This is a genomic window from Laspinema sp. D2d (assembly GCF_025370755.1).
In the GTDB taxonomy this organism is placed as follows: Bacteria; Cyanobacteriota; Cyanobacteriia; order Cyanobacteriales; family Laspinemataceae; genus Laspinema.
Window position 1 is genome coordinate 1 of record NZ_JAMXFC010000015.1, and the last position, 57671, is coordinate 57671.

40 protein-coding genes (1 of these 40 running past the window's edge) are annotated in these 57671 nt (G+C 46.6%); 25 read left to right on the forward strand and 15 right to left on the reverse strand.

All coding sequences use genetic code 11. The features are described from left to right. Positions 1-125: 125 nt before the first annotated feature. Positions 126-1619: a hypothetical protein gene (locus tag NG796_RS12095; protein WP_261207006.1), complete on the reverse strand. Its 1494-nt coding sequence runs from the start codon at positions 1617-1619 to the stop codon at positions 126-128. Positions 1620-1764: 145 nt separating this feature from the next. Between NG796_RS12095 and NG796_RS12100 the strand changes: the two genes are divergently transcribed. Both NG796_RS12100 and NG796_RS12105 read left to right on the forward strand, forming a co-directional pair. Next, the gene (locus NG796_RS12100; protein WP_261207008.1) at positions 1765-2595 is read left to right on the forward strand and encodes a DUF4351 domain-containing protein; all 831 of its coding nucleotides are present in this window, start codon (positions 1765-1767) and stop codon (positions 2593-2595) included. 72 nt (positions 2596-2667) lie between these two features. Beyond that, a complete protein-coding gene (locus tag NG796_RS12105; RefSeq protein ID WP_261207010.1) occupies positions 2668-2913 on the forward strand; it encodes a DUF4351 domain-containing protein in 246 nt (81 codons plus the stop codon). A 68-nt stretch (positions 2914-2981) separates the two neighbouring features. Here NG796_RS12105 and NG796_RS12110 read toward each other — a convergent pair whose 3' ends face one another. Genes NG796_RS12110 through NG796_RS12120 form a run of 3 tightly spaced genes read right to left on the reverse strand, consistent with a single transcriptional unit; the run spans position 2982 to position 7399 of the window. Beyond that, positions 2982-3305 (reverse strand): hypothetical protein, encoded by a 324-nt coding sequence (locus NG796_RS12110; RefSeq protein ID WP_261207012.1) that lies wholly within the window; start codon positions 3303-3305, stop codon positions 2982-2984. Between the two features lie 11 nt (positions 3306-3316). Then, on the reverse strand, positions 3317-6979 hold the full coding sequence (locus tag NG796_RS12115; RefSeq protein ID WP_261207014.1) for a CHAT domain-containing protein: 3663 nt from the start codon (positions 6977-6979) through the stop codon (positions 3317-3319). Positions 6980-7021: 42 nt separating this feature from the next. Further along, positions 7022-7399 (reverse strand): hypothetical protein, encoded by a 378-nt coding sequence (locus tag NG796_RS12120; protein WP_261207016.1) that lies wholly within the window; start codon positions 7397-7399, stop codon positions 7022-7024. Positions 7400-7615: 216 nt separating this feature from the next. On the opposite strand from NG796_RS12120, the gene NG796_RS12125 reads away from it, so the two are divergent. Further along, positions 7616-7828 (forward strand): hypothetical protein, encoded by a 213-nt coding sequence (locus NG796_RS12125; RefSeq protein WP_261207018.1) that lies wholly within the window; start codon positions 7616-7618, stop codon positions 7826-7828. An 87-nt stretch (positions 7829-7915) separates the two neighbouring features. Here NG796_RS12125 and NG796_RS12130 read toward each other — a convergent pair whose 3' ends face one another. The 6 genes from NG796_RS12130 to NG796_RS12155 form a co-directional block, all read right to left on the reverse strand. Then, positions 7916-8158 (reverse strand): type II toxin-antitoxin system RelE family toxin, encoded by a 243-nt coding sequence (locus NG796_RS12130; RefSeq protein ID WP_261207020.1) that lies wholly within the window; start codon positions 8156-8158, stop codon positions 7916-7918. Positions 8159-8181: 23 nt separating this feature from the next. Continuing rightward, positions 8182-8412, reverse strand: a complete 231-nt coding sequence (locus NG796_RS12135; protein ID WP_261207022.1) for a hypothetical protein — start codon at positions 8410-8412, stop codon at positions 8182-8184. Positions 8413-8633: 221 nt separating this feature from the next. Then, entirely contained in the window at positions 8634-9185 is a 552-nt protein-coding gene (locus tag NG796_RS12140; protein WP_261207024.1) for a hypothetical protein, read from the reverse strand. Positions 9186-9526: 341 nt separating this feature from the next. Beyond that, positions 9527-9754 (reverse strand): DUF2949 domain-containing protein, encoded by a 228-nt coding sequence (locus NG796_RS12145; RefSeq protein WP_015151158.1) that lies wholly within the window; start codon positions 9752-9754, stop codon positions 9527-9529. A 344-nt stretch (positions 9755-10098) separates the two neighbouring features. Then, the gene (guaA, locus tag NG796_RS12150; RefSeq protein ID WP_411268805.1) at positions 10099-11733 is read right to left on the reverse strand and encodes a glutamine-hydrolyzing GMP synthase; all 1635 of its coding nucleotides are present in this window, start codon (positions 11731-11733) and stop codon (positions 10099-10101) included. Positions 11734-12375: 642 nt separating this feature from the next. Further along, complete coding sequence (locus NG796_RS12155) at positions 12376-14151, reverse strand: DUF3352 domain-containing protein (protein WP_261207026.1); 1776 nt, start codon at positions 14149-14151, stop codon at positions 12376-12378. 825 nt (positions 14152-14976) lie between these two features. Between NG796_RS12155 and NG796_RS12160 the strand changes: the two genes are divergently transcribed. The 14 genes from NG796_RS12160 to NG796_RS12225 all read left to right on the forward strand — a co-directional run bounded on the left by NG796_RS12160 (position 14977) and on the right by NG796_RS12225 (position 36620). Further along, entirely contained in the window at positions 14977-17502 is a 2526-nt protein-coding gene (locus NG796_RS12160; protein ID WP_261207027.1) for a TonB-dependent receptor domain-containing protein, read from the forward strand. 249 nt (positions 17503-17751) lie between these two features. After that, positions 17752-19200 carry an aspartate aminotransferase family protein gene (locus NG796_RS12165; RefSeq protein WP_317619300.1) on the forward strand — a complete coding sequence of 483 codons (1449 nt, stop codon included), beginning with the start codon at positions 17752-17754 and terminating at the stop codon, positions 19198-19200. Beyond that, a complete protein-coding gene (locus tag NG796_RS12170; protein ID WP_261207029.1) occupies positions 19200-20720 on the forward strand; it encodes a pyridoxal phosphate-dependent decarboxylase family protein in 1521 nt (506 codons plus the stop codon). Before NG796_RS12165 ends, NG796_RS12170 begins: the two co-directional genes overlap by 1 nt. Positions 20721-20744: 24 nt before the next feature. Then, a complete protein-coding gene (locus NG796_RS12175) occupies positions 20745-22574 on the forward strand; it encodes an IucA/IucC family protein (RefSeq protein WP_261207030.1) in 1830 nt (609 codons plus the stop codon). A 102-nt stretch (positions 22575-22676) separates the two neighbouring features. Continuing rightward, entirely contained in the window at positions 22677-23267 is a 591-nt protein-coding gene (locus NG796_RS12180; RefSeq protein WP_261207031.1) for a GNAT family N-acetyltransferase, read from the forward strand. Next, positions 23264-24565 (forward strand): lysine N(6)-hydroxylase/L-ornithine N(5)-oxygenase family protein, encoded by a 1302-nt coding sequence (locus tag NG796_RS12185; protein WP_261207032.1) that lies wholly within the window; start codon positions 23264-23266, stop codon positions 24563-24565. Before NG796_RS12180 ends, NG796_RS12185 begins: the two co-directional genes overlap by 4 nt. After that, positions 24565-25764 carry an MFS transporter gene (locus NG796_RS12190; protein ID WP_261207033.1) on the forward strand — a complete coding sequence of 400 codons (1200 nt, stop codon included), beginning with the start codon at positions 24565-24567 and terminating at the stop codon, positions 25762-25764. The genes NG796_RS12185 and NG796_RS12190 overlap by 1 nt, the downstream gene beginning before the upstream one ends. Positions 25765-25786: 22 nt before the next feature. Further along, entirely contained in the window at positions 25787-27610 is a 1824-nt protein-coding gene (locus NG796_RS12195; RefSeq protein WP_261207034.1) for an IucA/IucC family protein, read from the forward strand. A 155-nt stretch (positions 27611-27765) separates the two neighbouring features. Then, positions 27766-28578 (forward strand): ABC transporter ATP-binding protein, encoded by an 813-nt coding sequence (locus NG796_RS12200; RefSeq protein ID WP_261207035.1) that lies wholly within the window; start codon positions 27766-27768, stop codon positions 28576-28578. 380 nt (positions 28579-28958) lie between these two features. Further along, positions 28959-29837, forward strand: a complete 879-nt coding sequence (locus tag NG796_RS12205; protein WP_261207036.1) for an ABC transporter substrate-binding protein — start codon at positions 28959-28961, stop codon at positions 29835-29837. A gap of 201 nt (positions 29838-30038) precedes the next feature. Then, positions 30039-32111, forward strand: a complete 2073-nt coding sequence (locus tag NG796_RS12210; protein WP_261207037.1) for an iron ABC transporter permease — start codon at positions 30039-30041, stop codon at positions 32109-32111. 64 nt (positions 32112-32175) lie between these two features. After that, positions 32176-33126 carry a sucrase ferredoxin gene (locus NG796_RS12215; RefSeq protein WP_261207038.1) on the forward strand — a complete coding sequence of 317 codons (951 nt, stop codon included), beginning with the start codon at positions 32176-32178 and terminating at the stop codon, positions 33124-33126. A gap of 480 nt (positions 33127-33606) precedes the next feature. Next, a complete protein-coding gene (locus NG796_RS12220; RefSeq protein WP_261207039.1) occupies positions 33607-35349 on the forward strand; it encodes a TonB family protein in 1743 nt (580 codons plus the stop codon). Positions 35350-35438: 89 nt separating this feature from the next. Next, complete coding sequence (locus tag NG796_RS12225; RefSeq protein ID WP_261207040.1) at positions 35439-36620, forward strand: hypothetical protein; 1182 nt, start codon at positions 35439-35441, stop codon at positions 36618-36620. Between the two features lie 54 nt (positions 36621-36674). Here the strand turns inward: NG796_RS12225 and NG796_RS12230 are convergent, their stop codons facing one another. After that, positions 36675-37286, reverse strand: a complete 612-nt coding sequence (locus tag NG796_RS12230; protein WP_261207042.1) for a hypothetical protein — start codon at positions 37284-37286, stop codon at positions 36675-36677. Positions 37287-37422: 136 nt separating this feature from the next. After that, positions 37423-37881: a YbhB/YbcL family Raf kinase inhibitor-like protein gene (locus tag NG796_RS12235; RefSeq protein WP_261207044.1), complete on the reverse strand. Its 459-nt coding sequence runs from the start codon at positions 37879-37881 to the stop codon at positions 37423-37425. Positions 37882-38386: 505 nt separating this feature from the next. Between NG796_RS12235 and NG796_RS12240 the strand changes: the two genes are divergently transcribed. After that, complete coding sequence (locus NG796_RS12240) at positions 38387-40048, forward strand: alpha-amylase family glycosyl hydrolase (protein WP_261207046.1); 1662 nt, start codon at positions 38387-38389, stop codon at positions 40046-40048. 202 nt (positions 40049-40250) lie between these two features. On the opposite strand, the gene cls is transcribed toward NG796_RS12240, so the two are convergent. Beyond that, on the reverse strand, positions 40251-41684 hold the full coding sequence (gene cls / locus NG796_RS12245; protein ID WP_261207048.1) for a cardiolipin synthase: 1434 nt from the start codon (positions 41682-41684) through the stop codon (positions 40251-40253). 42 nt (positions 41685-41726) lie between these two features. Then, a complete protein-coding gene (locus NG796_RS12250; RefSeq protein WP_261207049.1) occupies positions 41727-42545 on the reverse strand; it encodes an endonuclease/exonuclease/phosphatase family protein in 819 nt (272 codons plus the stop codon). 530 nt (positions 42546-43075) lie between these two features. Here NG796_RS12250 and NG796_RS12255 point away from each other — a divergent pair. The 4 genes from NG796_RS12255 to cas6 all read left to right on the forward strand — a co-directional run bounded on the left by NG796_RS12255 (position 43076) and on the right by cas6 (position 50678). Then, complete coding sequence (locus NG796_RS12255) at positions 43076-44986, forward strand: AAA-like domain-containing protein (RefSeq protein ID WP_261207051.1); 1911 nt, start codon at positions 43076-43078, stop codon at positions 44984-44986. 63 nt (positions 44987-45049) lie between these two features. Beyond that, complete coding sequence (locus NG796_RS12260; RefSeq protein ID WP_261207053.1) at positions 45050-45646, forward strand: hypothetical protein; 597 nt, start codon at positions 45050-45052, stop codon at positions 45644-45646. A gap of 87 nt (positions 45647-45733) precedes the next feature. After that, complete coding sequence (locus NG796_RS12265) at positions 45734-49270, forward strand: AAA-like domain-containing protein (protein ID WP_261207055.1); 3537 nt, start codon at positions 45734-45736, stop codon at positions 49268-49270. 199 nt (positions 49271-49469) lie between these two features. After that, positions 49470-50678 carry a CRISPR-associated endoribonuclease Cas6 gene (gene cas6, locus NG796_RS12270; protein WP_261207057.1) on the forward strand — a complete coding sequence of 403 codons (1209 nt, stop codon included), beginning with the start codon at positions 49470-49472 and terminating at the stop codon, positions 50676-50678. A gap of 124 nt (positions 50679-50802) precedes the next feature. Here the strand turns inward: cas6 and NG796_RS12275 are convergent, their stop codons facing one another. Continuing rightward, a complete protein-coding gene (locus NG796_RS12275; RefSeq protein WP_261207058.1) occupies positions 50803-51393 on the reverse strand; it encodes a hypothetical protein in 591 nt (196 codons plus the stop codon). Between the two features lie 554 nt (positions 51394-51947). Between NG796_RS12275 and NG796_RS12280 the strand changes: the two genes are divergently transcribed. The 3 genes from NG796_RS12280 to NG796_RS12290 form a co-directional block, all read left to right on the forward strand. Further along, positions 51948-54074: an NACHT domain-containing protein gene (locus NG796_RS12280; protein ID WP_261207060.1), complete on the forward strand. Its 2127-nt coding sequence runs from the start codon at positions 51948-51950 to the stop codon at positions 54072-54074. Continuing rightward, a complete protein-coding gene (locus NG796_RS12285; RefSeq protein WP_261207062.1) occupies positions 54071-55108 on the forward strand; it encodes a CHAT domain-containing protein in 1038 nt (345 codons plus the stop codon). Before NG796_RS12280 ends, NG796_RS12285 begins: the two co-directional genes overlap by 4 nt. A 197-nt stretch (positions 55109-55305) precedes the next feature. After that, positions 55306-57671: the 5' portion of an NACHT and WD repeat domain-containing protein gene (locus NG796_RS12290; protein WP_261207064.1), read on the forward strand. Its footprint extends 1537 nt past the window's final position; only the first 2366 of its 3903 coding nucleotides appear in the window; it begins with the start codon at positions 55306-55308; its stop codon lies off the right edge, out of view.

Genomic DNA, 57671 nt, shown 5'->3' on the forward strand with positions numbered 1-57671 from the left:
AATGCTTGCGCCCTCCGGAGGGCGCAAGCATTGCGCCCCTACTACTCCGTTGATCCTACGAACGAACGTTTTGGAGATTTTATTTTTTGGAGTTCCCTTGCAAGAAGTCTTAATATCCACACCCTTCACCGTTTCGGTTTTTCTGATGGCCTTTCCTTCACATCCCGGAAGGGAAATCGCCCCTGTTTAATCCCTTCTTTGGCCCAATACCAGGCCCCCACCGAACAGGCCGCACTGAAGAACAACGCAATCAGAAAAGCCAACAACGGCAAAGGAAAAGAGGGTTCAACTTTTTCCCCTTTCCACTCCCAAGGTTGAAACATTAACCCTGAAGTCGAAGCCACGATCGCCCCAGCAGCAATCCCCACCCCCACCGCTTGAATCTGGTCTTGCAAGTCTTGATTTTCTTGCTGCTGATTGTGATTCATCTTGGCTTGTTCCACCTCAACAATGCCGCGCATGGTAGCAATACAGTGGCCGAATAGGGCTTGTCCTGGTTTTAAATAATTCAGGTTTGTGTGGATTTGTCCTAATAATTTGGACCGGCATTCATAGCTAAAGGCTTGTAAAAAACTTAACTCCTGTTCTCCGTCAATATTTGTTAATTCTTCCAATGTTGTGGTATAATTCTTTAAATTCGTAATTATCGTGGTGCGCTGGTCTTCAATATCCCGGATATGACTGGCATAGCTAAAGGCTTGGGGGTTGATTTTGAGGAGAGCCTCCTGCAAAACCGTTAACTTTTCAGCCGTATCATCCGGCAATGTTTTTAATGCCTTCATCAGGGTTTCTAGCTCGGTATAAAGTTGACGACAGTCTCGATAGCTAGTCCGGGCTTGGTGATAGCTTAAACGGATTTTGCTGCGACAACAAAGCAAATTCATCAGGGGGTGATAGTATTTTGTAGATGCTTCGAGTTTGGCGGTATCAGGATGGCAGTCTAACCAGATGAGAATGTGACAGGATTGGGCCGGATTTTCCGCATCATTGTCATATTCAAAAATGGGACTGCTTAACAGTTTACCCTCGGCACGATAGGAGGGTAGAATAGGGAGGGTAGCGTTTGTGAGTAAGGCTTGTAAACAGCGATCGGCTAACTGGCGCAGGGTGTCAGGGGAGGGGGATTCTTCCGCGATGACAGGTTTGGCGAACAGGACCAACGTTTGGCCAATGGAAGCACAAATGCGATCGGGCAGCAGCATTCCCTCGGGGTTGAGGTGAGTGAGTTCGGCAACAGGAACAATTCCCGGATAGCGAAACGTGAGGTCAGCCACATAAGTATCATGAAGTTGGACCGCGTAGAGTTCCCCATTGCGCCGAGGAGTATCCGATTTACCCTCTACCTCGGGAAAGTGGAAGCGCAAACAGCGATCGATTTCCTCCGAGAGGAGTTCTCGAAACGCGATCGCTGCCTGCTGTTCCGGAATATTTAACCATTGACGACAGGTCTTGAGGGCTAGGATATCCAGCGACTCTCCCAATTCCTCAAACCGCTGCCAGAGCACATCAGCATCTTCCACCCGTTGCCCTTCCGCCAATGCCATATCATGACAGAGGTGGAAGGCATATAAGCTAAATTTGGGATAGTGGAGTAATTCTCCCGATAATTGTTCGATCATAGGGTTTCCTGGGGCAGCCAATAGATACAAATAATAGCATTTTCTCAGGTTTTTTGATAAAATTTGAAATCAGGAGGGAGAGTCCCCCCCGAGAGTTTTCTAGTCCTCAGAAAGAGCCTACCCAGACCTTACATTTATACCAACCATGTGTTATGACAACCTGCTAAAATACTGGGCAGAAAAATATGCCCAACAAATGGCATCCTGGGCCTTCAGACAACCCATTACCACCCCGGTTGAAATCTTAAAAACTGAACTCTCCGTCGAACCGATTCGGGCGGATTCAGTTATTTTTCTAAAAAGCGGCCCCGAAATTCAGCATTTAGAATTTCAGACGAGAGTTCCGCAAAATAGGCCGATGCCGATCCGGATGTGCAGCTATTCCATTCGGTTACAGTGGGAATATGAACTGCCCGTCAGACAAGTCTTGATTTGGCTAGTTCCCACCAGTAACCAGGCGGTATTCGAGACCGAATTTCGGACCGAATTCACCCACCACCGATATCAGGTCATTCGGTTATGGGAAGAATCCCCCGAACCTTTACTGGAGAATAATGCCTTACTGCCATTGGCGGTGTTATGCGCCACACAGAACCCCACGGAACTCTTGGGTCAAGTGGCTCAAGAAGTGGGTAAAATACAGGATACAGACCTACGACAGGAAATTGCAGCCTGCACTCAAATTTTAGCGGGGTTGCGGTTTGATAACCAGTTAATATCCACGATGTTCAGGGAGGAAATCATGCAAGAATCTGTAGTCTATCAAGACATTCTGCAAAAGGGAATTGCCCAGGGCGAAAAACAAGGTGAAGTTGCGGTAATTTTGCGCCTGCTTCATCGCTTTTGTGGGCCGCTAAATCCTGAGATGAAGTCCAGAATTCAGTCCCTAATTAAGCCGCAATTAGAGGAGTTGAGTGAAGCGTTATTAGACTTTACCAACTTGGCGGATTTACAGCAGTGGCTGGATTCTCATTAAAGTCGATTTGGGGCAGTTTTTTAATTGCCCCATTCCTCATCAGACCCCTTGCCCATATTCAGGGAGGAAGTTATGCAAGAATCTGTAGTCTATCAAGACATTCTACAAAAGGGAATCGCCCAAGGGTTAGAGCAGGGTGAAAAACAAGGTGAAGTAGCGGTAATTTTGCGCCTGCTTCATCGCTTTTGTGGACCGCTTAATCCTGAGATTGAGTCTCGAATTCAGTCCCTAAGTAAGCCGCAATTAGAGGAGTTGAGTGAAGCGTTATTAGACTTTACCAACTTGGCGGATTTACAGCAATGGCTGGATTCTCATTAAATTAGATTTGGGGCAATTGAAAAAATTGCCCCAACCCCATGAGGGAATATTTTGTTCGCTTATGGGGTTTACTTAGGCGGTGACTGGATGCGACGGATGGCATTTTCCAGGATGTTTCGGTAGGTTTTGGGGTCGGGTGGCGGTGGGGCATGGCCTTGGGTTCCGGGGGCTTTGGAGTAATCAGAAATAACATTCCCAGACATGGCATCCATTGCATCGCGAATGGGGGGATGAGATTCGTACCAATCGGCGATCGCATCGGACATTCCTTCCTTATCCTCCGGCAAACTCTCTATCAAAGCTTCCACTTCCCCTGGGTAGTCCGCAAATAAAAGCGATTGGGTCTCTACCAATGTGATAAAATCTTGAATCATCTTGTCTTCTAGTGACATGGGGACTCCTCCTAAACACCGATCGCACAAAACCCCGCCCAATAATAAGGGGAGGCAAACGGTTTAGCCGTTGCATCCATTGTACTAAACCGCCGGAACTGCCGTCGATAAGTGGAACGTAACGTTAACTGACTTGACCACTCCTGCAACCCCTCCACCGTCACATCCCGCAGCCAGATTTGGGCCTGTTTCAGCGCCAGGGGAACCGTTTCACCCCTTTTGACATTTTGGTAAAAACGAATCATCAGCAAAGCTGTAGAAAGGTCATTCACGGTCCACAGAGAACAGACCACATTGGGAGAACCCGCCAAAATAAACCCACTGGGTAACCCGATATATTCATCACTGGTGGAGGTAAAATCAGTGATGCCGGTTTCGCAAGCGGAGAGGGTGACGAGACGGCAGTGGGTCAGGTCGAGGCGTAAGATATCCTCTATCGTGAGACACTTGCCCAAGTCGCGGAGATTGCCATTTTCCAGGGGAATATAGCGGCTTTGGTCCTCACTGGGTGGTGGCGGGGTAAATTCGCTCTTTGCCAGGATGAGGGCCGATTTCAGGGCATCTTCAAAATTGAAATAGCCGTGACAGGAGAAGTGAGTGCAGTGGGCATTTTTCAAGTTATCCCCATCGAGAATCGCGGCTTTTTCCGCTGCTTTATGTTGCAGGATATGGTGTGGATTGAATAGGGATTGAATCGCTGCCACTTCGATATCCGTAAATTCCAAATCTTCGGTCGGGTTTTGGATAGCAAAGAGTTGGTTAAAATCGGGACGGGGCCGATTTTGGGCTTGCTTCAACACTTGGCAGTTAGGCGCGTAAGCGACCCCTTTCGGGAACAATTCCTGTAGGGTTGATGGCTGATTCTCTCCTGTGGCAACGGGTAAAGCATGGAGGGGAAACAGGTGCAGGAAGCAGTGAGGGATGAGGATGAGTTTTTTGCAGTTGGGGAATTTTTCCCGCAGGTTTTGCAGGATTTCATCCAGATGCAGGATTTGGGCAAGTTGTTCAAGACCTTGGGAGAGGTTATTTTGCCATTGGGTTTTGTTGTTGCGGTAGTCGTGGAGATAGGCGTTTCCCCAGTCGATGAGGTTTTGCCGGTCTTCCTGGGAAGATGTCCAGAGGTTAAGGGTTTGTTTGGTGAGGGTGAAAGTGAGGAATTTGTCATCTAGGACATACCATTCTAAGATGACGGTTTCATCATCAAGTAGAGATTTCATATCCGAGAATTTCAAGGGTTTATAGGGATATTTGGCTTGGAATTCTTCCCGCAGTTGGGTGATATGGGTATAGTCGGGTTTGGGGTCTTGTTGCAGGCGGCGGTCTTCTTCAGAAATCGCTTGACGGAGTTCTTGCAACCGTTGGCGGACTTCGGCAGGAATTTCTCCCCCTGGGTATGCGTCACGGGTGGCAATTAGTTCGGTGAGGTTGCGGGCTTTACTGCGGTCTACATATTCAATCGCATCCTGATATCTGCCCAATTCTAGGCACACTTCCACCATGCCGAGATAGATTCGATTATATTCTTCATTCAGTTTCCGTTTAGCTTCATCCCCAGAGATAATCTCCCCGCGCAGATATTCTACCGTATTTAGTGCCTGGTCAAAGATGTTGTAAGCATTTTCGAGAGCCGTTTGTTTCTTTTCGGGGTTGTGGGTGTAATGTTGATGAGATTGCTCTCGGTAGGCAAGACCGAGGTTAAATAAGGTTTTAATATGGTCTTGGGGAAAAGCCTCACGGGTTCTAACTGCTAAGGCGAGTTGATAGGCAGTGATCCCCTTTTCAAGGTTATCAGTCCGTTCCCCTTGGATGCGATATAAGTAGGCACAACCCAGATTATTTTGAATCTCTGCCCATTGTTCGGGAAAAGCCTTACGAGTATGAACGGCTAAGGCGAGTTGATAGGCAATAATCGCCTTTTCTAGATTATCAGATCGTTCCCCTTTGATGCGGTTACGGTAGGCATTACCCAGATTATTTTGAGTCATTGCCCATTCGTAGGGAAAAGCCTCACGGGTTCTAACTGCTAAGGCGAGTTGATAGGCAGCGATCGCCTGTTCCAGGTTATCAGCCCGTTCCCCTTTGATGCGGTCAGAGTAGACAGCAGCCAGATTATTTTGAGTCACTGCCCATTCGTAGGGGAAAGCCTCACGGGTACAAACGGCTAAGGCGAGTTCAGAGGCAGCAATCGCCTGTTCCAGGTTATCAGTCCGTTCCCCTTTGATGCGGTTATTGTAGGCAGCAGCCAGATTATTTTGAGTACGAGCCCATTTTTCGGGAAAAGCCTTACGGGTACAAACGGCTAAGGCGATTTGATAGGCAGCGATCGCCTGTTCCAAGTTATCGGCTCGTTCTCCTTTGATGCGATATAAGTAGGCATTACCCAGATTATTTTGAGTGTCTGCCCAATATTGGGGAAAAGCCTCACGGGTATAAACGGCTAAGGCGAGTTCAGAGGCAGCAATCGCCTGTTCCAAGTTATCTGCCCGTTCCCCTTTGATGCGGTTACGGTAGGTTTCACCCAGATTACTTTGAGTAAGAGCCCATTTTTCGGGAAAAGCCTCACGGGTATAAACGGCTAAGGCGAGTTGATGGGCAGCGATTGCTTTTTCCACGTTATCAGCCCGTTCCCCTTTGATGCGGTTATTGTAGGCAACAGCCAGATTATTTTGAATCGCTGCCCATTCGTAGGGAAAAGGCTCATGGGTATAAACGGCTAAGGCGAGTTGATAGGCAGCGATGGCGATTTCCAGGTTATCGACCCGACGACCTAGGGGGAATTGTTGAATTAAATTGGCAAAACTGACAATAACTGCGGCAATGCCTGCGGCTTGTTCGACATTAACTTGAGAAAATTTATCCCTTGCCCAATCTGTTAATATTTTGGCTAAGTTTAAGTCTAATTTATCTAAGTTCTGCCTGAAGAGAGGAAAAACCATTGCTGAATTACCGTTGCTATCGGATGTGGCTTGCAGCACTTCCATCAAAAACTGTAAATACTCTTCCTGGGTGGCGTTACCCTGGGTTTTCCCCCGGCCTAAAAACGCCGTCATATCCTGCGCCACATTCCGCAAAAACTGCGCCTGATTGTCTTGTCCCGCCTCCTGCAACTGCGCTGCCTCCTGTTCACAGACCTGCACAAACTCCGCATCCACCAATTCGGTGGATCGGTTGAGGATATTGTTTTCCTCCCCACTCGGACAGTTGAGGAGTTGTTGAATCAAAGAGAAATAAGCCTGGACTCGTTGTTCATCTCTTCTTAGGAGAGCAGTTTGCAGTTTGGAAGGTTGAATATTTAGGTTTTCTAAAACCCGAATTGCGAGAGGATCTTGGCCTTGTAATAAACCCAATAGTAGATGTTCTGTCTTAATTTTATCACTACCCAATCTTTGAGATTCTTCGGCTGCAAATTCTACTAATTGTTTAACGCCAGACGTAAAAGAAATCTGTACGGTCACTGCCCCAGAACCACGACCAATTATTCTTTCAACTTCTTGACGAGCAGCTTCCAGCTTAATATCTTGTTCTGCAAAAATCTGAGCAGCAACTCCTGTGCCTTCGCCAATTAATCCTAAAAGAATTTGTTCTGTTCCCACAAAGTTATGACCTAGGCGTCGGGCTTCTTCTTGTGCTAGGAGCATGACTTTGATGGCTTTATCGTTGAAACGTTCAATCATTGTTTTCTCAACCATTGTTTTCAGGGATAGTGATTGTATGAGTTAGGCCAGAAAATATTGCTTTACTACCAACTCCATATTTTTCCGCATCACCTGATGTACTGCTACCGCATCGCCACCATTTTCCTTTTCGGCTTGTAGTAGTTTTTGGCAAAATTGTAGTAATGCCCCTTCCTGATTTTCTCCAGTCCCCTGCCTCGCCAAAAACGCCCCCACCTGTTGTGCCACATTCTGCAAAAACCCTGCATCATTCTCTCGCCAGGCCCCCTGCAACTGTGCCGCCACCTGTTCACACACCTGCACAAACCCCTCATCCACCCACTCCCCATGACGGTTGAGGATTTGGTTTTCCTCCCCATCCGGACAGTTGAGGAGTTGTTGAATCAGGGACAGATAAGCCTGCATTCGTTGTTCGTTCATAGTGGCGCATCGGGTAGGGGATAGACCCCGATTTTACCCCATTCCTGCCACTCAGAAACCGGGTTTGTTTCTTAAATCTTTGTGAAGGAATAGAGATACTGCCAGAAACCCGGTTTCTTTTCCCACACCGAACTGCCAGAAACCGAATATCTTCCCTGATCAAGATGATTTATAATGATTCTTAGACTCAAATCACCTTAAAACTCAACCTTTCCCATGACCCTGGAATCCACCCAAAATCAACCCCAACCCATCGAAGCACGAGTCACAAGTTTGGAACTCGAACTCACTGAAATTAAACAAATCTTAGCCACCGTCACGCCACCACAAAAACCCTGGTGGGAACGCATTGCTGGGAGTCACGCCAATGATTCTACATTTGAAGCGGTGATTCAACTCGGTCAAGAATGGCGCAAAACTGCCCAATAAAGTGATTCAAATCTGATGTATATTTTGGAGGGTGACCATCTGAGTCTCATTGAACTCTCTAGTGCAACACAGTTTCTCCGAGTCTCTTTAAGGGAAATACCGATAAAAGTCCTTACGGTGCAGAACTCGCATGAGTTCTATCTGGTCTCCATTGACCTCAAAACCAATCCGATAATTGCCAACTCGGATACGATATCGGTTGGATGCTCCCGCTAACGCCTTAAGATTCGGTAAATCTTGAAGAGATGCTGTTTCTGGTAATGTGGTGAAAACCAATTCATAAATTGATGAATGAATTTCCTGTTTGTTGAGCTTTTTTAAATCTTTCAAAAACAGCGTCCTCTACTCAATATTCAATCTTCATCGTCTCCTAAAAATTCAAGAGCTTGCTGGCGGCTGAGAAGCGGGGTTTCTTTGGCTTCATCCATTGCTTTATTGAGGCAATAGTCTTCGATATTTTCTGTCATGGTTTCGAGGGAGGGGTTGTCTTGAGGGAGAATTTGCCTCCACAAATCAATTGGAACAACGACAGCCGTTAGCTTGCCCTCTGAATCGGTGATATATCCAACTTCTTGGGGATTCATGCCTTTTATGTCTCCTTGGTTTCCTAATATGGGTAGTCCAATTCATACTAAATTTTCTGCGTTTACAATTGTAGCGCAATTAAGGGCATTTGCATCTCCCATCGCTCAAATCAATGTAGAGGCGATTCGCGAATCGCCTCTACATTGAGCGTTTAATATACCTCGGGCCAGATTCTCATCTAGGATACAAAATCTGGCGTAGCAACCCGGTTTCTTATCTTCTAAGAATTAGAAGGCTCTAACCGAATCTCACCGGCGTTGGTGGATGTGCGATAGACCCAGGTTTGGTCTTCGTGAGCGATGACGACTCGCCAGCCTTCTACTAACATTTCCACACAACCCTCGTTGGGGTCGGGGAGTCCTAAGCAATTATTGGGCCAGGTTTTGCGTTCTTCTTCCTGGATCTCTAGTTGGTTTTTCGGGAGGTGCGATCGCGCGGAGGCTTCTTCCATCACTGCCTCGAATACTTCCGGGGGTAGGGAACCGCTATATATATATTGATCCTCTAACCGAATCTCTTCGGCTTCTAAGGAGGTTCGATACACCCACTTGTGTCCGTTCTCTTGATTTTCAATGACGACTCGCCACCCTTCTACTTTGGCGAGGCTGCATAATTCGTCGGGTTCGGCGATGCCGAGGCAGCCATTGGGCCAAGTTCGCTTTTCAGCTTGGACGATCTGGAGTTGGTAGGGGGAAATTCCTGTTTGTTCTGAGGCGGCTTCTTTGACCGCTGTTTCTACGGAATCGGATAATGTTATAAGGGTTTGGTTCATGATTAACCTCTGATGAATTGGGATCTTTGTATTGGGTAGCCTGTGATCCCCATCTTAGAAGTGATTTTTGAAAATCTTGTGAAATTTTGGAGAGATACAGCTTTTTTATGCCTTTAGGTATAGGTCAGCTATCCTAGGTTCGGCTAATTTATACTCCTCTACCAATCTTAAAAAGCCCCACTTTTTGAGGGGGTGAGGTTTTTCTTAATTAAAAAGCCGAGGGTTTTTCTCCTCGGCTTTTTGGGAATTTATTTTTCTGTTCAATGAGACGTAAAACCACATAAAAGCGGGTTCATTCATCCCTAAATCATCCTCCTTGTGATTGCTTGAGGACTACCTGTTCAGGTAGTGGTGGGGGTGGTTTCTTGCCAATCAAAGATGCGCTCTAGTTGGTCGATGGTGACAAATCCATACTGCCAGAGTACCATTGGTAAGGTGCTGTAGTCTAGTTCGCGACTATGTAGGCCAAAAGTCCCGCAAATCCGCTCGGCGAAGGCGATCGACGCGGTGGAAATGGCGAGTTCTTCTTGGAGAAATCGGATAAATTGAGAATAGGTTGCCGGGGCCATAAGAACTATCACCTCCTCTGTTATTCCTCCCAATTGTGATTGGAAACTGTTAAAGATGGGGTAGCGGAGTAGCTACTTTGCCATCTGTCCATTCTGGGGTTCGATCGCCCATAAAATATCAGCTCAGATTGCCGCAGATTTTATGACGACTTATTACTAATGCAGCATATCTAGCTGACAATGACATCCGAAAATTTACCGAATTCCAATCATAAGGCGGCAAATGCCGCCTTATGACAGTCTGATTTGTGTCTGATTCGCATTTTCTACAGAGGGGGAGGAGTCAACCGGGGTGTTCTCGTCCTCTTAAAAACTCTGAACCGCATTACTCAGCTTTAAGTAGTTTATTCCCACTCGATAGTTCCAGGCGGTTTGGAGGTGATGTCATAAACCACCCGATTCACCCCGCGCACTTCATTGACAATGCGGTTAGAAATGGTTTCCAACAAGTCGTAAGGAACCCGCGACCAATCTGCCGTCATCCCATCTTCACTGGACACCAAGCGCAACACGATGGGATAAGCATAAGTCCGTTGGTCCCCCATGACTCCGACACTGCGGATGGGTAACAAGACGGCAAAGGCTTGCCAAAAATCATGGTAGAGTCCCTGGCGATTAATTTCTTGGCGAACTACATAGTCCGCATCCCGCAGGATATCTAATCGTTCTGCGGTAACTTCCCCGAGGATGCGAATCGCTAACCCAGGACCGGGGAAGGGGTGACGTTGGACGATTTCCTCGGGTAACCCAATCGATCGCCCGACTTTGCGGACTTCATCTTTAAACAGTTTCCGCAGGGGTTCCACCAGCTTAAAGCAGAGGTCGTCGGGTAAACCGCCGACGTTGTGATGACTCTTGATTTTAACGGCCACCCGTTGACCCGGTTGGGAGGGAATGCTAGTATCTGCGGACTCAATCACATCGGGGTAGAGGGTGCCTTGGGCGAGAAAATCAAAGGGGCCCAGACGTTTGGATTCTTCTTCAAATACACGGATGAACTCATGTCCAATCCGTTTGCGCTTTTCTTCCGGGTCGGTAATCCCGTCAATTTGGGCGAGGAAGCGATCGCGCGCATTGACGTAGGCAACGGGAATATGAAACTGTTCTTGAAACAGCTTGACCAAGCGTTCTGGTTCATATTTCCGCATGAACCCTTGATCAATGAACATACAGGTGAGTTGATCTCCGATCGCCTTGTGCAACAGGAACGCCAAGGTGGAAGAATCCACCCCACCAGATAACGCCAATAATACCCGACGGTCCCCGACTTGAGCCCGAATGTCTTTAATCGATTCTTCGACAAAGGTGGCTGTCGTCCAGGTGGGTTGGCATTCGCAAATATGATAAACAAAATTGCGAATGAGGGGCATTCCTCCTTCGGAATGGACGACTTCGGGATGAAACTGGACGCCATATAATTGCTTTTCGTGGTTGGCGATCGCAGCGCATTCCGTATTCTCTGTATGTGCCAGTCGTTCAAACCCTTCTGGCATCCGGATTACTGAGTCACCATGACTCATCCACATGGTGGAACCTTCCTCCACATTGGTGAGCAAATCTGTGGGGTCGTCAATGTGCAGCGATGCTTTGCCATATTCGGCGCGTTCTGCCTGTGCCACATGGCCCCCAAGCTGCTGCACCATCAGTTGCATTCCATAGCAGACTCCCAGGACTGGGATACCCAGATGCCAAATTTCGGGGTCACACAGGGGCGCACCTTCATCGTAAACGGAGTTTGGTCCCCCAGATAAGATAATCCCTTTGGGATTGAGTTTTCGTAAAGTGGCCGCGTCAGTGCGATGGGATAAAACCTCAGAATAAACCTGGGTTTCACGAATCCGACGGGCAATCAATTCGGAATACTGAGAACCAAAGTCTAAAATCAGAATGGTCTCGCGGTCGATAGCACGGCGATCGCGTTGGTCTTCGATAGACTCACTAATTGGACTTTGTGGAGTTGGAGTTTGGGTAGTCGTCACGGGTCAATCCTAATGGGTTGGGTGGTAGGCGGAAAACTGATGAACTCAGGACTTACTCAGAAGAAAGCAGAACTCTAACGATTGGGTCATCCCCTGAAAAATATCCTTGGGTGGTAAGTCCTGGAATTGGAGGGATTAAGATTAATTTTACCTCCTCTATTTGCTTTTTTTTATTGAGAAATTTAGGATTAAATACCACGTTCTCCAGGATTCCATCTAAGATTAACTGCACCTCCGGTCCCCTCCCCTTAGCAAGGTCCGGGTTAGGGTGGGGTCCAGCCCTTAAAAGAGAAGGAGAGGTTTGTATGCTGAGGGTGATTTACCGCAGATTAAATGCACTTCCGGTCCCCTCCCCTGTGTCTTGGTCCGGGTTAGGGTGGGGTTCTTCTTGAGGTAGCGATTCCCTATGGGATAGCTCCGCTTACCGCCACGTCACGCACTATGAGCCGCGATCGCGCCTGTATGGAGGGTGGGGAACCCTCTTCCCTCTTTCTTCCTGACGTGGCCTGCGCCACGTCAGGAGGACCCCACCCTAACCCTCCCCTTGCCAAGGGGAGGGGACCGGAGGAGTTGTACGTCCTATCCCTTCCCGGTGTCTTGGGGTAGGCGATCGCCAAGTCCGATCGCCCTGCCAAGCAATTCTTAGGAACCCAGGCGGATGAACAAGTCAGCTAAGGGAGACCCCTTGATTGGCTGTAGATCTATCGCTGGGTCGATCGCTGGTGCAGGCGAACTTAGGGAGATGGACTGCAAGCGCTGGAACAGGGGTTTTCCGGCGAGGGTGACTAATCGCAGAACCGGGAAGCGACGGGTTAAGCTCTCTTCAGAGGCCAACCAATCTAGGTAGAAATAGCCGTAATTGGATTGGGGAAGGGGCGCGATCGCACTCTGAAAGTCTGGATTACTCACGATTGAACCCGTGGTTGGGGCATCGATCGCCGCTGTTAAGGTTTCTAGGGAACTGGCAAAAATCTCATAAGCCCCAATTTCGGTATGCACGGCCCGAATATCGGCGGCAATCTGTAACGGTTGGGTGCCTTTTGCCTTGGTGGGGACAGGTTTCGTGGTTAATTTACTCCAGGTGGAAATTGGGCGATTCCCCCAGGAGACGGGTCCGACGCTGAACCCTTGTTCTTGGGCGATCGCATCTAATTGTTCAATCCCTTTCACTGCCGTGTCCCCAGATTTCTGGGCGACAAAAATCCAGGCCAATCCAGGATTATCCACGTTTTCGACTGAGGATTGTGGTAATAAACCGATCGCATATTCCCCTTGGACCCAGTTAAAAATTGCCTCGGGTAAATCTAATCCCCAGCGCGATCGCACCATTGCTACAGGTTGGCGCAGAATTTGACCCACCGCCCCGGATTCGGGAAATCCTTTTTCCAGGGCTAACCATAATTGATTTAAGTCGGCACCGGCAATGGCAAAGGCAGTCTGTTCCGGCAGATATTGTAATGCCTGGACAGGTCCTAATAAACTCGGTAAACTCGTCGCCCATTCGGTGGAAGTGCTGCCATTCCAGATGGTATGGGCCAGCAATCCCTGGCGATTTAAGCCGAGGGCGATTCCTAAGCTGGGGGAGGTTTGGGCGGCGAGAACGCGCTCAGAGGGGGGTTTGAGGCCGGTTTCCCCAGGGCGATCGCTAATCCATGCGGTGAATTGTTCGACATTGATAAAACTGAGTCCAATTCCTGTAGAGGCCATATTGGCGATCGCCTCTTGATAGGCGGGATTTCCCTTGAGGCTGAGATTTTGAGCTTGGACGTTATTAATGGCATCCCGCAGCACTTTCGGATGATTGGCAAACAACACGAAGCGATCGCCTACCACCGCAGAGGCCCAATTTCCCCCGGAGTCTGCATTGCCCGGAGTTTGGCGATAAATCAGCTTCACCCCTTGATAATTTTCAACCGCAACCTCTACCCCATTACTGGCATTTTGGGCCCACAATACCTCTAAAAAATCCCGGCTGCGTTGAGGGCTTTTCGTTTCCACCGCCAGCAAATACCCCGCTTGCCGTCCATTCCCCTGTTCCCGATCAAAGTCGGAACTGGTGACGGCAAAGGTAATCTCATCCCCCAGCCAAGGTTCAATATCCTTGTGATAGTTTAAATCCGTGTTGGCGAGGACACCCTTTTTAATCTTGTCAAATTCCTCCCGGACCTGACCCCGCAATTTGGGGGCGACTGCCAATCGACCCACATCCTCTAATTTGTCCACATTGACTAAGAGAGAGGTCATCAGGGGCGCTTGTCGGGGCACAAACATCGCCGCCTCGACCCGGGTTTCGACAGGTTCGCGCAATAAGGCAACAGGTCCAGTCGCGAGGATTTCATAGAAGCCCCCGGCACCGAGGAGGCAGAGGACCAGGGCTACTGCCCCTAACACCGTGAAAAATAAGTTTCGATTCATCATTATCAATAAGAGTTAAGCGTAACGGGGGTTTACCGATTAGTTTATCGGGTTTCCGGGGCGGGTAGATTACCGGGTGAGCGTTGATACTCTCTTGTAGCGGGCTTAGGCAGGCTTTGCCCGTATAGTCCCACCCTTGAGGGTGTAGGTTTTTCTCCGATTCTCAGCCGCGATCGCTCGATACCCGAGGGACTCTTTCCAGGATACTCCTTCCGGTGCCGGTGGCTCCTAGATCCGGCGAGGGTTCATCAGGCTGATTGTTCTCATCTATTTATAACTATTCTCAATAAACTAGCAAGAAAAGGCAGAATAATATCATAAATTGACAAAATTACTTCATAATTTTCTCAATAGCTGCCCTAGAGGGCAGGGGGAGTTCAAAAAAGTCATAAATTTGTAAAATTATTGCTAAACAAGGATTTCAAGGCTTATTTAGGAAGGATAAGGCGGATTTTTGTCCGAACGGGCTGAGGTGTCTAAAACGCTGTAAACTCTTGATTTGCAAGGATTTAATGAATTAATCCCTGGAAACGAGAGGGATTGGCAACTATCAGATTATCAAAAAAATATTTTTGAACCTATTGAATATTACTCTCAATAAACGTATGATAGGTTCGGTAAAAACCCAGAGGTTACCTGGATCCTTGATTCACTTAAAGGATCTGGGCGAGGAAGTCTCCCTTACAGCATCCCCGAGTCGCGGATGCAGGGAAAGGGTCTCAGAGCCCACCGGGAAAGTGGGATGGAGACCAAAAAGCGATCGCAATGGTAGAGATGGGGGTTTAAGGAGAGCGTGTGAGACAAGAGCATTTATTCAATAGTCTATGGATGGCAAGCACGATTGCCCTCGTCGCAGCGGGTCCCGTGTCTGCACAGGTGTCGCTGATTACCGGGGTTCGCCTCAATCCAACCCCGACGGGCGTGGAGGTGGTTTTAGAAACCCTCTCAGGAGGAACGCCGGAAGTGTTGACTTCTCAAGACGGGGAAACGTTTATTGCTGATATTGTTAACGCCCAATTACGCTTACCCGGTGGGGAAAATTTTCAGGCGGATAACCCGATTGAGGGGATTAGTGCGATCGCCGTGACAGCAGGGGAAGGAAACCAAGTGCGAGTCACCGTCACCGGCGCAACTGCCGTCCCTGTCACCGATTTTGTGGTGGAAAATGGACAAATTGGGTTCCGGGTCACTCCTTCGGCGGAAACCGTAACGGTTCCACCCACAGAAACAGAAACATCCCCGGAAACGGAAACAGAAACATCCCCGGAAACGGAAACAGAAACAGAAACAGAAACAGTGCCTGCGGATCAGGAGATTATTGAACTGATTGTGACGGCAACCCGGATCGCCGAACAAATCACAGATGTTCCCGCATCGATTTCCGTGGTGGGGGAAGAAAAAATCGAAGAACAAACCCGACTAACGCGAGATTTGGGAACTATTCTCTCACAGGAGGTCCCGGGATTGTCTGTGGGGACTCAAAGTGCGAGTACCTTCGGACAAACCTTGCGGGGTCGCAATATTAGTGTGATTATTGATGGAGTCCCGCAGTCTACGAACCGCAACTCTGCCCGGGATTTACGGACTATTGATCCCTCGGCGATCGAACGGGTGGAAGTGCTACGAGGACCGACGGCGATTTATGGCGATGGCGCAACCGGCGGGGTCATTAATATTATTACGAAGCGGGGAAGAGGCGAGGGAGTACAAGCGGAAACCACCGTAGATCTCAATGCCTTTCCTACTAATTTGGGTGAGACTTTTGGACAAAATATCCAACAATCTTTTTCCGGCAGTTTAGGGAATTTTGATTTTGCTCTGAATGGTTCGTTTAGTCGTACCAGTGCTCAGTTTGATGCGTGGGGCGATCGCATTCCTCCAGACCCCAATGCTCAAGGGGGAATTGGGGATAGTAATACGTTTAACCTTTTAAGCAAAGTTGGGGTCAACCTTACCGATTCCCAACGCCTACAATTCACTGCAAATTACTTTCGGGATACGCAAGATACGGACTACACCACCGATCCCATTGTCGATGAAATTCCCGGACGACAAAGGGCGCGAGCATTGGAGGGATTGGATTTAGACGAGTCCCAACAAACCACAAATTTGAATACGAGTCTGGACTATACTCATGATGATATTTTGGGGAGTAGTTTCCAGGGTCAGATTTATTATCGAGATTATTTTACCCGGTTCTTTCCCTTCGATGCCCGGGAATTTGCCAGTTTAGGCAATACGATTTTTCAGTCCCGAGTCGAATCGGAAAAATATGGAGCAAGGCTACAAGTTGATACGCCCATTGTAGATGCAGGCCGAGCCAATTTACTCTGGGGAGTCGATTTAGTTCGGGAAAATACCAATCAGCCGGTTTCTATCTTTGATCCAGTGGCTTTTGATAACAGTAATGGCTTGACTTACGACCGGACGGGGAGCCGTACTTGGTCACCGTTTCAGCGGCAAGATAATTTAGGATTATTTGCTCAATTGAAATGGAACGTTAGCGATCGCGTGGTGTTGCGCGGGGGCGTCCGTCACGAACGGATTAACGTGGATGTGAATGACTATACCACCCTATCGGGAAACCGCATCCAAGGGGGTGAACTGGATTATAATGCCACCCTATTTAATGTGGGAAGCGTGGTTTATCCCACAGAGGAAATTAGTTTATTCGCTAATTTTTCCCAAGGATTTTCTATTGCTGATGTGGGACGGGTCCTGCGGGGGGCTGCCCCAGGATTTACCGTAGAATCCCTCGATCCCGAAGCCCAAACCGTCAATAATTATGAAATTGGAATTCGGGGCAACTATGAACGAATTCAAACCTCCCTCGCCGGGTTTTATAATACCTCCAATCTCGGGTCTAGCTTTACCCAAGATTTTGAAATTCTACGCGCACCGGAACGAGTTTATGGGGTAGAATTTGCCCTGGATGCTCAACCGAGTGAGAATTGGGGATTAGGAACTTCCTTCACTTGGACTGAAGGCGGGGCGGATATCAATGATGATGGAGATTATGAAAGTCCCCTCAATGGGTTCCGGATTTCTCCGATTAAAATTACCGCCTATATCGAGAATGAAACCTTACCCGGATGGAACAACCGTCTCCAAGCATTGTATTCTGGAACTCGCAATCCCACCGGGGAAGGATTTGGTTTGTTAGAGGTGGATAGCTACGTTACTTTAGATTTAATCAGTAGCTTGAATATTGGGCGGGGTCGTCTCGTTTTGGGGGTGGAAAATTTATTCAATGCGGAATATTTTCCGGTGGTTTCTCAATTGCAAGGTGCGGATACCGCTTATGCCGCAGGGCGCGGGAGAAGCATTCGCTTAGGATATTCTTTCAGTTGGTAAGGGAGGGGGAACGCTAACCCAGTGAATTGCGATCGCCGATGAATCAGAACAGGTTCGGAGGCGATCGCACTAAGAAAATCGGCTCAAAACCTTGCAGCATCAGGATTCCGGGTAATCCCGAGAGACACTAAAAAAAAATTTTCTCTAGCTATTGCTAAAATTTCTCAGGAGTAGTATGCTGAATCACAATTGAAAATAACTCTCAATTATTATTTAGGATTCTGTGCAACAAATCAGAGGGATCAAATCGTGGTAAATCACATCAATAAAGGCTTTCATGACCAGGAACCGGACCTTACTTTACTCCCCAGGGCTGATTACCCAACTTCATTACCTAAGAATCAATCGCAAGAGTATTTAAACCGGCAGGCGCAGCGCGAATCTAATGCCCGCAGCTATCCCCGGCGGATTCCCATCGCCATTCGGGAAGCAAAAGGAGTGTTTATTACCGATACCGATGGTAATCAATATTTAGACTGTTTAGCAGGGGCGGGAACCCTGGCATTGGGACATAATCATCCAGTAGCGATCGCCGCCATGCGAGAGGTTCTCGATAGTAGTCTCCCCTTGCATACCTTGGACCTAACAACTCCGGTGAAAGACCAGTTTGTCGAGGAGTTGTTTGCTAGTTTACCTGCTGGGTTTGCCCGGAATGCCCGGATCCAGTTTTGTGGGCCGACTGGGGCTGACGCCACGGAAGCGGCAGTTAAGCTAGTCAAGACGGCAACAGGTCGGCGGAGTATGCTATCGTTTCATGGCGGTTATCATGGAATGACTCATGGGGCGTTAAGTTTGACGGGAAACCTTGCACCGAAACAGCAAGTTGCGAATTTAATGCCGGAGGTTCATTTTCTCCCCTATCCCTATAATTATCGCTGTCCGTTTGGGATCGGAGGTGAGTTTGGACATCGCCTCAGCAGTCATTATATTGAGCATATTCTCACAGACCCTGAAAGTGGGATTACACCCCCTGCCGGGATGATTCTGGAAATGGTTCAAGGGGAAGGCGGGGCGATTCCAGCCCCCGATCGCTGGGTGAGAGAGATTCGACGGATTACCCGCGATCGCGGCATCCCCCTGATTGTGGATGAAATTCAGACGGGGTGGGGTCGGACGGGCAAACTCTATGCCTTTGAACACGCGGGGATTGTTCCCGATGTGGTGTTGTTATCGAAGGCGATCGGGGGGAGTTTACCCTTATCGGTGGTGTTGTATCACAAAGATTTGGATCAATGGTCTCCTGGCGCACACGCGGGTACATTCCGAGGAAATCAAATGGCAATGGCGGCAGGATTAGCGACCCTGCGATACATTCAGGATTTTGGCTTGGTGGATCGCGCCCATGAATTGGGCGATCGCCTGATGGGTCATTTGCGGCAATTACAAGGGGATTCCCGCTGTATCGGTGAGGTACGGGGACGGGGGTTAATGGTGGGGGTAGAAATCGTGAATACCGACGCTACAGCCTGCGATCGCGGTAGTTATCCAGCCCATACCTTACTAGCGCGGCGCATCCAATCGGAATGTCTGAGTCGGGGGTTGATTCTGGAATTGGGGGGTCGTCATGGATCTGTAGTCCGGTTTTTACCGCCTTTGATTATCACCGCAGAGCAAATTGACCAGGTTTGTGAGATATTCGCCGCAGCGGTGAAGGCAGCGGAAGGGCTGATGTCGGAACAGTTAGCAGAGGTAAGCTAATGTTAGAGGTAGAACAAAAAGGGGTGATCGCGTCAGAGGATGGGCGGTGGGATACCTGTTTTCTGACAGATTCTGAGGTGAGTATTGAGGCGTATCGGCAGGCGATCGCGGATGCGGCAGCGGAGGTGATTCGCCAGTTTGCCTGTCAGAAACAGCCCTATAGTGGCGCAACGCCGATTGAGTTGGTGGCAGGGTTGGCAGGGACAGAGATTTGTCCGAAAAATCCACAATTATTAGGAGATATTCTTAATAAGGTGGGGGAGAAGGCGATCGCGCATTCCGTGGTTGTCACCCATCCGCGCTGTATCGCACATTTACATTGTCCTCCTCTGATTCCGGCGTTAGCGGCAGAGGTGTTGATTTCGGCAACGAATCAATCGATGGATTCCTGGGACCAAAGTCCTGCCGCGACTGTGTTGGAACAGCAGTTAACCAACTGGTTATGCAGTGAATTTGGCTATGATGCGGCAGCGGATGGCATCTTCACCAGTGGGGGAACCCAGTCGAATTTTATGGGGATGTTACTAGCGCGCGATCGCTATGCTAAACAGCAATTAAATTGGTCGATTCAGCAGCAAGGATTACCCCCTCAAGCGCATCAATGGCGCATTTTATGTTCAGATGTCGCCCATTTTACGATTCGCCAATCTTGTGCGTTATTAGGATTGGGAGAACAAGCGGTTATTCCCGTAGAAACAGATGAAAATTACCGATTATCTCCCGATGCAGTTCGGATGAAATTAGCTGAATTGCAGGCACAAGGGTTAACGGCGATCGCAATGGTAGCAACCGTTGGAACTACGGATTTTGGCAGTATTGATCCGTTGCTTCCCTTAGCAGAAATTGCTCAAGAAAACGGACTGTGGTTCCACATTGATGCTGCTTATGGGGGGGCATTGGTAATGAGCGATCGGTATCGCCCCCAACTCGCAGGAATCGAGTTGTCAGATTCAATTACGGTAGACTTTCACAAGTTATTTTATCAGCCGATTAGTTGTGGAGCATTTTTGCTTAAAGACAAGTCAAATTTTGAATTAATGAAACTCCACGCCGATTATCTCAACCCTGAAACTAACGAAGCGGAAGGAATTTCCGATTTAGTTACAAAATCCATCCAAACTACTCGCCGATTTGATGCCCTAAAACTTTGGATTTCGTTACAGGTATTGGGACGAGCAAAGTTTTGTGAAATGATAGAAACCACGATTCAAATTGCCTCTGCAACGGCACAAATGATTCGCGCCGATTCTCAATTGGAACTCGCCACTATTCCAACCCTGAATGCCGTAGTTTTTCGCTACAGTTCCGGAAATTCAGAACAGGATAATTGGATTAATTCCCAAATTCGCTTAACGTTGCTGCAACGGGGGGAAGTTGTGTTGGCGCAAACCTGCATTGCCGGGAATGCGTATCTTAAATTTACCCTCCTCAATCCTCGAACAACCCTGGCTGATATTGGGACAATTCTCGACAGAGTGAAGCAAGTCGGGACTGAATTCAGTTTGTCTTTGTCGAACTAACCCACCTTACCTCAACCCATCAAAATGGTACAACAACTGACCGTAATTAAACGAGAACAGAACATCAATCTGACGGATAAACAGATTGCCGATCGCGCTACGATTCAAAGTTTTTTGAATTGTTATCTGAAGGAAACCGGCAGCGGCAAAGTTGGCAGTCGAGAAGAGTATCCCGAACTGCAAACCCGCCTGGAATCTGCCCAAATTCTCTGCTGTTCTTTACCGAATCAAGGGGTAGAAGTCAAGGCGGGAGTTCGCTATTTGTCCCTAACAGGACGGCATTGCTTTGAATTTCCCCTGTACTATCAAATGGCGGGGAAATCGGAACTGATAGAACTCGATTATGTAACATTAGTCGCCCTATTTAGCAAAGAATTAGCCCTGGCGAATCATAGCAGTGGGTCCCAAGATGAACTGCTGTTACGGGTGGTTCAAAGTTGCCGCAATATTGAACAATTCGTCCGCGATCGGCGTCGGGATGCAGAAATCCTCACAGGGTTTCACAGCACCTTTGGGGAAACGGAACAAGCCTTAATTTTCGGACATCTGTTGCATCCCACTCCCAAGAGTCGTCAAGGGTTTGCGGATGAAGATTTACCGATTTATTCCCCAGAATTAAAAGGCAAATTTCCCTTACATTATTTTCGGCTACATCCCTCGATAGTCTTAGAAGGGTCTGCACTTCCAGAAACCGCTACCCAGTTGATTAAAACTGAACTGATTGCGGATCCGCAAGTCTCTGAACAATTTAAGCAGCAGTATTGTCAAACCGATGAGTATTCCCTGCTGCCGTTGCATCCCTGGCAAGCACAGTATTTGCGCCGCCAACCTGTGGGACAAACCTTATTTAATCAGGGATTACTCGAAGATTTGGGACCCCAGGGACGGGCATTTTTGCCCACTTCTTCCATTCGGACGGTTTATCATTCTGATGCCGCTTTCATGTTCAAACTTTCCCTGAATGTGAAGATTACCAACTCGGTACGAATGAATCTTTATAAAGAGTTGGAACGCAGTGTGGAAGTCTATCAGATTTTAGCCGGTCCCATAGGGAAAGAATTGCAACAAAATTATCCGGATTTTGATATCATTCGGGACCCGGCATTTTTAGCGGTTCAATTCAACGGCGAACCCCTCCCCGCTTTTGCCACAATTCTGCGACAAAATCCCTTTCAAACTAATCCAGCAACCGATGCTACCTGCATTAGTTCCCTCTGCCAAGATTCAATTTATGGGGATGGTTCTCGTTTAGCACATCTGATTAAAACGTTAGCTAAACAAGAAAATCGTACCTCATCAGAGGTGAGTTTAGATTGGTTCCGCCGCTACTTAAAAGTTTCTTTACAACCGATTCTCTGGTTGTATTTCACGCATGGAATCGCGGTGGAAGCCCATCAGCAAAATAGTGTAGTGCAGTTAGCCGAGGGATATCCAGAACGGTTTTACTATCGAGACAATCAAGGCTATTATTTCCGTCAGTCTTGTTATGAACATCTCAACACAATTCAGCCGGGAATTGGGGAGAAAAGTCAAACGGTATGCGAGGATGCCGTTGCCGATGAACGTTTGGCATATTATTTCTTCCAAAACAATCTGTTTGGCTTAATTAATGGGTTTGGAGTAGCGGGATTAGTGGATGAAACCCTCTTGCTGGCTGAGTTGCGTCAAGTGTTGGAACAGGCAAAAGAGATAAATTCCAATGGGTCCAATATTTTGGAAAATTTATCTAAGCCGAAGTTACGTTGTAAAGCCAATTTACTAACGCGATTTCATGATATGGATGAGTTAGTGGGTTCTTTGGCAACTCAGTCGGTTTATGTGGAGTTGGATAATCCATTGGTTGCCGGTTTATAGAATGTTCGTAGTGACGCCTTCAGGGGTCAAAAAAAGGCAACCCATGAAGGGGTTACTACAAACGTTCCTAGTGACGCAAGAAATAGAATAATACCGAAAATTATGGCATCAATAGAATTAGAAAAAAAGCTAGATTTTGCTTACCAGAAGTATGACTCAACCTTGGATAAAACCATTGCTTTTCGCCCGGTTCAGTTAGAGAAAGATTTACGGAGAATTCATCAGTGGATGAATCAACCTCATGTGATTCCCTTTTGGAATTTAGGGTTAGCGTTGGATAAAATGCAGGCGCATTTGGAACGGGCGATCGCAGATACCCATCAAATGCTCTATATTGGGTATTTAGATGGCGTTCCCATGAGTTATTGGGAGTCCTATTGGACGAAGGATGATATCATTGCTAAGTGTTATCAACCCCATCTGGAGGACCAGGGAATTCATTTGTTAATTGGCGAACCGGATTATCTGGGAAAAGGGTATGCGTTACCGTTGTTAAAGGCGATGACGGCGTTTCAGTTGCAGCATTTGCCGACTCAAAAAATTGTCACAGAACCGGATATTCGCAATCAAAAAATGATTCATGTATTTGAACGTTGCGGGTTTGAATTTCAGCGGCAAATTACTTTACCGGATAAACAAGCTGCTTTGATGTTTTGCAGTCGCGATCGCTTTATGGAGAAGTGGGAATCATGATAGAACCCCTTTATGATATTATCGGTGTAGGAATTGGACCGTTTAACTTAGGATTAGCGGCCCTTTTAGCCCCCACAGGCGTTAAATCTCTGTTCCTAGAACAAAAACCAGCCTTTCAATGGCATTCGGGATTACTCATTGAAGGCTGTACGATTCAAGTGCCCTTTTTGGCGGATTTGGTGACAATGGCAGACCCCACCAGTCCTTATAGTTTCCTCAACTATCTCCAGGCACATTCACGTCTGTATCATTTCTATTTTTACGAAAATTTTCACATTCCCCGCCAGGAATATAACCACTATTGTCAGTGGGTGGCACAACAGCTAGATTGTTGTCAATTTGGACAACGGGTGGAAGGGATTACCTGGGAAAATACGGGAACTGAGAGTTATTATCAGGTGCAAGTTCGGCAAATTGAAACGGGGGCAATTTTAACCTATAATACTCGGCATTTAGTCTTAGGAGTAGGAAGTATTCCCCAGGTTCCCCCCTGTTTTAGAACGGTACATTCGGAGAAAGTCTTTCATTCTGCCGAGTTTCTCCACAAGCGCGATCGCTGCCGGGAATCTGAATCTATTACTGTGATTGGTTCAGGACAAAGTGCAGGGGAAGTGTTTTATGAACTGTTGCAGGAACAGCCGAGTTATGGCTATCACCTGGAATGGCATACGCGATCCTCGGGATTCTTTCCAATGGAATATTCTAAGCTGGGGTTAGAGCATTTTTCCCCAGATTATACGAATTATTTCTATTCCTTGCCTCCGCAAAAACGGGATATGGTTCTGTCTCAGCAAAACTTGCTTTATAAAGGCATTAGTGCGAAAACTATTGCCGATATTTACGACTTACTGTATGAACGTTCCGTTTGTGGCAATCAACCCGATGTTAAGCTACTCTCCCTGGTGGAAGTGAAGGAAGTCGAATCCGTAGGCGATCGCTTTATTTTGGGATACCGACATCGCCAACAAGACACACGCCTTACCCATGAAACCGACTGCATTATTCTCGCGACAGGGTATCACCATGAAATTCCCAACTGTATTGAAGGGATTCGGGATTTGATTCGTTGGGATGACAAGAATCGCTATGGGGTCAACCTCGATTATCGACTGGCATTAACCGAAGATATCCCCAATCAAATTTTTGTGCAAAATGGCGAATTGCACAGTCATGGCGTAGGTGCACCGGATTTAGGATTAGGCTGTTATCGCAACTCAGTGATTATTAATACCCTGTTGGGTGAAAGCGTTTATCGAGTTGATCGCCGCAATGTTTTTCAGCAGTTTGGTGTCGCTTGATGAACCCTGAGAAATCCCTGAAATTTGGCGCATTGTTTTTATGTGTATTCCTCGCAATTTTTTCGGAGGTTTTACTCTCGCCATTCTATCCCCAATTTTTCAGCAAAGTGTTTGGGGTGGAGGATTTAGCCTATACCGGCTTTTACATCTTTGTCTGTCGGCTAACCGTGGTCATTTGTGCGCCCGCATGGGGATTTTTAGCCCGCTTTTTCGAGGTTAAATATCTCCTATATGGGGGTCAATTAGGGGCAGCGGTGATGACAGCATTGATGGCAACCAGTACCCATGTAAATCAGTTCCTTGCCTACACCATTTGTTTGCTGCTGTTCAAAAGTTCTTACCTGTTAGTCTATCCTTTAATCATTCAACTGGCAGGGAAAGAACGGCAATCCACCATCGCAGGAACCTATCAATCCGTATTTCATGGGGCTATTGTTGCGGGGACGATCGCCGGGGCTTGGATGGTGAATTTAGAAGCACCTTTGCGGCTATTTTATGGAGTTGCCGCAGCGGATTTATTCCAATTTTGCCTCTGTTTATTCATCTTAAGAAAGGTATCCACTCGCCAGCCGGAAAAATCGGAAACAGGGACAGGCGCAATTGACAATCAATGGGGGTTTATGCTTGCCATCGGGTTGGTGATTTTAACCTTTCAACTTGCCAATAATTTAGTCCGTCCCTTTTTCACCGCTTATGTCACCCAAGCCGACAAATTTAATGTGGATTTGGTGACAAGTAGCTATCTGTTTATGATTCCAAGCGTGATGGCGATCGCCGCTTTACCTTACATCCGCAAATTTTGTAAATCTGAACGTCTAAGTTCGATTTATTTGATAGGAATTGGAGTATTAGCCGTGACCCTCTTCCTCCAAGGGTGGACAAACTCTCTAGGAATTGTGGTGCTTTCCCGCATTGTTTATGGCTTTTGTTTAGCCATAACTCAGGCAACTTTAGAACTGAGATTATTTGGCAATAGTAGCAGCGATCGCCTGCATTTTAACTATAGCCTTGCCATGTCTTTTGCAAACTTGGGTCATTTGTCTGCGCCCTTGCTGGCATCTTGGGTGGTGAGTAGCTTTAGTTTAGCTGCCCCCCTGTGGGTTGCAGCAGCAATTTGTTTGGCAAATTTAGCCTTTGCAAAATGGACAATTTTCACCCGATTCCCTCACCCGATTCCGGTGGAAATACCGGGTAAATAATTGAATTTAAGGAATTAAAACAATGGAAAATTTAGCAACTCTCAACCAAGCCTTACAACCCCAACGCTGGCAAAAAGTTAGCGCAAAGCTACTGACAAAAATGCTGTCTGAGTTCATGTATGAGGAAATTATCCAACCCGAAGTCATCGAACAAATCAGCGAGACAGAAGCCCGATATAAAGTGTCTCTGCCGGAAGGGATTGCCTATCAGTTTGAAGCCAAACAACGGTTATTTGATAGCTATCGCGTCAAAGTTGAATCAATTCAACGGTGGAATGGAACCGCATGGGAAGTCACAACGAATCCCTTCCAATTTGTTCTTGATTCTCATACCGCTGTAGGTATGACGGCACAAACTGCCGGACATTTGATTAAAGAATTCAGCAATACTTTACTGGCAGATGCTCATTTAGATGCCCGAAAAGAAACCCAAGAAATTGACTTACTGGGGTTAGATTATGCCCAATTAGAAGGAGAAATGGAGGGTCATCCTTGGATTACGTTTAACAAGGGACGCATCGGGTTTGGGTATGATGATTATCTTGCCCATGCCCCAGAAAGTAAGCAACCCATTCATCTGACTTGGATTGCAGTATTTAAAGAACGCGCCCAATTTAATGCGGTACAAACCCTGAATTATCAAACTCTGATTCAAGAAGAATTAGGACAAGCCACAATTGCAGAATTCCAAAACATCCTAAATGCTCATTCTGTCAATTCCGAGGATTATTTCTTCATGCCAGTTCATGATTGGCAGTGGAATAATATTGTAGTATCCCTATATGCGGAAGAAATTGCCACCGGGGGGATTATCTTTTTGGGCAAAAGTCCCGACTCTTATTTACCTCAACAGTCAATCCGCACCTTTGTCAATATCAGCAATTCCCAAAAACGTCACGTTAAATTACCCCTGAGTATTTTCAATACCTTAGTCTATCGGGGACTGCCAGGAGAACGAACGGCGATTGCCCCCAAAGTCACAGAATTGGTCAAATCTATCTGCGATCGCGACACTTTTCTCTCGGAAGAATGCCGGATGATTCTCCCGGGAGAAGTTGCCAGTATCAACTACGATCGCTGTTACTATACAGAACTTCAGGGCGCACCTTATCAATATAAAGAAATGCTGGGCTGTCTCTGGCGAGAAAGTGTGCTTTCCTATTGTGAACCCGAGGAAAAACCAATTACTTTAGCCGCATTAGTTCATATCGACGGCAATGGCAAACCCTTTATTTCCCAACTGATTGAAAAATCAGGATTGACAGTGGAAGCATGGCTGGAAAAGCTATTTAATGTTATCTTACCCCCGCTGCTGCATTACCTGTATCGGTATGGCGTAGTCTTTTCTCCTCATGGGGAAAACACGATTTTGGTTCTCAAAAATAATCTGCCGCATCGCTTGGCAATGAAAGATTTTGTAGATGATGTCAACATCAGCCGTCATCCTTTGCCGGAATTAGATATCATTTCCCCCGAATTACGGGCAGTGTTACTCACCGAACCCCCGGAAGGACTTTGCCAGTTTATTTTTGCCGGATTGTTTATTTGCCATCATCGGTATTTATCCGATATTGTGGAAACGTATCACAACTATCCGGAACGTGCTTTTTGGAAACAAGTGCGTCAAGCAATCTTGAACTATCAAAATCGCTTTCCTGAATTACAAGAACGATTTGAATTGTTCAATCTGCTTGCACCAAAGTTTACCAAACTGTGCTTAAATCGGAATCGGTTAATTACTTATGGATATGCCGACGATGGAGATCGCCCTCATGCTTCTGCTTTCGGAACTGTCACCAATGCCTTATATGAAGTAGCGGAGGACCCGGTAAAAATTGGTTTTTAAAAAAGAACCAACCCTTACCGGCGTTAGGTTTCAGCGGATTAGCCCGTCAAGGCGGGCTAATTCCCGGCAAGGAGTTTAAAGGTAAATGAGGGAAAAAATGATGCAAACTCAAAGTACAATTAGCCCAATTGTTGACAACGTAAGGAGGACTCATCTTGGTTGCCATTAATGCCCGCAACCTGAACATTAGTTACGGCGATCGCCCGATTGTTCCTAATCTTTCCCTCTCCCTGGAAACAGGAAAGGTGACGGCTTTAATTGGACCCAATGGATCGGGAAAAAGCACCGTATTACGCACCCTGGCGCGACTTTTAAAGCCGCAGCAGGGTGCAATTTATCTGCATGGGCGAGAGATTGCTACAATGCCGACTCGGACGATCGCCCGTCAGTTGGCGATGCTGCCGCAGTCCCCGGATATCCCGGCGGGAATTACGGTGTGGGAGGCGATCGCTTATGGGCGATATCCCCATCGATCGCTGTTGGGGGGACTGTCTCACAATGATTTAGCAGCGATGGATTGGGCATTAAGTGTAACAGGACTCACTTCATTACGCGATCGCCTGATGGATACCCTTTCTGGCGGCGAACGTCAACGGGCTTGGATTGCGATGGCATTAGCCCAAGAAACCCAGGTTTTATTATTAGATGAACCGACAACATTTTTAGATATTCGCCATCAAATTGATATTTTAGCATTAGTTAGAACACTCAATCGAGAACGGAAAATAACCGTGGGTTGGGTGTTACATGATTTGAATCAAGCGGCTGCCTATAGCGATCATATTTTGATGTTACGTTCCGGTGAACTGATTGCTAGTGGTCCTCCGGCAGAAGTGATGACGCCGGAGAATATTTTAGCCGGATTTGGAGTGGAAATGATGGTGATTCCTCATCCGTTAACGGGAACTCCGACTTGCTTTCCGTCCGAGTTAGGAATTTTAGAGGAGATGGCGGAGGTTAAATCATGACAGGAGTTTTATTAGCAGTTTTGGTGATTGTCACAGCGGTTAGATCCCCCCAACCCCCCTTACTAAGGGGGGCTTTAGAGTGTTTTGAGTTGGGTGGAAAAGCTGGAATTAATCCCCCCCCCTTCTTAAGGGGGGGTCAGGGGGGGATCCTCCGATTACTTGCCCCAGTTATCCGATTTGTTGTTTGTTTTTCCGTGGGTTTAAAAGAAGCGGTTAGATCCCCCAAACCCCCCTTACTAAGGGGGGCTTTAGAGTGTTTTGAGTTGGGGGGAAAAGCTGGAATTAATTCTCCCCCCTTTAAGAAGGGGGGTCAGGGGGGGATCCTGCGATTACTTGCGCCAGTTATCCGATTTGTTGTTTGTTTTTTTCTGGGTTTAGTGGTGGTTGCCTGTACCAATAATACCCCTTCTCAAACCGAGGTGAATTCTTCCATAGAATTTGCAGAACCCCCCACGCGAATTGTGGCATTGGAATGGGTTTATGTGGAGGATTTGTTAGCTTTGGGAATTCAGCCGGTGGGGGTAGCGGATATCGCCGGTTATAACGAATTTGTGCAAATTGAACCCCAACTCGCGGATACGGTAAAGGATGTGGGAACCCGGCAGGAACCGAGTTTGGAAGCGATCGCCCAATTGGAACCGGATCTGATTATTGGGGTGAAGTTGCGCCATGAGGCAATTGTGGATACTCTCTCTGCGATCGCGCCTACTTTATTATTTGACCCCTATCCCGCCCCAGAAACAGGAATTCGTCAATTGGATGAAATGGAACAAACTTTTCTGAAGATTGCCCACGTGGTTAATGCCAAACCAAAAGGTGAAGCAGTCTTGCAAGAAATGCAAGAAAAATTTAAGGTTGCCGCCCAACAGCTACAGGGGAAACAACTCGCCCAAAATCCATTTATTCTCGGTCAATTCGTCGGGGGTGCGCCGCAAATTCGGTTATTTAATGATAACGCAATGGCGGTGCAAATTTTGCAAAATTTGGGCTTAAACAATGCTTGGAAAGGCGCGGTTGATCCATTTGGGTTTAATACGGTTTGGATTGAGTCTCTGCCTCCCGTAGAAAATGCTAACTTTTTCTATAGTACCGAAGAGAATAATCCTTATTTCAAGCAGTTAGAAAAAAATCTTATTTGGAACAATCTGGCATTCGTGAAAGAGAGTCGCTTGTACTCTATTGGTAGCGATACTTGGATATTTGGGGGTCCGCTTTCGGCGGAGGTATTTGTGGATAAAGTATTGCAGGCATTGATGTAAAATCAGGCAATTTCCTCGTGACTTGGCTCTGCCGAGTCACGCGCTTATAGAGGCTCTGCCTCCAGTCCTAATACAGGAGCTTAAGCTGCAAAGAGGTTCTCTAAACTTAGAGAGTCTTCATACAGGCGGCAGAGCCACCAAGGGGTGTGACGCGGCAGAGCCACGTCACCAGTAACAACCGAATTTTGTATTAATTATAGAATGGTGTTTAAGATTTTTGGATCTAAAGTATCTCCAATTGCTTCTCGACAATTGATTTCGGCGGCAGTGATTTTGTTGGGGGGATTGTTGCTGCTGGTGATGTTGCTGTTTATGCATATCATTCAGGGACAAACTGATATTAATATAGGGACAACGATTAATGCTATTGTTGCCCCCAATGATGAACTCGCCACCCATAATATTGTGCGATTGATGCGCTTGCCTCGGGCAGCGATCGCAGTCATTACCGGGGCTGCTTGGGGAATTGCCGGTGCATTGCTACAAACCGTTACACGCAATCCCCTCGCGTCTTCTTCTACATTGGGGATTAATGCGGGCGCTTATTTTGCGGTGGCAGCAACAGGAATTTTTGCCCCAGAGTTGTTTGCCCGATCGCCAGTTTTGGTCGCACTCATCGGGGGATTGCTGGCGGCGGGATTAACCTATGCTATTGCTGCCGGAGTCCAGGTTTCTCCCATTCGTCTCACCCTCTCGGGAGTTGCCGTTTCCCTCGCCTTGGCTTCATTTACGGCACTCTTGCAAGTCTTTTATGAAAATCAAACCACAGGATTATTCTTTTGGGGGGCTGGTTCGTTACTACAAACAGACTGGAGTAATAGCGCTTATGCCTTTCCTCGGGTGGCGATCGCTGCTGGGTTAGCCCTCTTGATATCACAATCTCTCGATGTGCTACTCTTAGGCGATGACATGGCGCGATCGCTGGGACAACGGGTGCAACTGACGCGCTTATCTGCAACAGCGATCGCCGTCTTCCTGGCAGCAGTTGCGGTGAGTGTGGTAGGACCTATTGGATTTATCGGATTAGTCGCCCCCCACTTAGTGCGATTGCTGGGATGTCGCCCTCATGCCCTCTTGCTGCCCGGTTCAGCCATTTGGGGGGCAGTGGTCCTCGTTGCTGCGGATATTTTCGCTCAAAGTGTGAAAACCAATTTAAGCGAAATTCCCGTAGGAACTGTCATTCCCCTTGTGGGTGCACCCTTTTTAATTGGATTAGTCCGGAAAACTGCCAATTTGGATGGAGGCAAAGGGAGAACCGCTCTCACATCCAGTCATCGTCCTTCCCGTCGCTTTTCTTATCCTTTGTTACTGGTAACCGCAATGGTTGCCCTAGCAGTTGCCTTAGTTGCTGGGTTAGTCTGGGGCGGAATTACCTTGAACCTCTCCCAAATCCTGGCAACCTTACTCGGAGGCGGAACTGCCCTCTCACAAAAAGTTATCTTCAGCTTACGCTTACCCCGTCTGCTGGTGGCAATCTTTGCCGGGGCGTCTCTGTCGGTGAGTGGGTTGCTGTTGCAAGGGGTTGTGAGAAATGCGATCGCTGGTCCCGAAATCGTTGGGATTACCTCCGGGGCGGGATTAGGGGCAATGTGCGTTCTTATCTTACTGCCCAATCCCCCTGTAGAAGCAGTGGCGATCGCAGCGTTTGTCGGCGCTTTTGTTGCCTTTGGTGCCGTCTGCCTCCTGGCATGGCGCGATGGACTCTCTCCTGCTAGTTTAGCCCTCGTCGGAATTGCCGTTTCTGCCTTCTGTAGTTCCGGAATCAACCTGTTAGTTGTTATGGCTAAATTGCGCGTCGCCCAAGCCCTAGTCTGGCTGTCTGGGAGCACGTATGCCCGGGAATGGGTGGATTTGTGGCGGTTAATTGCATGGCCCTTGGTTCTGCTACCCATTGCTTGGATTTTCTCACGTTGGCTAGATTTAATGGCCCTCGGGGATGATGTACCCCGGTTGGTAGGAATTCCCCTGCAAAAAGCCCGAGGCATCTTATTGGCGATCGCCGTTGCCTTAGCTGCCGCAGCGGTTTCCACTGTGGGAACCGTTAGTTTTGTAGGATTAATTGCCCCCCATGCCGCCCGGATTCTGGTTGGCACAAATCATCGGAAATTAGTACCCTTTGCCGCAATTCTAGGCGCACTTTTAGTCGCTATTTCTGATACCCTGGGACGAGTCGTATTAGCCCCGAAAGAAATTCCCGCTGGGTTAGTAGTTGCGGCGATCGGCACCCCTTATTTCCTATGGTTGCTGTGGCAAACCCGAGGGAAAATGGCTTAAAAATAAGCATCACTTCTGCCAAATACCGGCAAATTCCCGGTCCAACTCAGAAAATAAGAGGGTTATGAATCAATTTTTTTGCTCGCAACAAACCGAAGGAGAAGATTTAATCGGAACGGCAGATACCGCGCCTACCTATGTATTTATAGAATGCCCACCCCCTTGGACAATGGATATCTGGAATTCTCCGGCCATTTCTGAAGAATTTAAACGAGATTATCAGCAACTCAGGGCAGCTATTCAGGACAATCAATTAGAGGTGCGCTTCGGCTTCATGTATCGGAATTGCCCCGGTAACACTACGAAACTCTTGATTTTCCGCAAATCTCCCGGATTTGCTTTGGGCTATCAAAAGCAAGAATTCAACTTACCGAATCTTGAGGCAACTCTGCCGATTGTAAGAACAAACTTGTTAGAGCAATTTGACATTAATCCAGCAGTCCATGACGCGAAAGATATTTTAATCTGCACTCATGGCAGTTACGATAAATGCTGTGCCAGATATGGAAATATTTTCTATCGACAAGCCTTAGAAACCGTAGAGAAATTATCTCTAAATCAGGTTAAAATTTGGCAATGTACCCACTTTGGAGGTCATCGGTTTGCGCCGACAGCGATCGCCTTTCCCGAGGGTCGGTTTTATGGAAGACTTACCCCTGAATCCTTGACGGCAATTCTCACCCGTCAGGGTGATATTCACCAATTAGATTCAGTGTATCGCGGTTGGTCACTGTTACCCCATCCGGCTCAAATTGTGGAACGAGAATTGCTTCATCGTTTAGGCTGGGATTGGTTTAATTATACCGTAACTTGTCAGATTTTAGAACAAGATAAAGAGCAGAATTATTATTGCCTCAAAATAGAATATCAATCACCGGAAGGGATTCGCACTTGCGATCGCATTGAAGTGATCAAAGACCCAACTCGGGCAGTCTCACTCCATTTATCCTGCCAAAGTGACGCTGTTTCTCACATTTCTCCCTTTTTCATCAAAACCTGGGCAAACATTTACTGAGTCGTAAAACCCGACACCCGGGGTAGCCTTCCGTCAAGAAAGGGTAAGGGTTTAGGTAACTGGCCCCTCTATTCTTAGTAAAATTTGTTAAAAACTCCATACATAATTGAAACTAATTTTCAAGACTCTAGGGAAGATTTTACCTCCACTTGGGGACTTTCCTCTGGTGGAGAGTACAGGGTAAAAGCCTTAAAACTCTTTCCTACAAATCATTTCAAACCCTAAAACTGATCCCCTAAACTCGGACTTGACAAATCAGCCCCCTTGTTTTATGGAAACGAAACCCCTTCGATCCGAGTGCTTTTCATCTCAATTTGCCGTAATAGTGCTAATATTTTTACGACGCTATTGCTAATAACTTTCAATAGTGGTAAAAACTTTAAGGGGTATTACTCCGGCATTTTTTGGGTGTTGGAGAAACAGGACGGAGCGATCGCCCCCTGTTGTCCACACCTTATGTTCTGAGGAGATCTAGCAGGCATGACTTTTTCTACCGTTTCTGCGGCGCAACGAGAACAACAAGAGGAGCAAATCAAAAAGCTGATTGGATGGACCCTGGTGGGTTCAGCCGTAGTGCATTTGGTTGTGTTGCCATTGATGGCGAACTTGATGGAGACGCGATTAGCTGAGGCGATCGAGGAACCCATTGAGTTTATCGTTCTTGAGGAACCAGAACCAGAACCGGAACCGGAGGAAGACCCGCCACCGCCAGAACCCGAAGCATTAGCAATCCCAGAACCGGAACTGGAACCGGAACCCGAGCCCCAACCGGAACCGGAACCCTTGCCGGAACCAGAAATGGTCGAACCAGAACCCTTGCCGGAACCGGAAATAGTCGAACCGGAACCCTTGCCAGAACCGGAAATAGTCGAACCGGAACTCTTGCCAGAACCGGAAATGGTCGAACCGGAACCCTTGCCGGAACCAGAAATGGTCGAACCGGAACCGTTACTGCAAGAGCAACCCCCCGCAGTTCCTGAACCCTTCATGCCGGAACCTGCGCCAACTCCTGCACCCCTAATACCCCAGGAAGCACCTTCTGTATCGGCACCAGCGCCCCTGGATCCGGTAGAAAGTCCACCGATCGCCCAGGAACCGGAGACCCCAAATTTAGAACCCCTACCTCAAGTTAATCCGGTGGATAGACTACCGGAACCCCCGGTAGTGAGTACGGTCCCGCAAACCCCGGGTCCCGAATCCGAGTGGATGAACGAATTAAACTCAACGAATCAACCGATCGCCTTGGACGATCCAGAGGTTGCTTCATCCAATCCGTTTAATGAAAATATTCGGTCCCTCAATGAACCCTTAAACGAACCCCAATCCCTCGAACCCCCAGTCACCAGCAGTTTACCCGAACCCACAGAGGAAGAATTCCTCACCGAACTTCCGAACTCAGAGACAACCCCTGTAATAGAGGAGCCCAGTCCCGACGCGCGATCGCCTTGGGATGACAACAGCAGCGATCCTCCCGAGGAACCGTTCACCCCGAATCTCCAACCCCTACCCGACAATACCGGCAGTCCCGTCCTCAACCCCAGACTCGATAACACCGGCAATCCTGACTTGCTCTCACAACTGGAACCGAACAATCCTGCACCGACAACTGCGGACAATCAGAACAGTGCCCCTTCAAATTGGGATAATAATAGTGATTCGGGACTCAATGAACCCTTCACCCCCAATGCCAATAGTGCGCCACCGCGTATTGCTGAATCGCCCGTAATCAACCCGAACCCCGGGAGTGGTGAGACGGGTTCTGACTTCTTGGATGATTTAGAAACCGCTGGCAACCCCTACTCTCCCGGGAACAACACCGCCTCAACTTCTCCCTCCACCTGGACCGGAAACAGTGATAACGGTACGGCATCCGAACCGTTTGGTGGCAACATTGGACCAATGGAACCGGGTGCTAATTCCGGAGCTGTTGCTGGTTCGCCCAATGGTTCCCCAGATGGGTCAGGATCCGTAGAATGCATTCGCTGCGGAAAACCCAGCTATCCTAGAATTGCCCGAGACGCCGGATTGGAAGGGGTGGTCTTACTGAGTTTGGATGTTGACCCCTCCGGTAACGTGATTGACGTCAGATTAGAAGAGTCTAGTGGTCATCCGGCCCTCGATAACTCAGCAATCAAGCAAGTTGAGAACTGGAAATTTGAGCCATCAGAGAATGGTCTACAGGGTCAGATTCGTCGCATTGTCTTCCGCCTAGAGGACTCATAAATGATGGGATGCAGTAGGTGATGGATGTAATTTCACCACAACTTAAAAACTAAACCCCTAACTGAATGTTGTTTACCCTGAATTGATTTATGCTTCGTTCTATCCACTCATTCGGAATTCCCCTATCCATTGCCTTTACCTTAACGCTTCCCTGGCCTGCGATCGCCGGGGTGGTTACCTTACCCGATGGCGGTCGTTGTGAGGGAGAACTGCAAGAGGGCAAACTCAGCGGGCCCGCAGTCTGTACCTATGCCAATGGCGATCACTATGAGGGAGAGTTTAAAGAGGGCCAACCTCATGGCCGAGGCATTTATACTTTTGCCGACAATAGTCGATATGAAGGCGAATTTGGTAATGGTCAATTTAATGGAACCGGAGTCCGGGAATTTGCCAATGGCAATCGCTACGAAGGCACTTTTAAAGATGGCAAATTTCACGGCACCGGGTCCTATACTTCGGGGAATGGCATCCGATTTGAAGGAGAATTTGTAGAGGGTTCTCCTGCCGGTAGCGGCACGTTTGTATTTCCCAATGGCAACCGCTGCACTGGAACCGTTGCCGATGGTAAACTCAACGGTCAAGGGTCTTGTGAATATGCCAATGGCAATCGTTATGAAGGGGAATTGGTGAATAGTCAACCCCAAGGCCAGGGAATTTATACCTTTGCCGATGGCGGACGATACGAAGGCGAATTTACCGAAGGCCAATTAAACGGACAAGGAGTGCGCGAGTATAGCAATGGCGATCGCTATGAAGGACAGTTTGTCAATGGCAAACCCGAGGGCCGGGGAATTTTCGCCTTTGCCGATCGCAGTCGCTATGAAGGGGAATTTAGGGAGGGTCAATTTAACGGCGAAGGAGTCCGGGAATTTACCAATGGCAACCGTTATCAAGGACCTTTTGTCAATGGAAAACCCCAAGGACGGGGAACCTTAACCTTTCAAAATGGTAATCGGTATGAAGGGGAATTTGTCGAAGGCAAATTTAGTGGACAAGGGGTGTTTACCTTTGCTAACGGAAATAGTTATTCCGGAACATTTCAAGACGGACAATTTAGCGGTCAAGGTACTTATAGTTTTGCCAATGGCGATCGCTGTGAAGGAGAATTTGCCGATGGGAAATTTCACGGCACCGGAAGCTGTACCTACGCCAATGGCGATCGCTACGAAGGCCAATTTTCCGAAGGTGAAAAACACGGAACCGGCATCTATATTTATGCCGATGGGACTCGCATCGAGGGCAGTTGGCAAAATGGAGAACTGAAAAACTAACACTTTAACCCGCACCCTTTTCTCACCGAACACTGCGCCGGGTGTGGGTTTTTGCTAACAAATGGGTCGATTGCCCGGATTAACCGCATGAATATCTTCAGTCCCCGATTCGGGCCACGATCGCCGATAGGATGCCTCTTCCGGTTTACCCCATCCCAGTTGCAGGAGGATTTCCAGAAAGTCGGATTTTTCCCATTTAAACAAAGTCGCCCATTCAGTTTTGAGGGCGATCGCCTCCACATCTGCTTTAGAAATCTGGCGATCGTTCAACCCATTATTCACCCGCAGATACAAATCCATACCCTCAGTCACGTCCGACCAAAACGACAACAGCGCAGGTTTTGCCGCTTTCAGAGTCTTCAGGTCCTCGGGTAGCGCAATCAACTGATCATGGAGTTGAGGATAGGAGAGGGTTTTGCCTTTGAGGGTAATTTCATGGCAAATCAGACCCGACACCTGGTGCGATCGCTGATAGTCATGCACCGCTGCCTTAAAATCTTGATAAGCCGTAAACTTTTGCAGACCTTCCGGTTTGAGAAACTGGTCAACCACCGAAAGACCGATCGCCGGAGTCGCTGATAAGTTCAAACGCTCCCCTCTCAAGCAAGCACGGCGCTCCTGCTCTAAAATTTCAATTAACTCCTGCGTACTGTAGACCTTCGCCATCAGAACACCATCGGGTTGGACTTTACCGATAGTTTAACCTGGCTCAGGTATTCCAGGAGTGGGATAAGCTACCCAAAAACAGGGGTAAATAGGGCGATCGCCCCCAAGCTTCGACCCCTCGCCCATCCCCTCTCAATTAACCCGTTCTCCCATACCGTCCCATCAATTCCACTGCCCCTAAAATATGACCTTCCATTGCCGATTTCACCTCCGCCTTGCTGGCCCCAGGTTCTAAACTCAGCAAAGTATCCAAGGCATACAGTTTGAAAAAATAGCGGTGGGTTCCCTCCTCGGGACAAGGCGCACTATATCCTAACGTGCCAAAATCATTTTTTCCCTGGACTCCTCCTCGTTCCAGTCTCGGTTCATTTGGCACTCCGTGAGGCAGGTGACGAATATTTGCCGGAATATCATAAGCCAGCCAGTGGGTTACGCTGCGGGTAGCCACATCCGGATCCTCCATAATCAGAACAAAACTAATCGTCCCAGGCGGGGGAGAGTCCCAGCTTAGGGGTGGAGAACTCTTTTCACCATCGCAAGTATGTTCAAACGGAAGGGTATTACCAATGAAAAAAGCCGGACTTTTAAATTCCATGACGTTAATACAGTTGACAGTTAGCTCAGTGCGAGTGGTGTTTTTATCAATCGTTCCATTTTAACGGCTGAAGAGATATCTGGCTGCCTGAGTATCGATTTCGGAGTAAACCGTTCCCTTCCTCATCACCTTTGGACCGCCCCAGGGCGATCGCCTTCTCCCATCTTGACCCCTGGGTTTGGGTTCTCGATCCGCCAAGTTTAGCCAAAGATCTAACTTCCGATAGATAAGTGATACTTTCTTCAGTTAGAGAGTCCTGACAATTGAGTTGAGTTATCATTACTATCACGACCCCAAAAGGTAATAAATAGAGCGCCTTCGTCTCCTCCCAGAAAAGGTCAGCTAAATCGAGCAGAGAATTTCCACCTCAATGGAAGAAGGAGTCTCGTATAAAGCCTTCCCTTCTTTGGACCCCTACCCCCTTTAAGCAAACTCCGACCCGTCTCAAGGGACAATTAAGGGTTTTTGCTGCGGATTTATTTTTTTAAAAAAAGAGAGAACTTTAATGGCTAATGCGATTGAATTTAAGTTGTTTGCACCCTATAATAAAGGGGCCGCACTAATCGGCTCGTTTTCCAAATGGGAAAATATTCCGATGGAAAAAGACGACCAGGGTTATTTTCGCACGTCAGTCAACCTCGAAGATGGGGTTTATGAGTATAAATTTCGAGTACAGACTAAAACCGAATATTTAGATCCAGATTCCTGGGTGTATGCGATCGACCCCTATGCCAAAGAAATTGATAAAACCGGGCAAAATGGAATTATCAGAATTAAAGATGGGGAACCCATTGTTGATACTTATGTTTGGCAGCATGACCAGGTTTCCTTGGCCAGTAATGGAGAGTTAGTCATCTATGAAATGCTATTGGGTAACTTTTGCGGTCAAAAAGAAGACCTAGATCAAGGAAGTTTTGAATCAGCGATCGCCAAATTAGACTACTTAGCAGATTTGGGGATTAATGCGATCGAATTAATGCCCGTCATGGGCGGAGATCAAGGCTGGGGATATCTCGTCAGTCACTATTTTGCCCCCGCCCCTCATTACGGTTCCTCCTTTGATTTAAAGCGCTTCGTCGATGAATGTCATGCCCGAGGAATTCGGGTGATCATGGATATCGTTTTGAATCATTCCAATGATGAATGTCCTTTGTTAAAAATTGACCGCGATTACTGGTACTATCACTATAAGCATTATCCCGACGATGAAAACAATTGGTGGGGTCCAGAATTTAATTACGACCATTATGATGAAAACTTAGATATTCGTCCAGCCTGGTCCTTTACCGGGGATGTCGTCCGCTACTGGATTCAAGAATATCATATTGACGGACTGCGTTATGATGCCTTAAGTCAACTCGCCAATTGGGAGTATTTACATTGGATTGCCAAAGTTGCCCGAGAAACCGCTGGGCCTAAACCCTTTTATAATATCGGAGAACATATCCCCGAAAAACCGAAATATGCCCGATTTGAAGGGCCGATGGATGGCTGTTGGCATGACAGTTTTCACTACTTTTTAGTAGATTATATTTGCAACAATGACAGCCTTGACATGGAACAACTCAAGGAAGTGCTAGATTGCAAAAAGCAGGGGTATGAAGACTCCACCAATGTCATTAATTACCTCTCCAACCATGACCAGGAACGGATCCTTAACTTGTTAGGCGATCGCGGCATTTTTGATGACCCTGCTTTTGGGCGAACTAAATTAGGGGCGGTCATCCTAATGACCACTGTGGGTATTCCTATGCTATGGATGGGTCAAGAATTTGGTCAAGATAGCTGCCGACATCCCAATCAAACCTGCGAACTCAAATGGTATCTTTTAGACAACGAACGTAACCGCAGTTTGTTTGATTACTATAAAGGATTAATTGCCTTACGCAAAGGAAATCATGCCATACAAAGCGAAAACATTGAGTTTATCCACGAAAATCCTGATGACCAAGTGATTGCGTATATTCGATGGAATGACGAAGGGTCGCGAGTCGTCGTCGTTGCCAATTTCTCCGGGAATTTTCTCGGAGGTTATACCATTCCCGACTTCCCCGAAAATGGAAAATGGCACGAATGGACAAGAAACTACGATATTGAATCTCACGATAACCAATTAGTTCTCGATTTGGGTGAATATGAAGCCCAAGTCTTTGTCTGGAATCAGTAAGAGTTTGAGTAGAGTTAACCTCACTCATTAGATGTATGGTTTTCATTCTGTAAAACTCTCCCTAGCCCCCCTTCAAAAAGGGGGCTAAAGAGAAGTTTAATCATGAGGGGGTGCGTCTTGTTCCCGATTTTTGTAAAGGAGTAAAATGCTCTTTTAGATAAAAGAAATGCAAAACTTATCCCTAATTCATGCCCTAAATTCTCTATAAAATAGGGGACATTAAACGGGCGACCCGCACCGCTAACCGAAACCCAAGTGTCTGATGGGCCAGTTGAGTTGAATCCACTAAATAGGCGTTCTCAAAATCAGTTGTTAGCATGGCTTCGACATCGCTAACAAAGCGAGAATTTGCTATAAAAGCCATAATTTCAAAATTGAGGTGGAACGAGCGATTATCTAAATTAGTGGTGCCCACTCCTGCCAGAGTGCGATCGATCAGGAAAACTTTCTGGTGCAGGAATCCTGGACGATAACGATACAGCTTAACTCCCGTGCTTTCAACTTCCGTAATATAGGACAAGGAAGCGAGATAAACATGGATATGATCCGGGCGGCTGGGTAATAAAATTCGCACATCTACCCCCCGTAAGGCGGCCAATTTTAAAGCTGTAAGGACGGGTTCATTCGGAACAAAATAGGGACTCGTGATCCACAACCGACTACGGGCGCTATTGATCAGACTGACCATAAAAAGAGTACAAGCAGGGAGTTTATCTCCAGGACCCGTAGGCACAATAATCGCCGTTTGATTCTCCTGGGCTATTTGAATGGTCCAATGGACCTCCGGAATTTCTCGAACCGCCCAATACCAATCCTTGAGAAAGGCAACTTGAATACATTGCACCGACGGACCTTTAATTTCTAAATGAGTATCCCGCCAAGGACTCAAACGGGGGTCTTTTCCCAGGTATTCTTTCCCCAGATTTAACCCTCCGATAAACGCTTGTTTGCCATCAACAATTAAGATTTTGCGATGATTCCGAAAATTAAGCTGAAATCGGTTTCGTTTCCGTTTGGTACTATTAAAGGAGGCCACCCAAACTCCACTCCTTCTGAGTTCCCGTAAATATTCAGCCGAAAGGGTATAAGACCCGATCGCATCATAAATAAAATAAACCCGCACTCCTTCCCGGGCTTTGGCAATCATTTTTTCCTTAAAAGCATTCCCAATTTCATCGTCCCGCACAATGTAAAATTGAATTAAAAGGTAATCCTCTGCTGTATCCATCGCCTTGAGAAGCGCTGGAAAGGTTTGCCTTCCATCAATGAGTAAAGTCGCGGAGTTCCCGGAGGTAAAAGGAAGTTGAGTCAATCCATCAGCTAATTGCGCTATCTCCGTAAAGTTTTCCAGTTCAGGGGAGGAACATTCTCGAATATCCTGATAAACTTGTTGAATAATCCCCCGATATTCGTGGTCAGCATAGCGATGGGCGTCGGCATATCCATAAAATTTGTGACTTCCAAACACCCAATACAGGGGAAGGGCAATAAATGGAAAAGTACACAAAGAAATTGCCCAAGCTACTGCACCCCGTGCCGATCGCACTGTCATGACTGCATGACCTGCCGTCCCAAATCCCACTCCATAAAAGGCGACAATAATTGCGATCGCCAGTGCCGTATAATTTAGATCCACAGTTTCCCTATTAAGCGCCGCTTCTGCTCTGCTTATTCTAGGTTACACGACAAGGGCCAATTCTACTACCATCGGTTTATGATCCGATGAGTACAGTTTATCTAAAACCTTTGCGGTCTGGGGTTTAAGCCTTAAACCGCGATAAAAAATATGATCTAAAGGCGGCGAACCCAAAAAGGTTTTAAGTTTAGCTTGTTCCTCTCTGGAAAAATTAACCGAGATTAAATGTAGTCGTTTTGCCATTAACTTTAATAAATTAAACCGCCCTTGACTCCAGGTATTAAAATCTCCACACATAATCAACGGTTCCCGGCGATCGCCTAAAACCGCTTCTAGTTTCTGAAGTTGGGATTTAAACTTATGGAGGTTGACAAAATTAATAGCATGAGTATTCACTACTAAAAGAGTTTGTCCCGTTTCTTTTAAGGGATATTCAGCTATGAGCGAAACCTTGGGGGTATTGGTTACGGGTTCAAATTCTGGCGTCAGAATGGCTCGACTGGCAATCGGCTGGACTTTAGATGCCGTTAAAATCCCACAATAAGTATTGTAATAAGAATCGATAAAATTGGGAGAAAATCTCCAGCCCATTGATTCTAAAGCTAAAATTTTTTGAGTATTTTTATTTAACTCAATTTCTTGAAAACAAATTAAATCGGGCTGATAACTCTCTACGATATTATAAAAATCGATAGCCCATTTAGAAGTATTATTATTTTTAGCAACATTCCAATTGAGGATTTTTATACCCTTTCCCGCCATAGCGAAATCAGAAAAATTCTCTTGAGACAGGACCGTTTCCTGGACCGGAATAAAGCGGGTAGGCGAGATAAATCCAGAAAAGGGAAATTGATTATCCATCGGAATTTAGGGGTAACCGTTAGAATATGAAGAATAACAGCGACGTTAAACCAGAAGGTAAATCAGCCCCGGTGATAGGGCATTCAACTCATTTTAACCCTTCCTTCATTGGGGGGGGTTCACTTTATTCAGGTTCATCTTAGCCGATCGCCCACTCGCTCACCTCTATCAACAGTCAGGTATAGGGATTGCTGCAGCGATGAGGTAAAGATGATGACTGGGAGTTCCCTTAAACCATCCTCTGAAAGCTCGCCCCTTGGCTCAGGAAAGGCTGACTGGGGTCCCCTTTATCATCATACAGACCCGACCTAGCCTCTTTAATTAGGCCAGCTATCCTCTACAACTAGCCTTTTTTCCCGGAACAGGGGCTAAACCCTCTGAAAAAAACTGGATTAATCCGGATAAATCATCGGTACTGTAGTAAGATATCTTATAAATGGAGCAGAATTCTGGGATACCCTCTGAAACCGAGGAACTATCCGAGGATAACAGAGTCTCTGTTATTGTATCGTTAAAGGGGCAGTAAATCGGTGTTTTCCCGCGAGTTCCTAACTCAAATAGCGCATCAGCATCAGCTTTCTCCCGATCAGGAGCGAGTCTTTTTGCTACGGTTTGCCGAGGATCAGGATTATGAAGATATTGCCGAACAGGTAGAAACTTCAAAAGGAGCCTGCCTTAAACGGATGGGCCAAGTTTATAAGAAATTTGGCATTGAAGGGGGGACTCGCGGGAAGGAAAGCGAACTGCGAGCATTTCTGGATCAACGCTGGGTGCAACATCGCGCCGCAGTGTTACCCGGTTTGGAGGTGAATCTGGGTTCGCCAACCGCCAGAGGTGCAGACTCCTGGGTGTTACCGGAGACATCAAGTGCGATCGCCGCTGTTTCGTCGCCAGCAATGGTAAGTCGGAAAGTTGCGATATTTTTCGGCGATCGCCAACCGGATGAGCGACTCCTGACGCCGTTAACCCAGGCGATCGCCAGTGCGGGTCATCAACTCATCCTCGCGGGGAATCATCCCCAGTCAGGAGAGAAGGGATTGGGACAACTGCAACAGGAACTCCAAGCTTGCGATCGCTTGTTACTGTTGCTCTCCGGACAATCCGCCTTTAGTGACCTTGTAATTGAAGAAGTGCGCCTCGCCCGAGAAGTGCGAGAGACCCGCAAAGATGGCACACTGGATATGTTCGCCATTCGGATCAATTGGCCGACGGATTCTCCCGTCAGCTATGATCTGCGCACTTTATTACAAGGTGTACCCCAGCGCGAATGGCGATCGCCTACCGATACCCCGGAACTCGTCACCGAAGTGCTCCAGGCGATCGACACGGGGATTCTCCCCCGGCAAGTTGCGGTAGAATCTGCCGTGATCAGCGCCTTAACCCCCACCTGGGAAAGTGCCGATGGTCGTCCCCTCCCCTTTGCCGGACCGGAACTCCCGGAAGGGCAAGTAGATTTAGCCTCTCCCTTTTACGTTCATCGCAGCCCGATCGAAGAGCGCTGTTATGAAATGATTTTGCAACCCGGTGCGCTGATTCGGATCAAAGCACCGCGACAAATGGGCAAAACTTCTTTAATGGCTCGCATTCTCAATCATGCGGCCAATCATGGCTATCGCCCGGTTCATTTGAGCTTTCATTTAGCCGATAAAGGGGTATTTGCCAGCCTGGATAAATTCTTACAATGGTTCTGTGCCTATATCGGTCAGCAGTTACAACTCCCTAATCAACTTCCCGAATATTGGGATGATTTTTTAGGCAGTAATGTCAACTGCAAATCCTACTTTGAAGACTATCTTCTCAGAGAAATTAATACCCCTTTAGCCTTATGTCTGGATGAAGTAGACCGGGTGTTTCAACATCCGGATATTGCCGATGACTTTTTTGGGTTATTGCGAGCATGGCACGAAGAATCAAAACGGCGCGAGATTTGGAAAAAACTTCGCTTAGTCGTGGTTCATTCCACTGAAGTTTACATTCCCATGAATATCAATCAATCCCCCTTTAATGTAGGATTACCGATTGAATTACCGGAATTTACCTCCAATCTTGTCCAAGATTTAGCCCAGCGATATGGAATCAATTGGTGCGAAACGGACGTCAATCGTCTTATGAATATGGTAGGAGGACACCCCTTCTTAGTGCGGTTGGCGCTCTATCATATTGCTCGACAAGACATTACCTTAGAAACCCTATTAAAAACTGCTCCCACTGAAGCTGGTTTTTATAACGACCATTTGCGGCGTCACCTCTGGAATTTAGAACAGCATCCGGCATTGGCTAGAGCCATGAAAGAGGTTGTTTTTAGTCCAAATCCGATACGCCTGCCCTCAGAACAGGCGTTTAAATTACATAGCATGGGGTTAGTTAAGTTTCAAGGGAATGAGGCTGTCGAACGATGTGATTTATATCGCCAATATTTCCGCAATCGACTCGATGAATAATTGAGTTTTAGGGGCCTTTTATCATAGTCGGGCCAGTTATATTCGAGGAGCTGATAAGTTTCCATGACTCTCAAACATCTACCCGAAATTATCATGATGGTAGCCTTGACAATCCCGGCGTATTTTACTCCGGCAGTGCATTCTCAAACGGTTAGAGTTTTCCCGGAAAACTGTTCCCGAGAGAATCAACAAAACTTAGCGCTATCTTCTGGCTTAGGTGCAGACAGTAGAGGGTCTGAGCAGATTCAGCGAGTGCAAACCACTGGGCAATCAGCAGTTTCTGAAACCTGTTCTAGGGTGTCATCAGGGGAGTTGAAATCACAGACAATCGAGCAAGGGTTAGCACAGCAGAAACAAAGTAAAGATGCTTGCTATATTTCGGGCAGAATTTATGGAATTGAAAACCAGAATTCCCGGGGAATTTATGTGGTAGTCATTGACCCCAATACAGATAATGCTTTAGCTCGATTTCCGGCTTATGCTAACGGCCCAAATCAACCCAATTATGAATTTTCATTGATGCGACCGGGGCGTTATTTATTGAGTGTTTTTCAAGACCGGGCTGGAACGTTAGTTCCCTTTAGAACGCGACCGAGTGAACGGTCAATTAACTGTAGTCGCGGGAGTGAGTTACCAGAAACGGATTTTGAGTTGCCATAACTCATCGGGTGAAAATAAGACTGAAGGGTTTTCGAGGTTGTTCAGGGTTAAAACCGAGGGCCAATGCAGGTAGAGACAGGTGACTGGATGAATAAAAAACTGACGTCAATGTACTATCAAGTCGGGGGAAGTTTACCGCCTGATTCTCCCACCTATGTGGTCCGTAAAGCCGATCGCGAACTCTATGAGAATCTCAAGGCGGGAGAGTTTTGCTATGTCTTAACGTCGCGGCAAATGGGTAAATCCAGCTTGCAACTGCGGACGATGCAAACCCTACAAGCTGAGGGATGCGCTTGTGCAGCGATCGATTTATCGGCGATCGGGAATAAAGACGTGACCCCGGTGCAGTGGTATAGCGGGATTATTCATACCCTGGTCAGTTATTTTAATTTGTTCAGTCGCCTGGAATTTAGAACCTGGTTGCGCGATCGCGACGAACTCTCTCCAGTTCAACGATTGCATGAATTTATCGACTCGGTTCTGCTGGTGCGGATGTCAGAAAATATCGTCATTTTTATTGACGAAATTGATAGCGTTCTGGGGTTAAATTTTCCGATTGATGACTTTTTTGCCGCAATTCGCGCTTGTTATAATAAACGAGCGCAAAACCAAGACTATAAACGGCTCACTTTTGTTTTACTCGGTGTTGCCACCCCCACGGAGTTGATTCAGGATAAAAGTCGCACCCCATTTAATATCGGTCGAGCCATTCAAATTGAGGGGTTTAAAATTCACGAAGCTCAACCCTTAGCAGAGGGATTAGCACAAGGGTGTAGTCGCCCCGAAGTCGTCCTGGAAGAGATTTTAAACTGGACCAATGGACAACCCTTTTTGACTCAAAAAATCTGTCAATTAGTGTTAGCGCAATCGAGTCCAATTGGGGCGGGGATGGAGGCAGAACGGGTGGAAGAGTTGGCCCGATCGCAAATTGTGGACAACTGGGAATCCCAGGATGAACCTCCCCATTTAAAAACCCTGCGCGATCGCCTCTTACGAAATGAACAAAAGGCGAGTCGGCTATTAGGACTCTATCAGCAAGTGTTACTCTCCGGAGAACTCCCCGCTGATAACAGTCCGGAACAACTGGAGTTGCAACTATCCGGTTTAACCCTAAAGCGCCATTCTAAATTAACCGTTTATAACCCGATTTATGCCTTAGTTTTTAATGAGCATTGGGTGGAACAAGCATTAGCGGATTTGCGGCCCTATGCCGAAGCCTTATCCGCTTGGGTGGCGTCGAATTACCTGGATGAATCGCGACTGTTGCGGGGACAGGCGTTGCGGGATGCTCAACAATGGGCGACGACCCATAGTTTAAGCGATCGCGACTATCAGTTTCTCGCCGCCAGTCAAGAGGTGGAAAAACGTGAGGTGCAAAAAGCCCTAGAAGCAGAGAAAAAAGCGATTCAATTGTTAGCGGAAGCCAACCAAAAGCAGGTAGAAGCCAATCGCATTTTAACCGAAGCTCAACAAAAAGCTAATCGGATGCTCAAACGAGCCTATTGGGGAATTATGGGACTGGTTGTTCTAGCTGCAATTATCGTTTGTCGCGGCACCATTGCCTTAAAAGAAGCTCAAAAGGGAACATTAATTGAGCGCCAAGGGGCGAATGCTTTAAAGTGGTTTGAATCCGAAGGGGTGGAACTTGAAGCTTTGTTATTGGCAATGCAAGCCGGACAAGATTTGCAAGCCTTGGTGAAGGGCGATCGGCGCTTAATCAATTATCCCACGATTAGCCCTTTGTATGCATTACAAACCATTCTTCATGAAATCCATGAGAAAAATCAACTCAGAGGACATCAAGGTGCTGTTCGCAGTGTCAGCTTCAGTCCCAATGGAGAATTTTTAGCCACCGCAGGAGAAGATGGGCAGGTAGAACTTTGGACTCGTGCCGGGGAGCATCTCCGGACCCTGGGAGTTCATAAAAGTGCTGTTGATAGCGTTAGATTTAGTTTGGATGGTATGCAAGTTGCCACCGCTTCTGAAGATGGAACCGTCCAAATTTGGCAACGCGATGGAACCCCGATTGGGGCAATCACTGCCGAAACCGAAGCCATTGATAGCGTTAGTTTTAGTCCTGATGGTAGGCGAGTTGCTACCGCTTCAGAAAGTGGCACAGTCCGAGTCTGGAATCAGCAAGGAAAGTTGCTTAATAAAGTAGGAAGCGTTAACCGTCCAATTAATACTGTGAGCTTTAGTCCTGACGGAGAACACTTTGCCACTGCTGAAGTCGAGGGAACCGTGCAAATTTGGAATCTAAATGGCAAACGTAAAGCTACCTTTACCATTCCGCCAAATCCGAGCCAAGAGTTCAGTTCTACTCCCGATGCTCAACCCTCAGTCAACAGCATGAGCTTTAGCCCCAACGGGGAATTATTAGCTACTGCTGGATTTGATGGAACGGTGAGAATTTGGAACCTATCGGGTCAAGAAATCTCGGAGTTTAACACCGCTCAAAGTGCAGTGAATAGTATGAGTTTTCATCCCAATGGGGCGGAAATTGCAATTGTTGGATTTGATGGCAAAGTGCGACTCTGGACATTAGAAGGGGTATTAATTAAGCAATTTAAAGGCGATCGTCATGATCGAATTACCAGCATGACCTTTAGTCCTGATGGAGAGCGTTTAGTCACGGGAGGAGTAGATGGAACCGTCCGACTCTGGGATATTTCCCGCCAGCGTAATCAGCCCTTTCCCCGGACTCAAACTCCTAACAACATACCCGGAGCAGAAAACGAGGCCCTAGTCCCCAACAACTCACCTAAAATGATGGCGCGATCGACTAAAATCCCTGTGGAAAATCAATTTTTACGGATCGGATTTAGCCCGAATGGGGAACACTTTGCCACTGCTCAACCCGATGGAACGGTACAAATTTGGACCAGTTCCGGTCAAGCGGTGATTCCCCCCTTTCAAGCTCATCAAAGCCGGATTTCCACCCTCAGTTTTAGTTGGGATGGAGAGACTCTTGCCACCGCTGGGGAAGACGGAACGGTTCGCCTTTGGAATCAGTTGGGTCAACCCTTACAGCCGGAGTTAAATCATAGCAGTGGGGAAGTCAAAAGCCTGAGTTTTAGTTTTGATGGACAGCGAATTGCCTTCGCGAATGGACCTGGAAAATTACAAATTTGGAATCTCTCCACCAACCAAGTCGATGAAGTTCTCTTTCCCTACGGTCAAATTAGTAGCATTAGCTTTAGTCCCGAGGGGGACCGGCTGGCGATCGCCTCTGCGGATGGCAAAATTCGTTTATGGACTCTATCCGGTGAAGAACTGGATAAATTTAACAGTGATACTCGGTGGGTAACCAGCCTGAGTTTTAATCCCACCGGACAACTTTTAGCCACCGCTGGAACCGATGGAACGGTTACGGTTTTTTTACTCACGGGCCAACTTTCAAAACAAGTTTTAGCCAAATTTAAAGCGGATGAAACCGATGTTTTAAGCATGACTTTTCTCTCTAATCATGAAGGACTTATCACCGTGGGAACCGACAATACATTGAGGTGGTGGCACATCAAACAATTAGATGAATTGCTGGCAACTGGATGTAACTGGCTCACCGATTATTTGAAAGCACATCCCCAAGCCCAAGCGGACCTCCCCCTTTGCCAGCAACCCTAAACGTTACCCACTGTTGAAGGCTCATATTTGTCAGGATTTTAATTGAGGAATTGTTATGTTAGTTTGGCAAATTTTTAAAATCAATCCCCGGTGTCGAAGTGATTGATTTTTAACTCAAACCCTACCTTTTAGAAAATTCTCATTCTGAGCGTTACTCACGCCACTGAACCTTTTTTATACTACACCCCAGGAAATTACCATGATTTCAAATTTAACCTTGTCTCCCCTTCCTATCACCAAAGCCCCTCTCCGCGAAGTCCTTTCCCCCCGTTATATTCCCAACCCAACCCCTGTGGAAGTCCCCCGAACCCTCCCCAAAGAGGCTGTTACATCTCACCTCACCTGGCCTGCGGATACAGAATTGCTCGGGTTAGTCTTTGAAGTAACCCCTCGGGCAGCGGATTATCTATACGCGCAGTACACCATTGGATTGCACGCTTGGTTTTTAGACCAAGTGCGACAAGCTGACCCGGAACTGTCCGCCTATTTACATGATGTCCAAACAGAAAAACCCTTTACCCTATCCGGTTTAGAAGGCAAATTAGTCTCCTGCGGAAAAGATTTTCAACTCCAACCGGGAGAAACCTATCGCTGGTATGTGACAGCCCTTTCTAAACCCGTTGTCCAGTTTTTGCAACAGTGGGTGAAGCAGTTACCGGAGACGATCGCCTTGCGGAAAGCACCGTTAGAAATTCGGTCCTGTAAAATTTCGATTGCGCCGACTACTTATCGGCAATTATTTGCTTCCCAAGACATGAATTCCTCCACTCTGCAACTGAGTTTTATGACCCCAACCAGTTTCCGGCGGAAGAAACATCATTTCCCCTTGCCGGTCCCGGCGAATGTTTTTCATAGTTATTTGCGCCGGTGGAATGATTTTTCGGGGATGAATATCGATCGCGATCTGTTTTTAAAATGGGTGGAAGAATCGGTATTGATCCACCGTCATGAATTGCAGTCGGCAAAAGTAGCCGCCGGTAAAAAAGGCATGGTCACCGGATTTACGGGATTGGTGGAATTTGGATTATCTCGGCAGTCGGGAGAAGTACCCGAATTCGAGCGCCTCTTCTATACCTTGGGACAATTTGCCCCCTATTGCGGAACAGGACATAAAACCACGTTTGGTTTGGGCCAAACCCGCTTAGGATGGTCCATTGAGGAAGCAATTCCGATTCCTTCTATCCAAGGAATGTTAGCCGAACGGATTGGGGAATTAACGGAATTGTTCATCGGCCAACGGAAACGCAAAGGAGGCGATCGCGCTCGGGAAATTGCCGAAACCTGGGCCACTATCCTTGCCCGTCGTGAATTAGGGGAATCCTTACAGGCGATCGCCTCCGATTTACAAATGCCCTATCAAACGGTCAAAACTTATGCTAAATTAGCTCGCCGAGCTTTAAAAGTTTAGCAGAATCTGATGTTTGATTCATCAATTCTGTAGGGACATAACCTAGTTATGTCCCTACTTTGCTTTTTTAACTGGTGTCAAGGGGTTGGGAGAGTGAGAACATCTATACTCCCATTTTTTCCGGTTACAGGATGTCAAATCCCGCTTCCCCTAATGCGCGATCGTAGATATCGACGGTATGGAGTGCGATCGCCCATTCGCGAAGATACTCAAAGTCTAAATCCTGATTCTGCACTTTTAGCATCCAGACAATATCCCGCCAGAGTTGATCTCCATTGCGATCGCTATCCCGATATTCAATCAGTTTTTCTAAGAAAATATCTTCCAAGGAAGGTATCCATAGCGATCGCTCGGGGTTGAGTTGCACCGTAATCGACTTGCGCCGACTAAAGAGAGACTGCCAAAACGATTCATCTTTTAGCAACAACAGATTCACCGCAATATTTGTCTCTTTATGCACTAAGGTAAACCCCGATTGCGCCCGAATCGCTTCTCGCATGGCCGCTTCTGTTACCTTGAAATGGGGTTCAACCGCCTCAAACAATCCCGCCACCTTATCCCGACGCAAATCGACAATTAGGGCGATAAAACTCGGAAGCTGGCGGTCCGTTTTCAGCGCCCGGGCTAACCCACTTTCCGTCACATAAGGAATCAATAATCCTTCAAAAATTTTAACCAGTTTTAAAATAATTTTAATCGGATCTGCGTTAGCCACAGCTTTTCTCCTATTTCTGTTGTTTTAGTTTAATTCAGAGCTTCATACAATCATAACCTATCCTCATTTAAAACATCTGTTAATTCCTTTTATTATTCTTCAATAATAAAATAATTTTCTCCACCTGTCAACTTCAGGATAAAGCCTCCAGTTTGTAGTAATTTAACCCTTTATACCCTTAGAGTGATAATGGTTTGGCACTACAGCTTGTGGTGTGAAACCAAGGGAAGGCATGGGATGGGTTTTTACCGACTTATCACAACTGGATGCCGAATCAGGGACCACAAGGGTGATGCTGTGGCAAACGACTGTTGGCGCGAGGACCCTCCAAAAACATCCGGGTCACATAAGGGTTTGAGCCTCCACCTAGCCAAAAGTATAGGTTGTTTCCTAGACTGAGGGTGAGTTAAAAACTGGACGATCAGTTAGTTTTTTTTAGGGGGGATAAGGTTACAGTAGTTGTGCGGAGAACGTGCCAGCAGCTATCATCCGGGCTGCTCTAATCAATTCACGGTGTTCACATTCTTTATAAATAAAATGGCGTTAAAATCCTGATGAGCGACCCTTCGGAATCCAATGTAGCCAAAAACATTAATATAGAAGAAGATTTGAGGATTAAAAGCGAAGTGATTCAACACTCGCAAATTGGTCAAGCTGGAGGGAATTTAAGCCAAGTCCAGTATGTGACGGTGTACGAGAGTACCCTGAAGTGGTCGCGCTTATTTCACCAAGAAAGTAGACCCTCTAGCCCCCAAGATTATCGCTTTAGAAAAATCCTTCTCAATAAAATTAAACAAGATTGGGTAAAAGGCGTTTTAGAGAAATCGCTACACTCCAAAGCGATGATAGAATTGGGATTACAAGAGCGGGTCGATGCTGTAGATCGTCCGGTGAACCAACTTTTAGAAATGCCGGAAGAATGCGATCGCCTCTTGCCATCTGGAACCAGTGCCTCGGATATATTCACAGAAATGGGAGAGGGAAGAACCTTATTAATTTTAGGAGAACCTGGCTCTGGAAAAACCACAATTTTACTCAAAATTACCCGAGATTTAATCAACGAGACTGAAGCGGATTTGACCAAACCCATCCCTGTCATTTTTAACCTTTCTTCTTGGGTAACCAAACGCCAATCCATCGCCGAATGGCTGATTCAAGAACTCAATAGTAACTATCAAGTCTCTAAATCCCTAGGAAAATGCTGGATTAATGAACAGCAACTTTTGCTGATGCTGGATGGGTTAGATGAAGTCAAAGGAGAGCATCGGGAAGCCTGCGTTCAAGGGTTAAATCAATTTATTGAACAGTATGGTCAGACCGAAATTGTTGTCTGTAGTCGCATCCGAGATTATGAAGCCCTTTCCGCTCGATTAAAGCTGCGATGTTCTATTTGTGTTCAATCCTTGACACCGGAACAAATTCACCAGTATTTGAATGCAGCGGGAGACCAACTCGAAGCAGTAAAAATGCTCCTCAAGGAAGATAGCACCCTCCAAGAATTAGCGCGATCGCCTTTAATGTTGAGCATTATAACCGTTGCCTATCAAAATCTTTCTGGGGAAGATTTAACCCACCATAGCTTAATAGAAGAACGCCGTCAGCACTTGCTGAATACCTATATCGAGCGAATGTTTAGACGTAAACTAATTAAGGAAGAATATGCCAAGTATCGAGCAACCCGCTGGCTGATTTGGCTGTCAAAAAAAATGGTGCAAGAGTCTCAAAGCATATTTTTAATTGAAAAAATGCAGCCGACTTGGCTAGAAAGTACCCTCGAAAGAATTCTTTACCGATTAGGAAGTTTTATCATTGCTTTTACAGTTTCTACATTGGGTTCCATATTGGTCTCTATTTCTTTAGCCCTGATGTTTCTGCCAATTTTATTGAGTGCAGACTCATCCTACCCCTTAAAATCTGTAGTTGAAATTTTGAAGTTAGCCTGGTATAAAGCGCTATCAGAAGGCTCTATAATTGGCTTAAGTTATGGAGTTGTAATTCTTTCCAAACAAGATAAAATTCAACCGATTGATAGCCTAAATTGGTCTTGGGAGGAAGCCCTGAAAAGCCGGAAAACTGCGCTAATCATTGGATTAATATCTGGAATTGGACTGGGAATCCTTAAGGGACTTTATCACGAGGTGCAACGACAATTTGGGGTGCAAGGTATTCCCCCAGGATCAGGGGTAGTCATAGGCATTTTTGTAGCGATTATGTCTGGAGTCAGTACGGCTTTGATTTATGGATTTACGCAAGGATTTAAAGGGGAAAAAATCCAGCCCAAAAACTTTCCAAATCAAAATATTTGGGAATCAGCTAAAAATGCTTGTATTTTAGGGTTAGCCGGAGGACTCATGCCAGGGATTTTTTCCATTGTGATCGCTGTCTTTTTCCTCCTGTTGACTAGAGATACCAGCAATATGCTACCGAATTTAATCGGTGCATTGACGGGAGGATTTGTTTTTGGCACACCCCTGGGTTTAATTTTTGGAGGAATTGGAGTTTGTATTAAACATTTCACATTGCGCCTGATTATTTATTCTGCACAATATATCCCCTGGAATTATGCCCGCTTTCTGGACTACGCAGCGGAACGGATATTCTTACAAAGGGTTGGCGGTGGCTATATTTTTATTCATCGGATTCTGCTGGAACATTTTGCAAAAATGGAGATAAAACCATGAAAACTATTCTCATTTTATCGGTTAATCCACCGGGAACGACGAGATTGAGACTCGATCGCGAAGTTAGAGAAATTCAAGATGCTTTGAGACGGTCGAAATATCGCGACTGCTTTCAAGTGGTTACGGCAGGCGCTGTTCGAGTGGAAGACTTGACGCGGGCTTTATTAGAATATCAACCGGCGATCGTTCACTTTTCGGGACATGGTGTGGGAACTGAGGGACTGGTTTTAGAAAACGAGTCGGGAGACACCAAACTGGTGAGTAGCGAATCTCTCGGCTATCTGTTTAAACTCTTCCAAACTAAAGTTGAGTGTGTTTTGCTCAACGCTTGTTATAGTGAAATTCAAGCCCAAGTCATTCACCACTATATTGATTATCTGATTGGCATGAATCGACCTATTGGGGATGAAGCCGCTATCAAATTTTCCCTTGGATTTTACGATGCTTTGGGGGCCGGTGAACCTTATGAGCGTTGTTTTGAAATCGGTCGAGCCTCTATCGATTTACAAGGCATTCCGGAAACGGAAACACCCCAACTGAAAGCCCGCCCTCGCGCCTATTCTCTAGCTGGAGTACAAGACTCAGAACCGTTAGAAAAATCGCTGGTTTCTGCTCCACCTGTCTCTAAAAAAACCGTCTCTCAAACCTTTAAGATTAAGTCTAAACAAATTTCTAATAATGAAATCGCTCAATCGTCAGGAGATAATGTAGTTCTAACCCAGACCAATAACTCGAAAATTCCTAAAAAATCATTAACTGTCCCTGAAGTTTTAGGATTGATCCACCAAATCTATTTAACCCTTGACCGTTCAGAATTACCGGATAAATATAAACAAAAAGCGGTCAAACATCTCCAAAATGCCCAGGAAGAAATTGAGGAGGAAGAACCGGATAAAGATTTTGCAGCCAAAAATTTGCAAAAACTGACCAAGGTTTTGAAAGAAGCGGAAGAAACTACCCAATTGAGTGAGAGCCTTTTGCAAAAGCTAGACCCTATTTATCAAAAACTATTGCTTTGGTTAGAAGCATCTTAAAACCGAAAGCAGTTGTTTATAGCGGTTCCCACAATTATAAGGTAAATTTTGGGAGTGCGAGCATCTTGCTCGCTATTATCAAGAGCGAGCAAGATGCTCGCACTCCTCTATTTACCTGTAACTCATAAGTCTAGGAAGCGTTCTATCTAAAGCTACAGACAGTATTGAAAAATTTATTTAAGGGGCATCAAACTGAAATGAGTGAAATATCAGGGAGCGAGACCAACCAAAAACTTAATTTTGAGAGCGATAAAATTAAGCAGAACTTAATCGCCCAACAAGCCGATGGCAATATTTATCAATATAGTGGAGTGACGTTTAACGAGACCAAAATTATTCAATCTTCGTTTGAGGAGATTAAACACCGGGAGTTTATTTCTACGTCGCCCTACAAAGGCTTAAAGAAATTTGATTGTGAAGATAAAGACCTATTTTTTGGCCGCGACCAATTTTTAACGGGCTTAGTCAATGAACTGGAACAAAGCAATTTAATTTTACTGATGGGAGCAAGTGGGAGTGGGAAATCCTCGGTAATTAGAGCGGGTTTAATTCCTTGGTTAGCCCAGAAATGGGGTTTACGGTTTGTGAAAATCATCTTTACCCCGGATCGTGACCCTTTTGATTCGTTCTATGCCAGCTTACTGAGTAAATACAAACAAGCAGACGCCCAAATTGCCCGAGAAGCGAAAGCCGATACTCTGCATCGGGTGATTACCCAACTCAAACAGCCCGATGAATATTGGTTAATTGCGATCGACCAATTTGAGGAACTCTTTACCACGACTCAGGGTGATAAGCGTGACCTATTTATCAATAGCTTAGTCCACTTAAATAAAACCCAACTCAACGCCGTCAAAATCATCGGGACCATGCGGGCGGATTTCCTAGATAAACTGAGTCCGCACCCCAAATTAGCCAAAATCACCGATAAGCATCGCCCCCTGATTGCGGAAATGCAGCCGGATGAATTGCGATTGGCGATCGAGCAACCTGCCGCCCATCATGGCGTGCTTGTTAACCCCGAATTAGTCCAGGAAATTCTCAAAGACATTCAGGGACAAGCGGGATATTTACCCTTATTGCAATACACCCTCAACTTACTCTGGGAAACCGAACTTAAACAGAATTTAATCCAAGAACGCACCCTCAATCTCGCCACCTATCGCCAGTTAGGAAGAGTTCAAGGAGCCTTACAACAGCACGTCAATACCCTCTATGAGGCGCTATCACTGGAGGAAAAACAAGCCACCCAAAGAATCTTTCTAAAATTGGTGGATATTGGACAGGATGCTGCATCCGGCAGCGAATGGAAACCCGTCCGCAGAAGGGTTTCTAAATCCATATTTACCAGTGAACTAGAGCAGCAGGTTCTCCTTAAACTCATTAATGAAAATTTATTAGTCAGTGATTTTTCTCCAGAAACGCAAGAATCCACGATAGATATTACCCATGAAATTTTGCTGACTTCCTGGACTCAGTTGCATGAGTGGATTAAGGAAAATCGAGAGGCTATAGCCATTCGTAACCGCCTCAACTACGATATGAGTCTCTGTAAAGGCAAAAAAAAATCCGAGGATGAATTGTGGAGTGGATCTAAGTTAGAACAAGTTCTGGAACTCAGGAAAGATCCAAACTTTAATCAAGTGTTGGGGGGGTTTAGCCGAGAGGAAAATGAATTTATTGACTTGAGTCTAGGATTGCGTGATTCACAACGGCGCAAAAGTAATAGGAGACTCGCTAGGTTATGTCTATTTTTCTTCATATTAGCAGGGGGTGCGGGGTGGCAATGGCGATTAGCAGAAATCTCTAAACGAGAAACGATTGTCCGAAATTCACAGTTACTATTTAATCAAGGACAAAATTTTGACGCCCTGATAGAAATTTTACGAGTTGCCACCCCTTTTAAAAATGCCGTATTAACAGGGAAACCTCCGCTCTCTGTCCACGGTACTTTGATAGATGCCGTGTATGCAAAGAAAGAATATAAGCGATTAGAAGGACATCAGGAATCAGTAAATAGCATTGTCTTCAGTCCCGATGGCAAAACCCTGGCTTCTAGCAGTGGGGATAAGACTATCAAACTTTGGAATGTGGAGACTGGGGAAGAAATTCATACCTTGGCTGGACATCAGGATAAGGTTTGGAGCATCGCCTTCAGTCCCGATGGCAAAACCCTCGCTTCTAGCAGTTATGATAAGACTATCAAACTCTGGAATGTGGAGACGGGTAAAGAAATTCATACCTTCACTAGACATCAGCATTCGGTTGCGACCATCCGCTTCAGTCCCGATGGCAAAACCCTGGCTTCTAGTAGTATTGAAGATAAGACTATCAGCCTTTGGAATGTGGAGACAGGGGAAATTTTTCATACCTTGATTGGACATCATGATCAGGTTTGGCGCATCGCCTTTAGTCCCGAGGGAAATATCCTCGCTTCTGGGAGTAAAGATAAGACTATAAAAATCTGGAATGTAGAGACAGGAGAAGAAATTCATACCTTGACTGGACATCAGGATTTAATTTGGAGAATCGCTTTCAGTCCCGATGGCGCAACTCTCGCTTC

Bases quoted from the DNA above. Each gene is read 5' to 3' on its own strand.
- NG796_RS12100 (WP_261207008.1), top strand. From the start codon at position 1,765: ATGTGTTATGACAACCTGCTAAAATACTGGGCAGAAAAATATGCCCAA.
- NG796_RS12210 (WP_261207037.1), top strand. From the start codon at position 30,039: ATGGTGTTTAAGATTTTTGGATCTAAAGTATCTCCAATTGCTTCTCGA.
- cas6 (WP_261207057.1), top strand. From the start codon at position 49,470: ATGATTTCAAATTTAACCTTGTCTCCCCTTCCTATCACCAAAGCCCCT.
- NG796_RS12220 (WP_261207039.1), top strand. From the start codon at position 33,607: ATGACTTTTTCTACCGTTTCTGCGGCGCAACGAGAACAACAAGAGGAG.
- NG796_RS12215 (WP_261207038.1), top strand. From the start codon at position 32,176: ATGAATCAATTTTTTTGCTCGCAACAAACCGAAGGAGAAGATTTAATC.
- NG796_RS12110 (WP_261207012.1), bottom strand. From the start codon at position 3,305: ATGTCACTAGAAGACAAGATGATTCAAGATTTTATCACATTGGTAGAG.
- NG796_RS12250 (WP_261207049.1), bottom strand. From the start codon at position 42,545: ATGGATAATCAATTTCCCTTTTCTGGATTTATCTCGCCTACCCGCTTT.
- NG796_RS12180 (WP_261207031.1), top strand. From the start codon at position 22,677: ATGGCATCAATAGAATTAGAAAAAAAGCTAGATTTTGCTTACCAGAAG.
- NG796_RS12170 (WP_261207029.1), top strand. From the start codon at position 19,200: ATGTTAGAGGTAGAACAAAAAGGGGTGATCGCGTCAGAGGATGGGCGG.
- NG796_RS12190 (WP_261207033.1), top strand. From the start codon at position 24,565: ATGAACCCTGAGAAATCCCTGAAATTTGGCGCATTGTTTTTATGTGTA.
- NG796_RS12195 (WP_261207034.1), top strand. From the start codon at position 25,787: ATGGAAAATTTAGCAACTCTCAACCAAGCCTTACAACCCCAACGCTGG.
- NG796_RS12125 (WP_261207018.1), top strand. From the start codon at position 7,616: ATGACCCTGGAATCCACCCAAAATCAACCCCAACCCATCGAAGCACGA.
- NG796_RS12145 (WP_015151158.1), bottom strand. From the start codon at position 9,754: ATGGCCCCGGCAACCTATTCTCAATTTATCCGATTTCTCCAAGAAGAA.
- NG796_RS12265 (WP_261207055.1), top strand. From the start codon at position 45,734: ATGAATAAAAAACTGACGTCAATGTACTATCAAGTCGGGGGAAGTTTA.
- NG796_RS12155 (WP_261207026.1), bottom strand. From the start codon at position 14,151: ATGATGAATCGAAACTTATTTTTCACGGTGTTAGGGGCAGTAGCCCTG.
- NG796_RS12240 (WP_261207046.1), top strand. From the start codon at position 38,387: ATGGCTAATGCGATTGAATTTAAGTTGTTTGCACCCTATAATAAAGGG.
- NG796_RS12160 (WP_261207027.1), top strand. From the start codon at position 14,977: ATGGCAAGCACGATTGCCCTCGTCGCAGCGGGTCCCGTGTCTGCACAG.
- NG796_RS12280 (WP_261207060.1), top strand. From the start codon at position 51,948: ATGAGCGACCCTTCGGAATCCAATGTAGCCAAAAACATTAATATAGAA.
- NG796_RS12120 (WP_261207016.1), bottom strand. From the start codon at position 7,399: ATGAACGAACAACGAATGCAGGCTTATCTGTCCCTGATTCAACAACTC.
- NG796_RS12230 (WP_261207042.1), bottom strand. From the start codon at position 37,286: ATGGCGAAGGTCTACAGTACGCAGGAGTTAATTGAAATTTTAGAGCAG.
- NG796_RS12260 (WP_261207053.1), top strand. From the start codon at position 45,050: ATGACTCTCAAACATCTACCCGAAATTATCATGATGGTAGCCTTGACA.
- NG796_RS12185 (WP_261207032.1), top strand. From the start codon at position 23,264: ATGATAGAACCCCTTTATGATATTATCGGTGTAGGAATTGGACCGTTT.
- NG796_RS12115 (WP_261207014.1), bottom strand. From the start codon at position 6,979: ATGATTGAACGTTTCAACGATAAAGCCATCAAAGTCATGCTCCTAGCA.
- NG796_RS12225 (WP_261207040.1), top strand. From the start codon at position 35,439: ATGCTTCGTTCTATCCACTCATTCGGAATTCCCCTATCCATTGCCTTT.
- NG796_RS12235 (WP_261207044.1), bottom strand. From the start codon at position 37,881: ATGGAATTTAAAAGTCCGGCTTTTTTCATTGGTAATACCCTTCCGTTT.
- NG796_RS12105 (WP_261207010.1), top strand. From the start codon at position 2,668: ATGCAAGAATCTGTAGTCTATCAAGACATTCTACAAAAGGGAATCGCC.
- NG796_RS12095 (WP_261207006.1), bottom strand. From the start codon at position 1,619: ATGATCGAACAATTATCGGGAGAATTACTCCACTATCCCAAATTTAGC.
- NG796_RS12140 (WP_261207024.1), bottom strand. From the start codon at position 9,185: ATGAACCAAACCCTTATAACATTATCCGATTCCGTAGAAACAGCGGTC.
- NG796_RS12135 (WP_261207022.1), bottom strand. From the start codon at position 8,412: ATGAATCCCCAAGAAGTTGGATATATCACCGATTCAGAGGGCAAGCTA.
- NG796_RS12285 (WP_261207062.1), top strand. From the start codon at position 54,071: ATGAAAACTATTCTCATTTTATCGGTTAATCCACCGGGAACGACGAGA.
- NG796_RS12175 (WP_261207030.1), top strand. From the start codon at position 20,745: ATGGTACAACAACTGACCGTAATTAAACGAGAACAGAACATCAATCTG.